The organism is Bradyrhizobium sp. DN3 (assembly GCF_041357655.1).
GTDB lineage: Bacteria > Pseudomonadota > Alphaproteobacteria > Rhizobiales > Xanthobacteraceae > Bradyrhizobium.
Genome location: NZ_JAULLN010000021.1, coordinates 1 through 56,792 on the forward strand (window position 1 = coordinate 1; position 56,792 = coordinate 56,792).

At 65.3% G+C, this 56,792-nt stretch carries 50 protein-coding genes and 1 pseudogene; 28 read left to right on the top strand and 23 right to left on the bottom strand.

Annotated features, from left to right (window positions below; genetic code table 11):
• Positions 1 to 95: 95 nt before the first annotated feature.
• Together AAE027_RS27450 and AAE027_RS27455 are read right to left on the bottom strand one after the other, a co-directional pair.
• A complete protein-coding gene (locus tag AAE027_RS27450) occupies positions 96 to 3,734 on the bottom strand; it encodes an AsmA family protein (RefSeq protein WP_370989368.1) in 3,639 nt (1,212 codons plus the stop codon).
• Between the two features lie 142 nt (positions 3,735 to 3,876).
• Positions 3,877 to 5,109, bottom strand: coding sequence for a cytochrome P450 (locus tag AAE027_RS27455; protein WP_164934328.1), 1,233 nt, complete (start codon positions 5,107 to 5,109; stop codon positions 3,877 to 3,879).
• Between the two features lie 130 nt (positions 5,110 to 5,239).
• Here AAE027_RS27455 and AAE027_RS27460 point away from each other — a divergent pair, with 130 nt between their 5' ends.
• Positions 5,240 to 5,851, top strand: coding sequence for a TetR/AcrR family transcriptional regulator (locus AAE027_RS27460; RefSeq protein ID WP_128935981.1), 612 nt, complete (start codon positions 5,240 to 5,242; stop codon positions 5,849 to 5,851).
• 21 nt (positions 5,852 to 5,872) lie between these two features.
• On the opposite strand, the gene AAE027_RS27465 is transcribed toward AAE027_RS27460, so the two are convergent.
• Positions 5,873 to 6,712, bottom strand: coding sequence for a Crp/Fnr family transcriptional regulator (locus AAE027_RS27465; protein WP_091880284.1), 840 nt, complete (start codon positions 6,710 to 6,712; stop codon positions 5,873 to 5,875).
• Positions 6,713 to 6,951: 239 nt separating this feature from the next.
• Complete coding sequence (locus AAE027_RS27470; protein WP_245473509.1) at positions 6,952 to 7,506, bottom strand: MarR family winged helix-turn-helix transcriptional regulator; 555 nt, start codon at positions 7,504 to 7,506, stop codon at positions 6,952 to 6,954.
• Between the two features lie 50 nt (positions 7,507 to 7,556).
• Between AAE027_RS27470 and AAE027_RS27475 the strand changes: the two genes are divergently transcribed.
• Both AAE027_RS27475 and AAE027_RS27480 read left to right on the top strand, forming a co-directional pair.
• Positions 7,557 to 8,453, top strand: coding sequence for an alpha/beta fold hydrolase (locus tag AAE027_RS27475; RefSeq protein ID WP_370989367.1), 897 nt, complete (start codon positions 7,557 to 7,559; stop codon positions 8,451 to 8,453).
• A 45-nt stretch (positions 8,454 to 8,498) separates the two neighbouring features.
• Complete coding sequence (locus tag AAE027_RS27480) at positions 8,499 to 9,302, top strand: isocitrate lyase/PEP mutase family protein (protein ID WP_370989366.1); 804 nt, start codon at positions 8,499 to 8,501, stop codon at positions 9,300 to 9,302.
• A 30-nt stretch (positions 9,303 to 9,332) separates the two neighbouring features.
• On the opposite strand, the gene AAE027_RS27485 is transcribed toward AAE027_RS27480, so the two are convergent.
• The 3 genes from AAE027_RS27485 to AAE027_RS27495 all read right to left on the bottom strand — a co-directional run bounded on the left by AAE027_RS27485 (position 9,333) and on the right by AAE027_RS27495 (position 15,905).
• Positions 9,333 to 11,918, bottom strand: coding sequence for an EAL domain-containing protein (locus AAE027_RS27485; RefSeq protein ID WP_370989365.1), 2,586 nt, complete (start codon positions 11,916 to 11,918; stop codon positions 9,333 to 9,335).
• A gap of 159 nt (positions 11,919 to 12,077) precedes the next feature.
• Positions 12,078 to 13,376 (bottom strand): MFS transporter, encoded by a 1,299-nt coding sequence (locus AAE027_RS27490; RefSeq protein ID WP_370989364.1) that lies wholly within the window; start codon positions 13,374 to 13,376, stop codon positions 12,078 to 12,080.
• A 138-nt stretch (positions 13,377 to 13,514) separates the two neighbouring features.
• On the bottom strand, positions 13,515 to 15,905 hold the full coding sequence (locus AAE027_RS27495) for a bifunctional diguanylate cyclase/phosphodiesterase (protein ID WP_370989363.1): 2,391 nt from the start codon (positions 15,903 to 15,905) through the stop codon (positions 13,515 to 13,517).
• A 329-nt stretch (positions 15,906 to 16,234) separates the two neighbouring features.
• On the opposite strand from AAE027_RS27495, the gene AAE027_RS27500 reads away from it, so the two are divergent.
• Positions 16,235 to 17,401, top strand: a complete 1,167-nt coding sequence (locus AAE027_RS27500; protein WP_370989372.1) for an ABC transporter substrate-binding protein — start codon at positions 16,235 to 16,237, stop codon at positions 17,399 to 17,401.
• A 6-nt stretch (positions 17,402 to 17,407) separates the two neighbouring features.
• Here the strand turns inward: AAE027_RS27500 and AAE027_RS27505 are convergent, their stop codons facing one another.
• Together AAE027_RS27505 and AAE027_RS27510 are read right to left on the bottom strand one after the other, a co-directional pair.
• Positions 17,408 to 18,385, bottom strand: a complete 978-nt coding sequence (locus tag AAE027_RS27505) for a hydroxyacid dehydrogenase (RefSeq protein ID WP_370989362.1) — start codon at positions 18,383 to 18,385, stop codon at positions 17,408 to 17,410.
• 167 nt (positions 18,386 to 18,552) lie between these two features.
• Positions 18,553 to 18,996: a DoxX family protein gene (locus AAE027_RS27510; protein ID WP_370989361.1), complete on the bottom strand. Its 444-nt coding sequence runs from the start codon at positions 18,994 to 18,996 to the stop codon at positions 18,553 to 18,555.
• Between the two features lie 97 nt (positions 18,997 to 19,093).
• On the opposite strand from AAE027_RS27510, the gene AAE027_RS27515 reads away from it, so the two are divergent.
• Both AAE027_RS27515 and AAE027_RS27520 read left to right on the top strand, forming a co-directional pair.
• Positions 19,094 to 20,014, top strand: coding sequence for a LysR family transcriptional regulator (locus tag AAE027_RS27515; protein WP_091880293.1), 921 nt, complete (start codon positions 19,094 to 19,096; stop codon positions 20,012 to 20,014).
• Between the two features lie 137 nt (positions 20,015 to 20,151).
• Positions 20,152 to 21,630: a caspase family protein gene (locus AAE027_RS27520; RefSeq protein ID WP_370989360.1), complete on the top strand. Its 1,479-nt coding sequence runs from the start codon at positions 20,152 to 20,154 to the stop codon at positions 21,628 to 21,630.
• A gap of 50 nt (positions 21,631 to 21,680) precedes the next feature.
• Here AAE027_RS27520 and AAE027_RS27525 read toward each other — a convergent pair whose 3' ends face one another.
• The 3 genes from AAE027_RS27525 to AAE027_RS27535 form a co-directional block, all read right to left on the bottom strand.
• Positions 21,681 to 22,046: a hypothetical protein gene (locus tag AAE027_RS27525; protein ID WP_370989359.1), complete on the bottom strand. Its 366-nt coding sequence runs from the start codon at positions 22,044 to 22,046 to the stop codon at positions 21,681 to 21,683.
• A gap of 34 nt (positions 22,047 to 22,080) precedes the next feature.
• Complete coding sequence (locus AAE027_RS27530) at positions 22,081 to 23,379, bottom strand: Spy/CpxP family protein refolding chaperone (protein ID WP_370989358.1); 1,299 nt, start codon at positions 23,377 to 23,379, stop codon at positions 22,081 to 22,083.
• A gap of 102 nt (positions 23,380 to 23,481) precedes the next feature.
• On the bottom strand, positions 23,482 to 24,906 hold the full coding sequence (locus AAE027_RS27535; protein ID WP_249757758.1) for an FAD-binding oxidoreductase: 1,425 nt from the start codon (positions 24,904 to 24,906) through the stop codon (positions 23,482 to 23,484).
• Positions 24,907 to 24,992: 86 nt separating this feature from the next.
• Here AAE027_RS27535 and AAE027_RS27540 point away from each other — a divergent pair, with 86 nt between their 5' ends.
• The gene (locus tag AAE027_RS27540; RefSeq protein WP_249757759.1) at positions 24,993 to 25,499 is read left to right on the top strand and encodes a thioesterase family protein; all 507 of its coding nucleotides are present in this window, start codon (positions 24,993 to 24,995) and stop codon (positions 25,497 to 25,499) included.
• 5 nt (positions 25,500 to 25,504) lie between these two features.
• Here AAE027_RS27540 and AAE027_RS27545 read toward each other — a convergent pair whose 3' ends face one another.
• Positions 25,505 to 25,678, bottom strand: a complete 174-nt coding sequence (locus tag AAE027_RS27545) for a DUF1328 domain-containing protein (protein WP_018319670.1) — start codon at positions 25,676 to 25,678, stop codon at positions 25,505 to 25,507.
• A gap of 237 nt (positions 25,679 to 25,915) precedes the next feature.
• On the opposite strand from AAE027_RS27545, the gene AAE027_RS27550 reads away from it, so the two are divergent.
• The 9 genes from AAE027_RS27550 to AAE027_RS27590 all read left to right on the top strand — a co-directional run bounded on the left by AAE027_RS27550 (position 25,916) and on the right by AAE027_RS27590 (position 34,264).
• Positions 25,916 to 28,489 carry an ATP-dependent helicase gene (locus tag AAE027_RS27550; protein WP_370989357.1) on the top strand — a complete coding sequence of 858 codons (2,574 nt, stop codon included), beginning with the start codon at positions 25,916 to 25,918 and terminating at the stop codon, positions 28,487 to 28,489.
• A 4-nt stretch (positions 28,490 to 28,493) separates the two neighbouring features.
• Positions 28,494 to 28,784 carry a type II toxin-antitoxin system HicB family antitoxin gene (locus AAE027_RS27555; protein ID WP_370989356.1) on the top strand — a complete coding sequence of 97 codons (291 nt, stop codon included), beginning with the start codon at positions 28,494 to 28,496 and terminating at the stop codon, positions 28,782 to 28,784.
• 89 nt (positions 28,785 to 28,873) lie between these two features.
• A complete protein-coding gene (locus tag AAE027_RS27560) occupies positions 28,874 to 29,290 on the top strand; it encodes a hypothetical protein (RefSeq protein WP_091879108.1) in 417 nt (138 codons plus the stop codon).
• Positions 29,290 to 29,958, top strand: a complete 669-nt coding sequence (locus AAE027_RS27565; protein ID WP_370989355.1) for an OmpA family protein — start codon at positions 29,290 to 29,292, stop codon at positions 29,956 to 29,958. Before AAE027_RS27560 ends, AAE027_RS27565 begins: the two co-directional genes overlap by 1 nt.
• A gap of 175 nt (positions 29,959 to 30,133) precedes the next feature.
• Complete coding sequence (locus tag AAE027_RS27570) at positions 30,134 to 30,652, top strand: Mpo1 family 2-hydroxy fatty acid dioxygenase (RefSeq protein WP_370989354.1); 519 nt, start codon at positions 30,134 to 30,136, stop codon at positions 30,650 to 30,652.
• 30 nt (positions 30,653 to 30,682) lie between these two features.
• Positions 30,683 to 31,714, top strand: coding sequence for an NAD-dependent epimerase/dehydratase family protein (locus AAE027_RS27575; RefSeq protein WP_370989353.1), 1,032 nt, complete (start codon positions 30,683 to 30,685; stop codon positions 31,712 to 31,714).
• A gap of 27 nt (positions 31,715 to 31,741) precedes the next feature.
• On the top strand, positions 31,742 to 32,368 hold the full coding sequence (locus tag AAE027_RS27580; RefSeq protein ID WP_370989352.1) for a methyltransferase family protein: 627 nt from the start codon (positions 31,742 to 31,744) through the stop codon (positions 32,366 to 32,368).
• A gap of 239 nt (positions 32,369 to 32,607) precedes the next feature.
• Positions 32,608 to 32,817, top strand: coding sequence for a hypothetical protein (locus AAE027_RS27585; RefSeq protein ID WP_370989351.1), 210 nt, complete (start codon positions 32,608 to 32,610; stop codon positions 32,815 to 32,817).
• A 142-nt stretch (positions 32,818 to 32,959) separates the two neighbouring features.
• A complete protein-coding gene (locus AAE027_RS27590) occupies positions 32,960 to 34,264 on the top strand; it encodes a PQQ-dependent sugar dehydrogenase (RefSeq protein WP_370989350.1) in 1,305 nt (434 codons plus the stop codon).
• A 3-nt stretch (positions 34,265 to 34,267) separates the two neighbouring features.
• On the opposite strand, the gene AAE027_RS27595 is transcribed toward AAE027_RS27590, so the two are convergent.
• Together AAE027_RS27595 and AAE027_RS27600 are read right to left on the bottom strand one after the other, a co-directional pair.
• Entirely contained in the window at positions 34,268 to 35,092 is an 825-nt protein-coding gene (locus AAE027_RS27595; RefSeq protein WP_370989349.1) for an aspartate dehydrogenase, read from the bottom strand.
• A gap of 37 nt (positions 35,093 to 35,129) precedes the next feature.
• Positions 35,130 to 36,044, bottom strand: coding sequence for a LysR family transcriptional regulator (locus AAE027_RS27600; protein ID WP_370989348.1), 915 nt, complete (start codon positions 36,042 to 36,044; stop codon positions 35,130 to 35,132).
• A 292-nt stretch (positions 36,045 to 36,336) separates the two neighbouring features.
• Between AAE027_RS27600 and AAE027_RS27605 the strand changes: the two genes are divergently transcribed.
• Both AAE027_RS27605 and AAE027_RS27610 read left to right on the top strand, forming a co-directional pair.
• Positions 36,337 to 37,641 carry an MFS transporter gene (locus tag AAE027_RS27605; RefSeq protein ID WP_370989347.1) on the top strand — a complete coding sequence of 435 codons (1,305 nt, stop codon included), beginning with the start codon at positions 36,337 to 36,339 and terminating at the stop codon, positions 37,639 to 37,641.
• 21 nt (positions 37,642 to 37,662) lie between these two features.
• Positions 37,663 to 38,736, top strand: a complete 1,074-nt coding sequence (locus AAE027_RS27610) for a tartrate dehydrogenase (protein ID WP_370989346.1) — start codon at positions 37,663 to 37,665, stop codon at positions 38,734 to 38,736.
• 196 nt (positions 38,737 to 38,932) lie between these two features.
• Here the strand turns inward: AAE027_RS27610 and AAE027_RS27615 are convergent, their stop codons facing one another.
• Positions 38,933 to 39,868, bottom strand: a complete 936-nt coding sequence (locus AAE027_RS27615; RefSeq protein ID WP_370989344.1) for a LysM peptidoglycan-binding domain-containing protein — start codon at positions 39,866 to 39,868, stop codon at positions 38,933 to 38,935.
• 178 nt (positions 39,869 to 40,046) lie between these two features.
• On the bottom strand, positions 40,047 to 40,526 hold the full coding sequence (locus AAE027_RS27620; protein WP_370989343.1) for a MarR family winged helix-turn-helix transcriptional regulator: 480 nt from the start codon (positions 40,524 to 40,526) through the stop codon (positions 40,047 to 40,049).
• 112 nt (positions 40,527 to 40,638) lie between these two features.
• Between AAE027_RS27620 and AAE027_RS27625 the strand changes: the two genes are divergently transcribed.
• Together AAE027_RS27625 and AAE027_RS27630 are read left to right on the top strand one after the other, a co-directional pair.
• The gene (locus tag AAE027_RS27625) at positions 40,639 to 41,847 is read left to right on the top strand and encodes an ABC transporter substrate-binding protein (RefSeq protein WP_370989342.1); all 1,209 of its coding nucleotides are present in this window, start codon (positions 40,639 to 40,641) and stop codon (positions 41,845 to 41,847) included.
• A gap of 16 nt (positions 41,848 to 41,863) precedes the next feature.
• Positions 41,864 to 43,042, top strand: coding sequence for a cytochrome P450 (locus tag AAE027_RS27630; protein ID WP_370989341.1), 1,179 nt, complete (start codon positions 41,864 to 41,866; stop codon positions 43,040 to 43,042).
• 27 nt (positions 43,043 to 43,069) lie between these two features.
• Here the strand turns inward: AAE027_RS27630 and AAE027_RS27635 are convergent, their stop codons facing one another.
• Positions 43,070 to 43,690 (bottom strand): CGNR zinc finger domain-containing protein, encoded by a 621-nt coding sequence (locus AAE027_RS27635; protein ID WP_370989340.1) that lies wholly within the window; start codon positions 43,688 to 43,690, stop codon positions 43,070 to 43,072.
• A 130-nt stretch (positions 43,691 to 43,820) separates the two neighbouring features.
• Between AAE027_RS27635 and AAE027_RS27640 the strand changes: the two genes are divergently transcribed.
• Both AAE027_RS27640 and AAE027_RS27645 read left to right on the top strand, forming a co-directional pair.
• Positions 43,821 to 44,672 (top strand): alpha/beta fold hydrolase, encoded by an 852-nt coding sequence (locus AAE027_RS27640; RefSeq protein WP_370989339.1) that lies wholly within the window; start codon positions 43,821 to 43,823, stop codon positions 44,670 to 44,672.
• A 14-nt stretch (positions 44,673 to 44,686) separates the two neighbouring features.
• On the top strand, positions 44,687 to 45,292 hold the full coding sequence (locus AAE027_RS27645) for a TMEM175 family protein (RefSeq protein WP_370989338.1): 606 nt from the start codon (positions 44,687 to 44,689) through the stop codon (positions 45,290 to 45,292).
• 22 nt (positions 45,293 to 45,314) lie between these two features.
• Here AAE027_RS27645 and AAE027_RS27650 read toward each other — a convergent pair whose 3' ends face one another.
• Complete coding sequence (locus AAE027_RS27650; RefSeq protein WP_370989337.1) at positions 45,315 to 46,034, bottom strand: hypothetical protein; 720 nt, start codon at positions 46,032 to 46,034, stop codon at positions 45,315 to 45,317.
• A 288-nt stretch (positions 46,035 to 46,322) separates the two neighbouring features.
• Between AAE027_RS27650 and AAE027_RS27655 the strand changes: the two genes are divergently transcribed.
• Positions 46,323 to 47,246 carry an ABC transporter ATP-binding protein gene (locus tag AAE027_RS27655; protein ID WP_370989336.1) on the top strand — a complete coding sequence of 308 codons (924 nt, stop codon included), beginning with the start codon at positions 46,323 to 46,325 and terminating at the stop codon, positions 47,244 to 47,246.
• A complete protein-coding gene (locus AAE027_RS27660; protein WP_091879164.1) occupies positions 47,243 to 48,004 on the top strand; it encodes an ABC transporter permease in 762 nt (253 codons plus the stop codon). The genes AAE027_RS27655 and AAE027_RS27660 overlap by 4 nt, the downstream gene beginning before the upstream one ends.
• A 106-nt stretch (positions 48,005 to 48,110) precedes the next feature.
• On the opposite strand, the gene AAE027_RS27665 is transcribed toward AAE027_RS27660, so the two are convergent.
• The gene (locus AAE027_RS27665) at positions 48,111 to 48,437 is read right to left on the bottom strand and encodes a hypothetical protein (RefSeq protein ID WP_130220097.1); all 327 of its coding nucleotides are present in this window, start codon (positions 48,435 to 48,437) and stop codon (positions 48,111 to 48,113) included.
• A gap of 280 nt (positions 48,438 to 48,717) precedes the next feature.
• Between AAE027_RS27665 and AAE027_RS27670 the strand changes: the two genes are divergently transcribed.
• A complete protein-coding gene (locus tag AAE027_RS27670; protein ID WP_370989335.1) occupies positions 48,718 to 49,530 on the top strand; it encodes a L,D-transpeptidase in 813 nt (270 codons plus the stop codon).
• A 124-nt stretch (positions 49,531 to 49,654) separates the two neighbouring features.
• Positions 49,655 to 50,590, top strand: a complete 936-nt coding sequence (locus AAE027_RS27675; RefSeq protein WP_370989334.1) for a glycerophosphodiester phosphodiesterase — start codon at positions 49,655 to 49,657, stop codon at positions 50,588 to 50,590.
• A gap of 112 nt (positions 50,591 to 50,702) precedes the next feature.
• Here AAE027_RS27675 and AAE027_RS27680 read toward each other — a convergent pair whose 3' ends face one another.
• On the bottom strand, positions 50,703 to 52,982 hold the full coding sequence (locus tag AAE027_RS27680) for a fused MFS/spermidine synthase (RefSeq protein ID WP_370989333.1): 2,280 nt from the start codon (positions 52,980 to 52,982) through the stop codon (positions 50,703 to 50,705).
• Positions 52,983 to 53,275: 293 nt separating this feature from the next.
• On the opposite strand from AAE027_RS27680, the gene AAE027_RS27685 reads away from it, so the two are divergent.
• Complete coding sequence (locus AAE027_RS27685; RefSeq protein ID WP_370989331.1) at positions 53,276 to 54,886, top strand: phytoene desaturase family protein; 1,611 nt, start codon at positions 53,276 to 53,278, stop codon at positions 54,884 to 54,886.
• Positions 54,887 to 55,179: 293 nt separating this feature from the next.
• Here the strand turns inward: AAE027_RS27685 and AAE027_RS27690 are convergent.
• Positions 55,180 to 55,326, bottom strand: a pseudogene (locus AAE027_RS27690) (Flp family type IVb pilin); the annotation flags it as partial.
• Between the two features lie 68 nt (positions 55,327 to 55,394).
• Between AAE027_RS27690 and AAE027_RS27695 the strand changes: the two are divergent.
• Complete coding sequence (locus tag AAE027_RS27695) at positions 55,395 to 56,282, top strand: 50S ribosomal protein L11 methyltransferase (protein WP_370989330.1); 888 nt, start codon at positions 55,395 to 55,397, stop codon at positions 56,280 to 56,282.
• Between the two features lie 185 nt (positions 56,283 to 56,467).
• Here AAE027_RS27695 and AAE027_RS27700 read toward each other — a convergent pair whose 3' ends face one another.
• Entirely contained in the window at positions 56,468 to 56,647 is a 180-nt protein-coding gene (locus AAE027_RS27700) for a hypothetical protein (RefSeq protein WP_370989329.1), read from the bottom strand.
• Between the last annotated feature and the right edge of the window lie 145 nt (positions 56,648 to 56,792).

Here is a 56,792-nt window from a genome sequence, read left to right on the forward strand (position 1 = left end):
GCGCCAGCCTTGAGGCCGGCCGATCGCCGGGCTACTTCAACACAGTTGCTCCCCGCTGGGGAGAGGTGAAGACCGAGCCTGCGGCGAGCACCGTCTCACGGATTCTGCGGCGTCAGCACCAGCGGCGGTTTCGGCTTGGGCTTGGCGGGCGGCGGGCCCGGGGCGGGCTTCACGTCGATCGGCGGCGGCAACGGGGCAAGCTGCTGGCTTGCGAGCGGTGGGCTCGGCGCGGCGGGGGCGGCGTGCGGGGCTTTCGGCGTTGGTGGTCCCTTTGACTTTGCCGGCGCGCGGCGCGGATCCGGCCCCGGCAGCGGCACATTGGCCGGCGCCTGCTCCGGCGCGGCATCGGGAGAGACCAGCGTCGGCAGCGCGGCGGTGGCGGGCGGCGGCTCGCCGCGCTCGATCGCATCGAGCCGGCGGGTCTCGCGATCGATCGTGCGCACCGCGAGCCACGAGGACAGCGGCGCGAGATCGACGGTGCGGCTCAGCTTGTCGGGCGGGCCTGCCGCGAACAGCTGGATCTCCGGCGGAGCGCCGGAGAGCCCGGTCATGATCGGCGTCAGGCTGGCGCGGATGTCGGCCTGGTCGGCGGGAATGTCGTAGCCGCCGGAGACGATGGCGCGGGCGTTCTTCGCTTCCAGCGGCGTCGCGCCGACGCGCAGGCGCCCATCGCGGATCGTGAACGGGATCTGCGCCGAGGCCACCGCGATCGGGCCTGCCGACAGCGCGGGCTCGACCAGCTGCCGCAGCCTGTTGTCGTCGCTGACCTGGCCGCCGTCGCTGGCGCGGATGGCGATCTCGAACGCGCGGGGATTGAGGCCGACAATCTCGGCGGAGTCGAGCGTCACCGTGCCGTTGCCGGCGAGCGCGCCGGTGAGGGCCGCGACGCTGCGGCCCTGGCTGGTCAGCGCCATCTGCACCGAGGCGCGTCCCTTGGGCAGCGCGAGGTCGCGGTAGCGCAGCGTCGCCGCATCGACATTGCTGAGATCGATGCGCGCATTCAACGCCAGGCCATTGGCGCCATTGCGCGCATCGAGACTTGCCGACATCTCGCCGCCGCCGATGCCGCCCTTGAGCGCATCGAGCGCGAGCGACTGGCCGTCGCCGCGGATCGTGCCCGCGAAGGGGCGTAGCTCGATGCCGCCGGGCAGCGTTCCGCGCAGCGCCTGGAAGGCGATGCGGCCGCGCCAGCCACCGATGAGCCCCGCATTCAGCGGCTCGCCGGCATCATGTCCGGCCGCGCCGATCGCCATCGCGAGCGTCGGCGCAAGATCGAGCGAATCGAGGCCCACCTCGCCATCGACACTCCTTTCCTGATCCAGCGTCACCGCAAGATGACCGCGCAGATGCGAGCCTGAAACGGTGCTGTCGAGATCGTCGAAGATCAGCCGATTGCCGGACAGGCCAACGCGGGCGGACAGGCTGACGCTCTGCGCTGATTTGCCGGCGGAGCTGGTTCCGAATAGCGGCGCCAGATTGGCATTGCGCACGCGCAGGTTCGCACTGCCCTTGGATGCCGACCAGTCAAAATTGCCTTGCGCATCCGCGTCCAGCCCGCCGCCGCTGAGTTTTGCACTCAATTGCAGCGGCTTCTGCCAGGTGCCAGTCAGCTTGCCTTCGAACTGCGAAGCGCCCTCACCTGCGGCCACGATGCGATCCAGACCGAGCAGGGCCAACAGCGCGCCGGCCTGCGGCGTCGATACTTTCGAATCGAGCGTGAAGTCGCTGTTGCGCAGGCGGTCGATGTCGATGCCGCTGACGGCGGCCACCGGCGTCTGCGCGGCCAGCGTCGCGGTCGCCTTGAGCTGCGGCGCGTCGAGATCGAACACAACGCGGGCATTGCTGCGATCGGCATGCTCGGCGTTCTTGTCGAGGCTGAGGTCGAGCTTCAGGCGCGTCGCGCCGGGCAATGCCGGGATGGCATCGAAGCGCGCGCGCACCGCGGGCGCAAACGGCTCGATCAGCGCGGTCAGCTCGCGCAGCGAATTCGCTGACGACTTCAAGGCGAGCTTGCCGGTGGCATTCTTGCGATCAAAACTGCCGCTCGCCTCCGTGGTCACGCCGCTGGCCTGGCCGAACCGCAACTGCTCCAGCGACAGCGAAGCCGGGCCGTAGCCCAGTTTTGCCATGAACGGCCGCAGCTCCTGTCCTGCGGAGATGGCGCGGCCGATATCGAGCGAGAGCTTCGCCTCCTCCGGCCATTCGCCCTGCGGCCCGGCAAGCGCGCGCACAAAACTTGCGGCGGCGTCGAGGTCGAGACGGTCGGCCTTGAGCTCGGCGTCGATCCGCGAGCCCTTGCTGGCGCCGGTCTGGACGAAGGCGATACGGCCTTCGACCGCGCCGCCCTCGATCTCGGCCTTCAGCCTGTCGATGGCGAGATGGTTGGCGGCAATCGTCACGTCGCCCGCAAGGCGCAGCGGCCGCGTGCTGCGGCGATTGACCTCGCTGCGGCCCTGAAGCCAGGCCACCAGCGTGTCAGGATCGGACGACTCGACGTTGAGGCGGCCGCTGAAGCTGTCGGCGCCGGGAGCTGCGCCGTTGAGCGAGAGCTGCGTCATGCCGGGCGCGCGCAGCTCGAGCCGCTGGAAGGTCCAGGATCGTCCGTCGGTCTGAAGCTCGGCGCTGATGTTCTGGAGCGGACGGCCGCCGAGCATGATCTGGTCGGAGTTGAATTCGATCTGCGCCGGGATCGGCGCCTGCGGGATCGCGGCCAGCCCTGCGCGCAGCGCCGGCGGGACGCGCTGCGGATCGGCATCGTCCTTGGCAGCATCCTTGGCAGCATCCTTGGCCGTCAGCTTGTCGGCATCGACCTGCCGCGCCGAGAGCACCGCGCGCAGCAGCGGCGAGGCACCGAATTTGAGGTCGCCGACGCCGCCGAGCTTCAGCGCGGCGTCCTCCGTGCCGTAGCTGGCCTCGATCTGATCGAATTTGGCGCCGGCCGGATCGGCCTTGAGCTTGGTCGTGAGCTTCCAGGGCATCGGCCCCGCCTCGCCTGCTTTCTTTGTCGCGGGCACGGCGAGTGTCAGCGCGCCGTCGAATTTCGGCAGGCGGTTGTCGAAGGCGAGCACGCCTTCGAGATCGGCGAGGATGGCGCGCTCGCCGGGATCGATGTTGAGATGGAGGCGGGTGGCGTTGCCGTCGGCGGTCGGGCCGGAGGAGATGCGGAACGGGTAGCGCACCCCATTGGCGGTGAAGCGGCCGTCGCCGCGCACCGAGCCCGCGAGCGAGCGCACGTCGCCGGAAAAGGCGATGTCGCTCAGCTCCAGCGTCGAGCGGCTGGCGGCATCGTGCAGGGCGATGCGGCCAGTGAGATTGAGTCGCTCGATGGCGAGCGAGGCGAGATTGAAGCTGCCACTCGCAGTGGACAGCAAATCGACCCGCCCGCGCGCGTCCAGGCCGAGATCGACCGCCATGCCGCCGACCGAAAGCTCGGTGGCACGCCATTCACCGCGCATGAGGGGGCCCAGGCTGAACTCGACGTCGAGCTTGTCGGCGCGCAGCCGGCCGAGATCGTTGTTGCCGCCGAAGGTGACGGAACGCAGCCGCAGCGTCGGCGCCGGCAGCAGTCGCGCGTCGAGCTCGCCCGCCACCCGCACCGGCACGCCGATGATCCGGCTGGCCTCCGCCTCGAACTGGGGCCTGAACTGGTTCCAGTCGATGAAGTAAGGCCCGATCAGCGCGGCCAAAAGCGCAATGATGAAGGCAATCGCCAATCCGAGCAGCGTCGTCTGCACGGGTCTCCCCTCGGCCAAAACGGCGCCCGGACCAGACCTTGCCCTGGGAAGGCTTCAGGCGGGCCGGAACAGCCCCTTATATAGGGGGAAGTGTGGCGAAGTCACAGCGACTGTTGCGCGCGGAGGTTAACGCTGAGCGCCCTCACCAGCTCGCCGGCAGCCGCGTCAGGCCGCGCAGCACGAAGGTCGGCCGCCACTGCGGGTTTACGACGTCGTCGATGCGCAAATCCGGCAGCCGGCGGAGCAGCGTCGCGATGGCGATCTCGGCCTCGATGCGCGCCAATTGGGCCCCCAGGCAGAAATGGATGCCGCCGCCGAACGACAGCGGCTTCACATTCTGGCGGGTGACATCCAGCCGGTCGGGCCGGTCAGGATAGACCGCCGGATCGCGGTTGGCCGAGCCGAGCAGGCAGAGCACGGTCTCGCCCTTGGGGATCTTCACGCCGCCGAGATCGTCGATGTCCTCCAGCGCGACGCGCCCGGTCATCTGCACCGAGGAATCGTAGCGCAAGAATTCCTCGATCGCGCCCACCATCAGCTCGGGCCGCGCCTTCAGCAGCGCAAGCTGGTCCGGATTGCGGTGGAGCGCCAGGAGGCCGTTGCCGATCAGATTGACGGTGGTCTCGTGGCCAGCGCCGAACAAGAGGATGATGTTGGCGGTCAATTCCTCGTTGGTGAGCTTGTTGCCGTCCTCCTCGGCCTGCACGAGCTGGGTGATGAGATCGTCGCCGGGACTGCGGCGGCGCAGCTCGAACAGCTGCTGGAAATACATCTGCGCCATCAGGTTGCCGGCGTTGCCTTGGCTGATCTCCTCCGGCGAGAGCGGCACCGGGTCGAGCAGCCGCCCGCCGTCGCGCGAGCTCTTGTAGAAGGTCTCGCGGTGTTCCTCGGGGATGCCGAGCATGTCGCAGATGATGGTGACGGGCAGGCGGAAGGCGAAATCCTCGATCAGGTCCATGTGGCCGCGATCGATCACGGCGTCGATGGTCTGGTCGACGATTTCCTGGATGCGCGGGCGCATGTCCTCGACGCGGCGGGCGGTGAAGGCTTTCACGACCAGGCCGCGCAGGCGGGTGTGGTCGGGCGGATCGGCCTGCAGCATCCAGTGGCTCATGCTGCGGAACACCGGCTCGTCCATGATCTTTTCGCTATAGCGGCGCTTGGAGCGCTCGACGAAATCCTTGCCGAAACGCCTGTCGCGCAGCACGAGGCTGACATCGGCGTGGCGACTGGTGACGAACTGGCCGAACGGCGTCACATGGATCGGATCCATCGTGCGCAACCGGTCGTAATGCGGATAGGGATCGCGGATGAAGTCCGGCGACAGCGGGTTGAACAACGGATCGCCGTTCGCGCCTTGCACTTGCTCGTTCATGGTGACCTCAATCGGTTGCCGCATGACACGAATACGCCGGCAGCCCCTCCTGCACGGGCGTAACCATCCCTTGGAATTATCAACTCGATACATTGTTGTATCGAGTTGCATTCTGCCCTAAGCTGCCGGGATGTCAAGGGTGAGAACCAGGCCGACCAGGGACGATACGCGCGACAGACTGTTCGAGGCGGCCGCGCGCGTCTTCGAGGAAGACGGCATCGGCGGCGCCAGCATCGAGGCGATCGCGGCCGCGGCGGGCTTCACCCGCGGCGCGTTCTATTCCAACTTCAAGAGCAAGGACGAATTGATCATCGCCATGCTCGAGGACCATGTCGAGCAGTCGATCCGCCGCAACCTCGACATCCTCGCGCAGCACGACAATCTCGACGATTTCATCGCGGCACTGAAGACGATGGACCGCAGCAAGCAGGATCCGCTCGGCCGCTCGCCGCTGCTGCACATGGAGATGATCCTGTTCGTCGCCCGCGCCGAGAAGCGCCGCCCGGAGCTTGCAAAACGCCTGCGTGCGCGGCGCAAGCTGATCGCCGACATCGTCGAGGCGACGTTGAAGAGCAACGGGCGGAATGACAGTCTGAACCCGCCCTGGATGGCCTCCGTCGTGCTCGCGCTCGAAGACGGTTTTCGCCTGCACCGGCTGATCGATCCCGAGACCACGCCGGCCGACAGCTTTCTGCGCGCGATCACGGATCTGCGGCGGAGGACGGGGTTGGCGTCGGGCTGAAAGCGGCTGGAGAGTTGCTCTCTATTTTCCCGCCCGCGAAACGGCTCTGGATTCACCACTCGCTCCGTCGGAGGCGACGAAGGCGCTTTGCCGGAACGGCGGATGGGCCGGCTGCGGCACCGACAATTCCTGGCAATACATTCGATCGATGTTGTGCTGCATGAGCGCATAACAATCGCATGCGACCTTCTCGAGCCGAGCGCGATCGATCTTGATCAGCCCGCGCCGGTCGGATGGGACGGCGCCGGCCTCGCGTAGCTTGTTCATCGTCAGAGTCACGGTCGTGCGCCGCACCCCGAGCAATTGCGCGAGCGCCTCCTGCGTCACCGGAAGAGGGTCGTCGGGAACGCGGTCGTGAAGCTGCAGGAGCCACCGTGCCAGGCGGCCATCCACCCGGTGCAGCGCGTTGCAAGCGGCGACGTGCTGGAGCTGCAATAACAGCGCGCGGGCGTGGACCTGCACGACATTCCTGATGGCCGCGCTTTGTGCATAGGCAGCCCTGAATTTGGCGGCAGAGATCAGCGACGCCGTGCCGGCCATGCGAGCAATCGCGGTCACGGATGAAAGCGCCGGGCCGAGCACGGAAAACGAGGCCAAAGCGCCTTCCCGTCCCATCAAGGTGGTTGCGACCGACTGCCCGTCCGGCATATCGAGCATGAAGGCGATTGCGCCGCTATGGGGAAAATAAACCGGGTCGAGTTCATCGCCCGACCGCACCAGGACGGCATCGGCTTCGAACGAGACCTTCTGGAAGTAGGGCGTCAGCAGAGCGAGATCCGCAGGCGGCAACGCCGCCAGCAGCCGATTTCCGATGCCAGTGCGGTGGACGGTCGCGATGCTTTCACGCGAACGAGCATCCAATGACCGACGGTATCCGTTGATTTCATCCACCATGATTATCCGAAATGCGATTGCCCCGACCAAACTCATCCAAACAGAGCCATCAGGCGAGATCAAGCGCGGATAATTGCGGAGAGCTGACTGCATTCCTCGCCGCGAAATAGCATCTTGCATACATCATACTATTTACGCTCTTCGCCACCAGCGAGGTGCCCGCGAAGTAGGCTTCAGCTCGCGGCCGCCGGGTACAACGCCTTGCGCTAGCGGTCGCGCTTGCTCTTGTTCGTCGGCAACGGGCAATTGGTGCACACCCTGTCGTCGCACCTGCGGCAGATCGTGAAGCGGTCCATCTCGGAGGTGTCCTGCCTTGCCAGCAGGTCATGGATCAGCGTTCCCAGCCGTTTGGTTTCGGCCGGCGACAACACATCCAAGAGCGACGCAACGGCCGATATCCGGGACGCCATCAGGTCATTCCGGGCCGCTGCGCCCGTGGCCGTCAGGTACAGGGCGATCTCGCGGCCGTCCTTTCCCGGCCTGCGTTCGACCAGCCGATCCGAAACCAGACGGTCGACCAGACGGACGGTTCCGGAATGCGACAGGCCAAGGATCCGCCGGAGCTTGTCGTTGGTCATGCCCTGGCCGTAGCCGATCACGACGAGTGCCGCGGGCGTCTCACCGCCGCGGCCTATGACCTCGCGCGCGCCCTGCTCGATACGATCCATGACGGCGAGCGAAAGCGCCCCCAGTAAATTCGCGATTCCGGTTTCCATGAACCGAACAATATGTGCGCTGCGCACAAAAAACAACTTGACCAAACAAGTGCGCTGCGCACATATTTGCGCAGACGATGACATGGAGAATGGCGATGAATGCCCGAGCCACCGCAGCTGCAAAGCCGAACACCGGCAGTGAACCCGTTCTGAAACACGTGCACGCCAATGGCCTGCGGTTCGCCTATCTCGAACAGGGGAGCGGACCGCTCGTCATGTTCATGCATGGCTTTCCCGACAACGCCTGGTCCTATCGAAAGCAATTGCAGGTCTTCGCGGATGCGGGCTATCGGGCCGTCTCGCCCTTCTTGCGGGGCTATGCGCCGACCGAGATCCCCGCCGACGGGGTGTTCGATCCCATCGCGCTCGGCCAGGATCTCGAAGCGCTCATCGCGGTGCTGAGCGACGACGGACAAGCACGGGTCGTCGGCATGGATTGGGGCGGCACTTCGACCTTTCAGGCACTGGCCACGGCGCCGTCGGCGATCAAAGCCGCCGTGGTCATGAACACCGCACACCCGATCACATTTTCAAGCATCAGGAGGGATCCGGACCTCGTCCGATCCGTCTTTCATGTCTATTTCTTCCAGATGCCCGGCGCCGAGTCGGCGGTGAACATCGAGGGACTCCCCTTCGTCGATTACCTCTGGAAGCTGTGGTCACCGACATTCAATGATGTCGAGCATCTCCGTTCGATCAAGCAGACGCTCAGCTCTCCCGGCACCATGGCGGCGGCGCTCAAATACTACGGGGGCCTGACCGATGCAGGACGTGCCGGCCGGCTGCCGATCAACGAGATGCATACGCCGACGCTGACGATCTATGGCAGCAACGATCCGACAGCGAGGTACTCGCTGAAGGAGGAGCCGCTCTTCAAGGGGCCGCACCAGCGGATTGTGCTGCCCGATGTTGGCCACTTCCCACACCTCGAGCGGGAGGTCGAAGTCACCGGCCTGATCATGGACTGGTTCAGGACGCACGCACCCGACTGAATGCACGTTGCGCGACCACGACATCTTTTCATTGGAGTGAGCACGATGGACGCCAAGACACAGCAGCAATACGCCGAGACGTTTCGCGAGCTTCACAGGAAGGGCGATCCGCTCGTCCTGTTCAACGCCTGGGATGCCGCCACCGCCAAAGCGATCGCAAAGACCTCTCCGGCCATAGCGACCAGCAGCGGGGCGGTCGCGTCTGCGCTCGGGTATGCGGACGGAGAAAATGTCCCGCTCGACATGGTCACAGGTCTGGTGTCGCGGATCACCGCGTCCGTGTCGGTTCCGGTCTCGATCGATCTCGAGGCAGGATATGGCGACAACCCGGAGGCCGCTGCGAAGTCGGCGAGCGAGGTGTTGAAAGCCGGCGCCGTCGGCATCAACATCGAAGACAGTCTATCGGGCGGAAAACGGCAACTCGTCGGTCCCGAACGGCATGCAGCGAAGATCAAGGCGGTGCGGGATGCTGCGCAGGAATTGGGAATTCATCTCTTCATCAACGCGAGAACCGACCCGTTCCTGCTGAAATCAGGATCGCCGGATGAATGCCTGAATGAAGCGGCCAGGCGCGCGAAGGTCTATGCCGAGGCCGGCGCTGACGGGATTTTCGTACCCGGCCTCACCGACCTCGCCTACATCGAGAAGCTCGTCCAACTCACACCCTTGCCGGTCAATATCATGGTGACGCAAGGTGTTCCCGAAATCCGGGATCTTGCTCGAGTCGGCGTTCGGCGGGTGAGTCTTGGGCCGTGGCCCATGATGGCGGCGATGCGCATCATTGGACAGGCCGCGGCCTCGGTCGCCGCGAGCAAGCAATACGGCACGTTCCTGCAACCGAATGCCTGAGCCCGGACATTACCGGCCCAAAGCAGCGCCCTACGCCGACCGCTTCGCCGCGCCGCGGTCCGCCGACGCGCTGTCGAATCGGCCGAGCATCGCCCTCGCCTGCTCGGCGCAGTGCTCGATAACCCAGCGCTCGAAGGCGACGGGGGGAAGCGCGGGGGCGTAGAGGAAGCCTTGCACGACGTCGCAGCCGAGTTCGGCCAGCGTCCTGCGCTGGCCCTCGGTCTCGACGCCCTCGGCGACGACGGTCATGCCGAGGCCTTGGCCTACGCGCACCACCGCGGTGGCGATGGCGAGCGCGCCAGCGTCGTTCTCGATGTCGCGCATGAAACTGCGGTCGATCTTCAATTCGCGGATCGGCAGATGCACGAGCCGGCTGAGGCTGGAATAGCCGGTGCCGAAATCATCGACCGCGAGCCCGACGCCGAGCTCGCGGATCGCATTCATCGTCTCCAGCGCGGCAGCGCCGTCCTGCATGAACGCACCTTCGGTGATCTCGAGCATCAAGGCATCCGGCGGCAGCTCGTATTCGGCGAGGATGTCCTTGAGCCGCGCAGCCAGCGTGACGTGGCGGAAATTGATCGGCGACAGGTTCACCGACACACTGGGAATGTTGAGCCCGGCGCGGCGCCAGCTCGCCAGCTGCCGGCAGGCCTCGCGCACCGACCACAGGCCGATCTGCTCGATCAGGCCGCACTCCTCGGCAAGCGGAATGAACTTTGCCGGCGAGTGGTCGCCGAGCACGGCATCGTGCCAGCGCGCCAGCGCCTCGACGCCGTGGATGGAGCCGTCGCAGCTGCGGATCTGCGGCTGATAGCTGAGGCTCAGCGCGCCTTCGGCGATGGCGCGGCGCAGCGCTGCGATCAGCGCCAGCCGCTGCTCGGCAAGTAGGTTCATCTCGGCGCTGAAGATGCGATGGGTCGAGCGCCCGGCCTGCTTGGCCATGTACATGGCGGCATCGGCCTGCTGCATCAAAGTATCGATGTCGGTGGCAAGATCGGGATAGAGGCTGATGCCGATGCTGGCCGACATCGGCATCAGCTTCGATCCAAGCTTTAAGGGCGCGGCGAGCGCCTCGGTGATGCCGGCCGCGACGCGCTCGGCGCTCTCGGCATTGCGTTGCGGCAGCAGGATGACGAATTCGTCGCCGCCGAGCCGTCCCAGCATGTCTTCGGGCCCGATCTGCTCGCGCAGCCGCTGTGCGAGCTGGACCAGCAGCTCGTCGCCGGCGGCATGACCGAGCGTGTCGTTGACATCCTTGAAGTGGTCGACGTCGAGGAAGGCGAGCGCGACGTGGCTGCCGGTCGGGCAGGCGTCGATCGCGGTGGTGATCAGGTGCCGCAGCTGCGCGCGGTTCGGCAGCCCGGTGAGGATGTCGTGATAGGCGAGCCGCGCGATCTCGGCGCGCGCCTCCTTGCGCTCGATCGCGAAGGCGCCGAGATTGACGCAGGCCCGGACGATGCGCCGGTGCCAGTTGCTCGGCGCGCGGGGCTCCCGATAATAGAAGGCGAAGGTCGCTATGACGCGGCCGTCCTTGGCCTTCACCGGGGTCGACCAGCAGGCCCGCAGGCCGATCGCGAGCGGCATCGCCTTGTAGGGCTGCCAACGCGGATCGGTCTCGAGGTCGGTCGCCAGCACCGGTTCGCCATAGAAGGCGGCGGTGCCGCAGGAGCCGACGTCGGGGCCGATGGCCACGCCGTCCAGCGCGCGGGAATAATCGTCGGGCAGGCTTGGGCCGCCGAGCGGATGGATCAGGCCGGCGGCATCGACGTGAAGCAGCGAACAGACGACGTCGGGCGCAATCTGCTCGACGCGGCGGCAGAGCCGGTCGGCGATCTCGCCGATCGGCACCTCGTCGGCGAGCGCGCCCATGATGAGCTGCTGGAGCGAGCGCAGCTGCTTGGTCTCGGTGATGTCCTCGAGCAGCGCGAAGATGTGCTTGACCCGACCCTTCCTGTCGCGGAAGGCATCGATCCGGGCGCCCACCCAGATCTCCTCGCCGTCCTTGGTGTAGATCAGGACCTCGGCTTCACCGCCCGGACCGCCCCTGATGAGGCGCCGTCCGATCCTCGTCAGCGCCTTGCGGTTGGTGTGACGGCCGGCCAGCAGGTCGGTTGCGCGCCGCCCCTCAGCTTCCGCGGCGGAATAGCCGAACAGCGACGTGAACGCCGCATTGGTGTAGCGGATGTCGAGCTCAGTGTCGGTGATGAGCACGGCGCGGTTGGTCTGGTCCGAGACGGTGTCGAGCAGCGCGATGCGCGCGCGGCGCTCCGCTTCAGCGGTGACGTCGCGTGCGAACACGACGTGATGAGTCACGCCACCGTTTGCAACGGACGAAAGCGAGATGGCGGTCCTGATCCGGCTGCCGTCGTGCCGCGTGAGGCTGATCTCGTCGCGGAACTCCGCGATCGGGTCGGCGCGCAGGCATTTGAGAGTGAGCAGTTCGGCGTCGCGGCCGAGCACCTCAGCACGCGCAAGCTTCCAGATCCGCTCCGCACCGGCGTTGAAATGCGTGATGCGACGCGCGCTGTCGACGATGATGATGGCATCGTCGGCGCGTTCGAGCGCAGCCAATAGTACGTCCGGCATTTCGGTCACTAGGCAATCGGAGGCAGACATCGTTGGAACCGGAGGGCATCGCAAGGTGCGGCAATCAACCGACGCTAGCGCTCCGATAGTGTGCAATATCTTTTTTGCATCCGGTCGCGTCCCACCAAGACGCGACGTGCTTAACGTTCTGCCAAGGAGACGACGGCAATGCGGTGCATGAGGAACCTGTCACGCACCTGTTTCGCCCTGAAGCTCGTGCAGCCGGCCGGCCACGGCCCGCACCTTGCGCGGCGCGGCCTGCCAGATCGAGAGCGCCGACAATCCGCTCACGATGATAGCGATGCCGAAGGCGAGCGTGTAATCGCCGGCGCGATCGTAGAGAAAGCCGGTCACCCACGGACCGGCGGCACCGCCCGCCAGCGCGGCCAGCATGATCGTGCCAAAAATGCTGCCTTGGTGCCTGCCCTGAAAGATCTCGAACACCACCGCGCCCATGATCGAGGTGAGGCCGTAGCCGAGCGCGCCTTGCGTGAACACCATGATGTAGACCAGCCACAATGACGGCTGGAACTTCAGCGCCATCAGCGCCGCGAAGCAGATTGCAAAACCCGCACAGCTGATCGCCCACACCCATTCCCGCCCGATCCGGTCGGAGACATGGCCGAGCAGAATCTGGCCGGGAATACCGAGCAGGCTGACGATGCCGAGCGCCCACACCGCGACGCCAGGGCTGAAACCGATGTCGAGCAGGAACTTGGTCTGGTGCACCTGCACCGCGTACCAGATGTACAGGCCGCAGAAATAGCCGAGCGCGATCCACCAGAATCGTGCAGTTGCGACGGCGCGCTTCAGCGTCCATTCGGTGTGGGCCCAGACGGGATCGACGACGTTGGAGACGGGCTTTGCCGCTCCCGCGGCCGGAGCAGCATCGCCATCCGGCTGAAGGCCGATGTCCTGCGGACGCTTGCGCAGCAGCAGATTGATCGGCGCCAGCACGATCACGACGAGCAGTCCCATCGCGGTGCAGGCGGTGCGCCAGCCGGTCTGCTCGATCATGTGCTGCACCCATGGCAGCAACGTCACCGAGCCGATGCCGACGCCGGCAAACGCGATGCCGATGGCGAAGCCGCGTTTGCGGATGAACCAGTTCGGCAGGAACAGCGACTGGCCGGAATAACCGAGACACACTGAGCCGGCGCCGACCATGACGCCGATGGTGACATAGAGATGCCAGGGCGAGCTCGTGAGCGGTGCGAGCAGCAGGCCTCCACCCATCAGCACCACACCGAGCTCCATCACCGCGCGCGGGCCGGCGCGGTCCATCAGGCGGCCGATCAGCGGGCTGACCACGCCCGAGGCCACGAAGCCGAAGGAGAAGGCGCCCGCGGTGATGCCGCGCTCCCAGCCGAATTCGGAGATGATGGGCGGAAAGAACAATGAAAAGGCGGTGCGTGCGTTGACGCCAATGGCCATGGTGACGAAGGTCACGGCGACCACGACCCAGCCGTAGAAGAATGGAAGCCGCATGTTATTTTTATTTCATCCCTGGACGGTCCTTGGGACCATCTCGGGAAATCCGGGTCAAGCGCTTTTCATGCATGCCCGCTGAGCGACAGCGCGGTCGCATTTGAGAGCGGCCCTGCGTCCATCCTTCGAGGCGCGCGCTCAGGCGGCGTCGCGCCGTGAGCGCTTGGCGGGCGCGTCGAACAGGATCCGCTCGATCGGCTGCGGACGGCCGAACAGATAGCCTTGCGCAAAATTGACGCCGAGCGCCTTCAGCCGCTCGAACTCCTCGCGGGTCTCGACGCCTTCCGCGGTGACCGACATGTCCAGCCCGCGCGCCAGCGTCACGATCGAGGAGATGATGGCGGAGCTGCGCGGCTGATTCGTGAGGTTGCGAATGAACGACTTGTCGATCTTGATCTTGTCGAACGGGAACGCAGTCAGATAGCTGAGCGAGGAATAGCCGGTGCCGAAATCGTCGAGCGCGAGCTCGATGCCGAGATGCTTCAGCCGCTCCATGAAGGCGTGGTTCTCGGTGCCGCGCTCCAGCAGCACGGATTCCGTGATCTCGATCTCCAGCCGCTGCGGCGGCAGGCCGGAATCTGCGAGCGCCGCCGAGATCATCTCGAACAGCTCCGCCTCCTTGAACTGGATCGGCGACAGGTTCACGGCAACCATCAGATCGGGCGGCCAGTTGGCGGCGTCAGCGCAGGCGCGGCGCAGCACGAATTCGCCGAGCGGCACGATCAGTCCGGTCTCCTCGGCGAGCGAAATGAACTGGTCCGGCGGGATCAGTCCGCGCGTCGGATGCCGCCAGCGCACCAGCGCCTCGAAGCCGCGCCGCACGCCGCTGAGGGCATCGACGAACGGCTGGTAGTGCACCTCGAGCTGACACTGCGCGATGGCGTCGCGCAAGTCGCCTTCCAGCGTGTTGCGCGCCTCGAGCTCGGCCGACATCGCCTCGTCATAGATGGTAAAGCAGTTGCGGCCCGCCGATTTCGAGCGGTAGAGCGCGAGGTCCGCTTTCTTCAACAGCTGTTCCTGATCGCTGCCGTGATCGGGCGCGATCGCGATGCCGATGCTGGTGCCGATCTCGACGCGATGCCCTGGCAGCAGGAAGGGTTCGGCCACCAGCTTGGCGATCCGTCCCGCCAATTCGGTCGAGCAGGCGCGCTGATCCTGACACCGCTCCTGGATGATGGCGAATTCGTCGCCGCCGAGCCGCGCCAGCACGTCATTGGCGCGCACTGCGGATTTCAGCCGCTGCGCCACCTGGCGCAGCAGCGCATCGCCGGCACCATGGCCGAGGGAATCGTTGACGTTCTTGAAGCGGTCGAGGTCGAGCATCAGAATGGAGAAGTTGGGGCCATCGTTCTTCAACCGGCCATTGAGCTCGTCGAGCCGGGCGAGGAAGAAGGCGCGGTTCGGCAGGCCGGTCAGGATGTCGGTCTGGGCGAGCTCGAGCACCCGCCGGTTCGCAAGCGACAGCCGGCGTGAATTGCGGCTGGCGAGCATGAGATAGGTCGACAGCGACAGCGTCAACAGCATGCCGACGATGAGGACTGCGGCGGCGCGATCGTAGGACGTCTCCAGTGAACCGCCCGCTGACGGCATGGCGCGCACCTGCCAATCGGTATCGCCGATCTTGAGAGTGCCCGACCAGTGCAGGGTGCGTTCGACATCGCGAATCGACCGTGGCGCCTTTGCAGCCGACGAATAATCCGGCTGCGTTTGCTCCAGGCTGACGATCTGCCCCGTGAAGGGCGGATAGACATTCACGCTGACGGCGGGGCTTGCTCCGGTCGTCACGCGAATGGTCTGGATCAGCAGCGGCAGGTCGAAGATGCCGACGACGAAGCCGGCGAGATTGCGGCGGCGGTCCGCGACGGTCTCGCGCGAGGTTCCCTTGGCGTAGACGGGAATGGCGACGAGGACGTCGGGCAGCTGGCCGCCCTCCTTCGGCTCGTAGAGGCGGGTGCGAATGGCAGCCAACCGATCGTTGTCGCGCGCGCGTTCCAGGACTGCGCGGCGCTCCGGCACCGTCGAATAGTCCATGCCGTAGACCGAAGACGTCTTCGGCTGGGTCGAGTAGAACACCGGAAAATACTCGTCGCTCTGCGGTGCGGTCACAAAGCCTTTGTCCTGGAGCGCCTTGATGCGATAGCCGGACACGCCGTCGGTGATCGCCGCAGCCTCGTAGTCGGTGCGCTCCTTGCGGTTGACGCGCGGCAGCCAGGCGATGCGAAGCATGCCGGGATGGCGCTCGAACAGCCGGGCGCTGAAGGTCTCGAATTCGCTGCGGGTGATTTCCTCGTTGGTCGATTCGAACAGCGTGCGCAGCGCGACGAGCCTGGAGATATACTCGTTCATGCCGTTCTGCATGACGATCGCTTCGGTTTCGGCCGCGTTCTCGAACTCGATCTTGTTGACGCGGTCCTCCCACCGCGCCACGGCGGCCGCGCCGACCAGCGAGAACAAGACACCGACGCCGACCGCGACGAGCGCAGGACGATACAGCCCAAGCAGCGCCGCGGCACGCCACCGTCCGGTCATGCGTTTCCGATCCTGATCGTTCTGATCGCGGTCGCCCATCCTGAAACCGCCCCCGTCCCTCTTCGCGACGCACCGAACCTCTGGTTGAGGTACAGGAACCACTATCGGAACAAGGACGCGGTTAAGAACTGCACAATTTCGGAACCGGGCCGTTGTGCATTGCATGGCTTAGTTAATGAAGTGCGCCAATGGCGCGGCATTGTGGAAGTAACTTGCCGGTTTTACCCGGAGTACTACGGTCCGCCGGTGCATCGCCCAATTAGCGAGCTATTCAGGCTGCCGGGATATGCTTCGTGGAGCTTCTCCGTTCATCCGGCAAGACCTTTCCGATGTATCGATTTCGATCGGCGCCATGCGTCGTCCTGACCATCGCGCTTCTGGCCGCGACCATGCTCGCGGCCAAAGCCGACGAGGCCGGCGTCAGCGCGGATGTGATCCTGTTCGGCCAGGCCGCGGCGCTCGAGGGTCCCTCTTCCGCGCTCGGACAGCGCATGCGACAGGGCATCGTCGCGGCGTTCACCGAGATCAACGCCAAAGGCGGCGTGCACGGCCGCAAGCTGCAGCTGATCAGCCGCGACGACGGCTACGACCCCGACCGCTCGGTGGCGCAGACGCTGCGGCTGATCGAGGACGACAAGGTGTTCGCGCTGATCGGCGCGGTGGGCACGCCGACTGCAATGGCGACGATTCCCATTACCAGCGCCAGGAACGTGCCCTTCATCGGCCCGTTCACCGGCGCCGAATTCCTGCGCGATCTCGAACTTGCAAACGTCGTCAACATCCGCGCGAGCTACGGCGCGGAAGCCGAAGCCTGGATCAAACACCTCACCGAGGATCGCAAGTTCACCCGCATAGGTATCTTCTATCAGGATGATTCCTTCGGCCGTGACGGTCTGACCGGCGTGAAGCGCGCGCTCGCCAGACGCGGCCTCGAGCTCGCCGCCGAAGGCACCTTCGAGCGCAACACCCGCGCGGTTGCTCAGGCCTGGCGCATGATCAAGCGTGCCGATCCCGAAGCCATCGTCATGGTCGGGACCTATGGTCCCTGTGCCGAGTTCATCAAGCTCGCGCACCGCAGCGGCGCTCGTCCGACCTTCGTCAACATCTCCTTCGTCGGCGCCAATGCGCTCGCGAAGGAGCTCGGCCCCGAGGGCGAAGGCGTCATCGTCTCGCAGGTCGTGCCGTCTCCCTGGGATCGCTCCTTGCGGCTCGTCGCTGACTACCAGGCGGCCCAGACAGCATTCGATCCGGCGCTAACGCCCGATTTCGTGTCGCTCGAAGGCTATCTCTCCGGCCGCCTCGCGGCCGCCGCGCTGGAAGCGGCCGGACCGAACCCGACGCGCGCGAGCCTCTTGCGCGCCATCAACGATGTCGGCCGCTTCGAGATCAGCGGCAGCATCGTCACCGTCGGCACGCGCATGATCGACGCGCCGCCGAAGGTATATTTGACGGTGATTCAGAAGGACGGGTCGTTCAAGGCCGTGGATCGGCTTTAGCGCGGATCAAGGCCGCCGCGTCCAGCGGTCGGCGTTGACGGCGCCTTGCGGGATCTCCCCCTTCACGATCGCCTCGACCTGACGCACCGTTTCCAGCGACTGATATTCGATCGCCTGCGGGGTCAAGCCGCCGACATGCGGCGTGGCGATCACGTTCGGCAGCTTTGCGAGCTCCGGTGTCGGCATCTGGTCGGGCGCGCGGCCGACATCCATGGCCGCGCCGGCGATGCGGCCCTCGCGCAGCGCGCGCGCCAGCGCGGCTTCATCGACGAGATTGCCGCGCGAGAGATTGATGAAGACGGCGTGCTTCTGCATCCGCGCCAGTGCCGCTTCCCCAATCAGGTTCTCGGTCTGCTCGTTGGCGATGGCGAGGCAGACGACGTAGTCCGACGCGGCGAGGAGCTCGTCGAGAGAGACATGCCGGATCGCGGCGTCGCTGACGGTCGCGTAGGGATCGGCGACCAGCACCTCCATGCGCAGCACCTTTGCCACCTCGGCGAGATAGCGCCCGATGCTGCCATAGCCGATGATGCCGACCCGGCCGCCGGCGAGCTGGCGGCCCATCCGCGCCTCCGGCTTGCGGCCGGCCTGGTAGTCGGCTGTGGTCCGCGAGACGCCGCGGGAGAGATCGACCATGAAGCCGAGCGCGAGCTCGGCCACCGCCTGCACGAAGCCGGGGCCGGCACGAGTCACGAGCACGCCGGCCTCTGAGGCCGCATCGACATTGACGTTGCGAATGTCGACGGCGCAGCGAACGAAGGCACGCAGGCGCGGCAGCTGCGCAAAGATCTCGCCGCGCCCCTCCGTCATGCGGTCGGCGACGATGATGTCGACATCCTTGGCCGCACGCACGAGGCCGGCTGCGTCCAGCGGCTCGTCGCCTTCGTGCAGGATCACCTCGGCGGCCGCACGCAGGCCGTTCAGGCTGCGATCGCCGTAATAGTTCCGCCGCATCTCCGGCGTGTGGGCCAGCAGGACTTTCAAGGGCAAGACTCCTTCAATAGCCGAACGCGCGCGGCAGCGCGGTCGAGAACCACGGCACGAAGGCGATGACAAGCAGGCATAGCATCAACCGCCCCAGATAACCCGCGCAACAAAAAGAGCTGCGGGATCGTGATCCCGCAGCTCCCGCGTTTCAACGATGGCCGATATCAGCGCGAATGCGCGCCGCTGAGTTGGCCGCCCGCCGCTTCGACGTCACGCGAGGGACGCAGCGCGTAGGCGCCGTCGCCGAGCAGGGCCTGCGCCGCGAGCGCGATCGCCCAGAAGGCGGGGAATTCCCAGCCGCCCTTCGGATTGGTGAAGAAGAAGCCGGCCGCGCCGTGCACCGAGAAGATCGCGCCGAGCAGGATCGGGACTCCGGCCAGCGCCGCATAGCGGGTCCAGATGCCGAGGATCAGCGCGACGCCGCTGAGGACTTCCACGGTCATGATGAGATAGGCGAGCTCAGGCGGGAAGCCGAGGCTGCCGAAGAATTTTGCGGTGCCAGCCGGGGTGAACACAAAGAGCTTCAGGCTGGCATGGGCGAGGAACAGCGCGCCCAGGGTCACGCGCAGCACCAGCGCGGCGTAAGGGGCGGTACGGGAATCGATCATGGCAGGTCTCCTTTGCGGCGCAACATGATCTATTCTCACATCGATCGATAATCTGCTATTTTTGAAATATACCTCACACCAACAGAGTGAGATAGGTTTGCTCGACCGCCTGACCAGCCTGGAGGTCTTCGCCAAGGTCGCCGCAGTCGGCAGCCTCTCCGGCGCGGCCCGGGCCATGGGCCTGTCGCAGACCATGGTGACCAAGCATGTCGCCTCGCTGGAGGCGCGGCTCGGCACAAAACTGTTCCACCGCACCACGCGGCGGCTCTCCATCACCGAGGCCGGACGGAGCTATCTTGAATCTGCCGAGCGCATTCTCGCCGACATGGAGGCCGCCGACGCCGCGATTGCACGCGAACGCGTCGAGCCGCGCGGGCTGCTGCGCGTCAACGTCCCCGTCGTGTTCGGCACAAGGCAGATTGCGCCGCTGATCGCGGAGTTTTCAGCAGCCCATACCGAGGTCACCGTCGAGCTCGGTCTCAACGACCGCCTCGTCGACCTCGCCGAGGAAGGTTGGGACCTCGCGATCCGCATCGGCAGCTTGCGCGACTCCAGCATGGTGGCCCGAAAGCTCGCGCCGAACCGCCTCGTGGTCTGTGCCGCACCTTCCTATCTTGCCAAGCACGGCACGCCGCGCACCGTCGCCGACCTCGCCGGGCATAATTGCCTCGGCTACACGCTCTCGCAGCAGGCAAGCGCGGCGGAATGGCTGTTCGGCGTCGAGGGCGAGATCCGCGTCCAGGTCAGCGGCACCTTGCGTGCCAACAATGGCGATGCACTGCGCGCGGCGACGCTGGCCGGCCTTGGCCTCGCGCGACAACCCACCTTCATCATCGCCGACGATCTGCGCTCAGGCGCGCTCGTCGCACTCGCGCTCGACCAGCCGGAGATCCAGACTTCCGCAGTGCATGCGGTCTACCTGCCCGACCGCCGCCCGCCGGCCAAGGTGCGCGCCTTCATCGACTTTCTCGCCGCGCGCTTTGCGCCTGTGACACCCTGGGATCGCGGACTGCCATGACGGCGCACCGCGCCAGCTCCGGCAGACCCACTGCCCGATTTGTCGCACGCCCAACGTGAGCCAGCGCACATACAGTGTCATGGCAGGGACTTAGAAAAGGTGCCATCATCGTGCGCATTGCCGATGGAGGTGACACCATGCGCCGTCCAGCCTTTTCCAATTTGCTGCTTGCATCCGGTTTTCTCGCGCTCGCACAGGTGATGACGCCGAGCGACGCCGCCGCCGAAGCGCGGCTCGCGCTCGTGATCGGCCAATCCGCCTATCGCACAGTGCCGGAACTGCCCAACGCCGCCAACGACGCCAAGGGCATGACAGAGCTGCTCGGCAATGCCGGCTTCACCGTCACCACGGCGGCGAATCTGGCGCAGAACGAGATGCGCGCGGCGATCTCGGATTTCGCCGGCAAGGTCAGCGCCAGCGGCGCCGATACCGTCGCTTTGGTGTTCTATGCCGGCCATGGCCTGCAGATCGACGGCGAGAACTATCTGGTGCCTGTCGATCTCGATCCCAAGCGCGAGGCCGACATTCCGCTCCAGGGCGTGCGGCTGAACGACCTGCTCAACACGCTCGGCGCGCTGCCGACGCGGGCGCGCATCTTCATGCTCGATGCCTGCCGCAACAATCCGTTCCCCGCGCTCAGCGGCGCCGGCCATGGGCTTGCGATCGTCGACACCAAGGCCGGCGCGCCCGGCTCCTTCATCTCCTATTCGACCTCGCCCGGCGCCGAAGCCGAGGACGGCAACGGCATCGACAGCCCCTACACCACGGCCGCGCTGACCATCGCCAAGCAGCCCAATCTGCCGATCGAGGAGGTGTTCAAGCGCATCCGCGTCGCGGTGGCGCAATCAACCGACGGGCGGCAGATCCCCTGGGAAAGCTCGTCGCTGACCACCGATTTCAAGTTCTTCGGCGAGAGCAGCGGCCAGCCGTCCTCCTTTCCAGGCGCAGATTCGATGGCGCTCGCCAGTGCCACGCGCAGCGTCGAGGATTGGCGCAAGGAATTGCAGGGCAAGCCTGCCAAGGTCGCCTATGAGCTCGTGATCACTGAGGACACGGTGCCGGCCTATCAGGCCTATATCGAGCTCTACGCACAGGACGCCCGCACGCCGCGCCTGCGCACCGTGCTGGAGCGGCGGCGGCAGATGCTGGCCTGGGAGCGCGCGGTCTCGATCAACACCCGCGCCTCGTTCGAGGCTTATCTTGCGAACTGGGACAACAGCGACCTCGCCGCGACCGCGCGCAGGCTGCTGCTCCGCGTCCAGAACCGCAATTATGGCCTGCCCGTTGCCGCTGCGACGCCAGCCCCGGTCGCCGTCGCGATGGCGCCGACCTGCCCGTGCTCGACGCCATCGGCACCGGCAACGCCGGTCAATCCGAGCGTCGCGCCCATCATCAAGAAGCGCGTCGACGACACGCCGCCGAAGCGCAAGGTGGTCGAAACACCGCCGAAGCGCCGGCCCGCCCCTCCGCCCGAGGAAGTGGTCTACGAGCGCGCGCCGCCTCCGGGGCCGCCGCCCGGCGCGGTGATGCAGGGCATCGGCATCGGAATCGGGATCGGCATGGGAATGGGCGGCCGCGGCGGAGATCACTATCGCGGCGACGACCGCAGATATTAAGCCGGTCCGGCACAAACAGAAGTCCGGCTCGCCAATGGCGCGAGCCGGATCTACTGCGACAGCACCGGATAATCCTGCTGGACGGCCTCCCGGATCCAGCCAGCCTGGATCGCGCGCGAGAGTATCTGCGCAGTCTTGATGTCGTCGGCCTTCATGCAGAGATCGACGATGCGGCGGACAGCGTCGTCGCGCATCAGATCGTCGGAGATCTTCATCGCGACTTCCATCGCGACGCGGGCCGCGCGTTCATAGCGCTCGCGCGTGCTGGTCGGCGCTGAACTTCCGGCGGCTTCGGCGATCGCCCGCGCAGCCTGGCAGATATTGCGAATGCGGTCGGCTGCTTCGATGTCGCCGATCGGTCCCTGGATCGGCTCGTCCCAGATGTCAGCCGGTGCCGGCCTTGCGAACCACTTCATTGCCCCACCCCTGGTCTTCGATTGCTTGCGGCGTTCACGACATACGGCGCGGGCCGATCGCCTCGAACTGCGCCTTCTGCTCGTCATTCAGCGTCGCGTAGAAATCATCGAGCGCCGCGCGCACCGACTTGATGCCATCCAGCATCACGTCGAGGCGCTTGCGGATTGCGGCCATGCGTGCCGGCGGTGTCATCACGTCATTGGGCTCGCACGCTGCCTTGAGCGATGCACTGACTTTGGCGCTGGTATCCTGGAGCACCTGGAGCGCCGCGCGCTGGGTGTCGTTCGGATGAATCCTCTCCTCGATCGTGGCGCCGGGCCAATCGAACGCGGCGGACGCGCTGCAACTCTGCACCGACGATCCGCTCGCATTGTTGGATGCGGTCGCGCGCCGCTGGTCGTCAGCCAGCGCGTTGAAGCGCGCCTTCTGCTCGTCGGTCAGCGAACCATAGAACGTGTCGAGCGCGGGCTGGACCAGATCGACGGCCTTCTGCAGGGCCTCGACACGCTGCTGCATCGCCGCGAGCCGGCCGGGCGCCGTCGCTGCGGCTTGCGTCGGACAGGATGTGCGGATCAGCGCCGCAGCATCAATCGAGGCATTGCCGAGCGCATCAAGTTCGGCGCCTTGCGCATCGCTCGGCTGCACCGCCGCTGCAATCTGATCGATCGGCAGACCGACGATTGCACGGCGGTCGCTGCCGCAGAGCTGATCGAGCGGCGCGCCGCGCGCCCGCCGTCGTCCCTGCGGCTGCTGCGGCAGATAGGCCGACAACCGATCATAACCGTAGGGGCCGAAAATGCTGGCATAGATGTCCGGATAGCCGTAGCCCCAGAAGCCGAGGCCGTCGCCCCAGATCGTGTAGTCGTAGAGATCATTGTAGGCGAACGGCCAGAACAGCGGTCCGACCCAGCCATAGCCGCCACCCGCATGTTGCCACCATCCGCTGCTTGCGCCGCTCCAACCCGCGAGTGCGGCTGCGGCGGCGAGCTGCGCACGCGCCGCCGGATTGCTGATCAGCCGGCCGCTCCGGAATGCGCTGGAGTTCAGGGCATTGCGGAAGTTCGCCGGCCGTATCGCCGCATTGCGAATCTGACCGAAATTCGGGCCGCCATGCCGGGCGCCGGTGCTGAACCGCATCCCGCGATGATGCCCGCCGCCGTGCGCGTGCCCACCGCCATAGCCGCGGAAATGGCCGCCGCCGTGGTGGCCGCCGCCATGCCCGCCTCCATGGCCACCGCCGTGACCGCCGCCATGTCCGCCCTTGGCCAGAGCCGCGCCTGCCAGCATGCAGGCAAACGCCACCGCGGCAATTCCGACGACCGGTCGCATCATCACACCCTCCCGCGCAAAGCCCTGCCATTGAGGCATCGGAACTTGGCGGGAATTGGAACCGGCAACGCTGCCGAAAGTTCCCGGTCCCCGGCTGCGCAGGCCCTAGGCCTCCGGCACGATCTTGCCGGGGTTGAAGATATTGAGCGGATCGAGCGCCTTTTTCAGCGCCCGCATCGCATCCAGCGCTTCGGGACCGAGCTCGGCCTTGAGATATTTCTGCTTGCCCTGGCCGATGCCGTGCTCGCCGGTGCAGGTACCGTCCATTGCCTGCGCACGCTCGACCAGGCGATGCATGAACTCCTCGCCGCGCGCCATCTCGCCGGGATCGTTGACGTCACACACCAGCGAGCAATGGAAATTACCGTCGCCGACATGGCCGACGATCGGCGACAACAGGTTGAGGCGCTTGAGATCCTCCTCGGTCTCGCTGACGCAGTCGGCGAGACGCGAGATCGGCACGCAGACGTCGGTTGCGACCACGCCGATGCTGTCGCCGGGACGTAGCGCCTTCACCGACCAATAGGCGTCGTGCCGGGCCTGCCACAGTTTGGTGCGATCCTCCGGCTTGGTGGTCCAGGAGAACTCGCCGCCGCCGCACTCTTTCGCGATCTCGCCGAAGGCCTTGGACTGCTCGCCAACCTCGATCTCGCTGCCGTGGAATTCCATCAGCAGCAGCGGCGTCTCCGGCAGCGTCAGCTTGGAATAGGCGTTGCAGGCCTTGACCTGCGCAGCATTGAGCAGCTCGATGCGCGCCACGGGAATGCCGGTCTGGATCGCCAGGATCACCGCCTGACAGGCGCCGTGCACGGTTTCGAATGACACCGCGCCGGCCGCGATGGTCTCGGGGATGCCGCGCAGGCGAATGGTCAATTCCGAGATGATGCCGAGCGTGCCTTCGGCGCCGACGAACAGATGGGTGAGGTCGTAGCCGGCGGATGATTTCTTGGCACGCGTGCCTGTGGTGATGATCTCGCCGTCGCCGCGCACGACTTTCAGCGCCAGCACGCTCTCGCGCATGGTGCCGTAGCGCACCGCATTGGTGCCGGAGGCGCGGGTCGAGGCCATGCCGCCGAGCGAAGCGTCCGCGCCGGGATCGATCGGGAAGAACAGGCCCTGGTCGCGCAGATGCTCGTTGAGCGCCTTGCGGGTGACGCCGGGCTGGATCACGCAGTCGAGGTCCTCGGCATGCACCGCGAGCACCTTGTTCATGTCGCGCAGGTCGACCGAGATGCCGCCGGCGGGCGCGTTGACCTGGCCCTCGAGCGAGGTGCCGGTGCCGAAGGGAATGACGGGGACGCGATTGTTGGCACAGATCCGCACCACGTCCTGGATGTCGGCGGTCTCCTGCGCCATCACCACGCCGTCGGGCGGCTGGTTGACGATCCATGTCGTGGTATGGCCGTGCTGTTCGCGAACGGCCTGCGAGGTGATGAGGCGGTTGCCGAAGCGTGCGGCAAGCTGTTCCAGCGCACTTGCGAGGGCTTTCGGCTCCGGCCGCGGCGGATTATTGGTGATGGTCGTGCCCACGGACATTCCTCCCGAGAGAAGAACCGTGGCAAAGGACATAAAACCGGTCAAGTCAAGGGACCGGACGCATGGCTAGGGAAGGATATATGCCGGAGACTACCGCCTCAGCGCCCCAAGCGCAGCCATTCCGCGCCTCGATCATGCAGATCGAGCCGCAATGGATCGACTACAACGGCCATCTCAATATGGCCTATTACAACGTGATGTTCGACCGGGCGATCGACCAGCTCTGGCTCGAGCTCGGGATGGGCCCGGCCTACATGAAGGAGCGAGGCGGCTCGAGCTTCACCGCCGAATGCCATGTGCGCTATTTGCGCGAGATCCACCTCGGCGATCCCGTGCAGATTTTCGTCTGGCTGCTGGAGGCCGACGACAAGCGGCTGCACACCTTTGAGGAGATGCGACACGCGACCGAGGGCTGGTTGTCGGCCACGTCCGAGAACATGTCGCTGCACATGGACATGAATGCGCGGCGCGTTGCGCCGTTTCCGCCTGATATCCGCGAGCGCATCGCTGCGGTCACAAAGGCGCACAGCGCGGTAGCCCGACCCGAGGGCATCGGCCGGAACGTGGCGATGCCCTCGAAGCGGTAGCCGCGCTATACCCTGTTGCGGCCGCGCGCCAAGCCGACCACGGCCGAGACCAGGAACAGGACGACCGCGATGAAGAAGATGATCTTGGCGATCTCGATCGAGGCGCCGGCGATGCCGCCGAAGCCCAGGATACCGGCGATCAGTGCGATAACCAGAAACGTCACAACCCAGCCAAGCATGGTCAAACCCTCGTCTTGATGTCTGTCTGCGTCCAGCGCGGCTGCCGCGCCACCTGCCCAGACAATCTCGACGCGAGAACGATGGTTCCGGCCCACGCAAGAGCGAAATTCGCTGCCTTCGCAGGAACAAATCGGGCTGCCGCGCACGTGGAAAACCGTGTCACGACGCCCCATATAGGGACCAATCCCTGTTAAGAAGGCTCCCTTCCGTCACCCCGCGGTGCCATCGTGGGGCCAATGATTCGCATGACCGAGCCGAGCAAGATCACAGGCGTTCCCGACCACCAGCCCGCAGCCGGCGGCATCGCCGCGCGTGCGCGCGCCTCGGTGGGCCCGAAATATCTGTCCGGGCTCAATCCGGAGCAGCGCGAGGCGGTGGAGACGCTGGACGGTCCGGTCCTGGTGCTGGCCGGCGCCGGCACCGGCAAGACGCGCGTCCTGACCACGCGCATCGCCCACATCCTAAGCCAGGGCCGCGCCCGCCCCGCCGAGATCCTGTCGGTGACCTTCACCAACAAGGCCGCGCGCGAGATGAAGCACCGGCTCGGCCAGATGCTGGGCCATGCCGTCGAGGGCATGCCGTGGCTCGGCACCTTCCACTCCATCGGCGGCCGCATCCTACGCGTCCATGCCGAACTGGCGCAGCTCAAGTCGAACTTCACCGTGCTCGATGTCGACGACCAGGTCCGGCTGCTCAAGCAGTTGCTCCAGGCCGAGAACATCGACGACAAGCGCTGGCCGGCGCGCATGCTGGCCGGGCTGATTGACGGCTGGAAGAACCGCGGCCTGATGCCGTCGCAGGTGCCGTCGGGCGAGGCCGCGATGTTCGCCAACGGCAAGGGCGGCAAGCTCTATGCGAGCTACCAGGAGCGGCTGAAGATATTGAACGCCGCCGATTTCGGCGATCTGCTGCTGGAGAACATTCGCATCTTCCGCGAGCATCCGGACATCCTCAGGCAATACCAGCAGCGCTTCAAATTCATCCTGGTCGACGAGTACCAAGACACCAACGTCGCGCAATATCTGTGGCTGCGGCTGCTATCGCAGGCGCCGTCTTCTCCCTCCTTCACCTCTCCCCGCTTGCGGGGAGAGGTTGGATCGCCTTTAGGCGATCCGGGTGAGGGGGTACAGGGCCAACCAGAGATATCGCTCGCGGAGAGAGCCCCTCACCCCAGCCCTCTCCCCGTGAAGGACGGGGAGAGGGAGCAGAAGGGCCCCACCAAAAACATCTGCTGCGTCGGAGACGACGACCAGTCGATCTATGGCTGGCGCGGCGCCGAGGTCGACAACATCCTGCGCTTCGAGCACGATTTTCCGGGAGCCAAGGTGATCCGCCTCGAGCGCAATTACCGCTCGACCGGCCACATCCTCGCCGCCGCCTCGCATTTGATCGCACATAATGAAGGTCGGCTCGGCAAGACGCTGCGCACCGAGGACCAGGACGGCGAGAAGGTCACGGTGACGGGCTCGTGGGATTCCGAAGAGGAAGCGCGCGGCATCGGCGAGGAGATCGAGCAGCTCCAGCGCCAGGGCGAGAAGCTCAATGAGATCGCGATCCTGGTGCGCGCCTCCTACCAGATGCGCGAGTTCGAAGACCGCTTTGTCACGCTCGGCCTGCCCTATCGCGTGATCGGCGGCCCGCGCTTCTATGAGCGCGCCGAGATCCGCGACGCGCTCGCCTATCTGCGCGTCATCAATTCACCCGCCGACGATCTCGCCTTCGAGCGTATCGTCAATACGCCCAAGCGCGGGCTTGGCGACGCCACCGTGCAGATGCTGCACGACCACGCCCGCAAGCGCCGCATTCCCTTGTTCGAAGCGGCTCGCGCGGTGGTCGAGACCGACGAGCTGAAGCCGAAGGCGCGCGGGTCGCTTCGCGATCTCATTGCGCAGTTCGACCGCTGGCGTGCCCAGCGCGAAGTCACCGCGCATACCGACCTCGCCCAGGCCGTGCTCGACGAGAGCGGATACACCGAGATGTGGCAGAAGGACCGTTCGGCCGACGCCGCGGGCCGACTGGAGAACCTGAAAGAACTCGTGCGCTCGATGGAGGAGTTCGAGAACCTGCAGGGATTCCTCGAGCACATCTCGCTGGTGATGGACCGCGACGGCGGCGCTGAGGACGACGCGGTGTCGCTGATGACGCTGCATTCGGCCAAGGGACTCGAATTCGACAACGTGTTCTTGCCGGGCTGGGAGGAAGGCCTGTTCCCGAGCCAGCGCACGCTGGATGAGCAAGGCCGCGCCGGGCTGGAAGAAGAGCGCCGGCTCGGCCATGTCGGTCTCACGCGCGCCCGCCGCCGCGCGAAAATCTATTTTGCGACCAACCGCCGGATCCATGGCACCTGGTCGACCACGATCCCGTCGCGCTTCCTCGACGAATTGCCGGCGGCCAATGTCGAGATCACGGAATCCAAGGGCGGCTCGGCCTGGGGCGGCACCGGCGGCTATGGCGCCTCCCGCTTCGACGACATGGAGGCGTTCGGCTCCAGCTATTCGACGCCGGGCTGGCAGCGGGCGCAGGCCAACCGCAACCGCGGCGGTTTCGAGGAAGAGGCCACCTCGTTCTCCTCTTCGTCCTCGCCCGATTTCGGCAGCTTCTCCTCGCGCCGCCGCGGTCCCCTCACCATCGAGGGCGAGCTGGTCGCCAAGTCGACCGGCACGACCTCGGAATTCTCGCTGGAAGACCGAGTCTTCCACCAGAAATTCGGCTATGGCCGCGTCACCAAGATCGACGGCAACAAGCTCACCATCGCCTTCGACAAGGCCGGCGAGAAGAAGGTCGTGGACAGCTTTGTGCAGCGGGCGTGAGGCCATGCCTCACTACATCGCCATCATCGAGGATGCCGGCCCGGACGATGCCGTCGGCGTCTGGTTTCCGGACCTGCCCGGCTGTATTTCCGGTGGCGACGACGTCGACGAGGCCCTGGAGAATGCGCCCGAGGCGCTCGCGCTCTATGCGCAGGACCTGATCGAGGGCGGCCGGCAGCTTCCTCCGCCGCGAACGCTGGCTGAGCTCGAGGCCGATCCGGAATTTGCCGACGATCTCAGGAACCACATGGTCGCCCGGATCGAATTTCCCGCCCGCGCGGATACCACGGAGTGAGGACTGTTCGCCGCACTGGCCGGACTCTCGACAGTTCTGGTCCGAACAGGCCTTGACCATCGCGAACTTCCCCGTATCAGATGCAACCCATGGTCCGGGGCTCCATCACATTGATCGTACTTGTATTGGGGATGCCGTCGCTTGCGGCGGCGGAGACCATGAGCTTTGGCGATTCGATCGGAAAGCTGGCGGCGAGCTGCGGTGCGGAAATCGTCGCCAATTGCCGCGGCGTCAATCCGGATTCGACCCGGCTGAAGGAGTGCCTGTCGCGCAACCGCGACGTGCTGTCCCCGCAATGCCAGAGCGACTATCTCGGCGTCTTCGACGCCATCCAGAAGCGCGTCGCCGCGCGCGTCACGGTGGCGAACGCCTGCCAGCGCGAAATCGTCAAGGTCTGCGGCGGCTCGACCAAGGAGACCAGCAAATCGATCCCCTGCCTGGTCTCGACGCCCAAGGGCATCAGCAACAACTGCCTGAAGGCCGTCGACGACGCGGGGTATCGCTGATGCGCGCGAAGGGGCGCTCCACCGCCGGACTAGGCATCGCGCTGGGCTTCGCCCTGCTCGCGGGCGCCGCCCGCGCGCAGACGGCGGCGCCGACCCGCGACGACATCGTCGGCAAGCTCAACCATTTCGAGGAAGCCGCCGAGGTCGACCTTCCCGCGCTGAAGCAGCAGGTGATGGAGCGCGCAAAGGCCAGGATCAAGAACGATCCCGGTCCGGTGAACCGGCCGCTGATCGCGCCTGACCTCGCCAAGCTGCCCGCCTTCAACGCACAGATCCAGTTCGACGCCGACACGCCGATCATCCAGCCGGCATCCTATCAGACCGTGGGCCGCATTGCGGATGCGCTGGTGCATTCCTCGCTGCTGCCCTACACCTTCTTGATCGTCGGACATGTCGAGTCCAACTCGAAGACGCGCGAGGCCAATGCGATCCTGAGCCAGCGCCGCGCGGACGCGATCCGCGACGTGCTGGTGAACACGTTCAAGATCTCGACCAAGCGGCTGCATCCGATCGGCCTCGGCGAGGAGCAGTTTCTCGACCGGGCCAAGCCGACTTCGGCCGTCAACGGCCAGTTGCAGATCCTGACCTATGCCAAGCTGCCGGAGGAGCCTGCGCGTCCGGCTGCGGCACCTGCGCCTGCGGCGAAAAAGCCCGCCAAGAAACGCTGAGCGAACGCGGCTTCGCGGCCGACGGAACCCTTTGAAGTTCTGGCCATTTTGTGACCTGTCTCACAGCGCAACAGCGCGGTCTCGCGCGACAATAGCGCCGGTTTGTGCACCGCCCTATCAGGTGCTATAGCCTCTGTTCGCCCCTTCCCCCGACCCCGTGCTGCATGAGACCGAAATGGGTGGCTTTTTTCAGCGCCAACTTGCCGTCTACGTCGAGTACCATCGCGATCCCCGGAACACGGCGATGCATGTGGTCGGCATCCTCCTGCTGTTCACCGGCGCTGTCATGCCGTTGACACTGGTCAAGCTGCCGCTGTTCGGATTCGATGTCAGCCTCGCGGTGATCCTGGCGCTGCCGGTTCTGATTTACTGGCTGCTGCTCGATCTGGGGCTCGGGCTCGGCATTCTGGTCGTCTCCATTGTGCTGTTTTCGATTGCGACCGCCATCGCGGCGCAAGTCAGCACCGTGGTGATGTGGGCGATTTTCGCCACGCTGGTCGTGCTCGGCCTCGCCGCGCAGACCATCGGCCACAAGGTTTTTGAGGGGCGCGAGGCCTCGTTGTTCACTTTTCCTTCGCATCTTTTGCTTGGACCGATGTTCGTGATGGCAAAATTATTCATTGCACTGGGCTTCCGTCGCGACCTTGCCGCGATTCTGGGGCCTCTTCCGACCAATTCCCTTTCGACCCGATAACTTCCAGAAGCGAAACAGCAAACCGTCTTCATGGCTCTCGTACTGGTTACCGGTGGCAGCGGCTTCATCGGACATCATCTCGTAGAAGCGCTCCGCGCCCGTGGGCAGCGGGTGCGTGTTCTCGATGTTCGCGCCCCGGCCGCGGCGAACGCGGATGTCGAATATGCCCATGGCTCGGTGCTGGACCGCGATGCGGTCGATGCCGCGCTGGCCGGCGTCGATCAGGTCTATCACCTCGCCGGCCTGCCCGGCATGTGGGCCGCCAACAAGCAGGACTTTCACGAGGTCAATTGCCGCGGCACCGAGATCGTGCTCGCGGCCGCGATGAAGCGCGGCGTGTCGCGCTTCCTGCACTGCTCGACCGAATCGATCCTGTTCCCCTATTCCGACCTCAACGGTGTTCCCGCCGAGGAGGCGCTGCAGCCGGCCGATGCGATGCCCGGCGCCTATACGCGCTCGAAGTCGCTCGCCGAGCATTGCGCCGCGAAGGCCGCGGCCAGCGGCTATCCGCTCGTGATCGGCACGCCGACCATGCCGATCGGCGCAGCCGATCACAATCTGACGCCGCCGACCGCGATGCTGTGGTACTTCCTCCAGAAGAAGGTGCAGCCGCATCTCAACTTCCTGGTCAACCTCGTCGATGTCCGCGACGTCGCCATGGGCCTCGTGCTGACCATGGAGCGTGGCCGCATCGGCCAGCGCTACATTCTCGGCGGCGACTGCGTCCCGCTCGGCAACATCCTGCGCATGATGTCGGCGATGAGCGGCCGCCGGCAGTTTCCGGTCGTCGTGCCCGGCAGGATCGCCGAGCTCTCCGCGATCATGCTTGAATACATCGCCGATCACATCACGCGCCGGCCGCCGAACGGCACCGCCGAGGGCGTGCGCATTGCGCTGGCCGCGAGCGATCTCTCGATCGGCAAGGCCCGCACCGAACTCGGCTATTCGCCGCGTCCGATCGAGCCGGTCCTGCGCGAAACCATCACCCACCTTCTCGCCCGCGGCGGCCTGCCCGCCTCCGGCGCCATCGAGCATCACGCGCTCTCCTCGCGCGCGAGCTGAGCGCTCCGCCCAACGCAAAGAACCTTCATGTCCTTCGATTTCAGCAAGCTTCTCTCTGTCGCCTGGGGTGGTTGGACCACGACCTGGCCGACGCAACTGCTCGCCCTGATCTGGCTCGCCTGGCTCGCCAGTTGGGTCGGCGCCTCGTTCTGGCAGGGCCGCACCCAGAAGCAGGTGATGACGCTGGAATCCGGCCGCTATCGGATCCCGATCCTGGTCGGCGGCATCCTGTTCACGCCGTGGACAGCCGAGGTGCTGAACGAGAAGCCGCTCTGGGTGTTCAGCAATATTGGCGTCTACATCACGGCCCTGATCGTGCTCGCCGGCATCTCCTTCACCTGGTGGGGACGGCTGCATCTCGGAAAATTCTGGTCCAACACCATCACCCACAAGGAAGACCATCGCGTCGTCGACACGGGTCCCTACGGCATCGTGCGCCACCCGATCTACACCGGGCTGATCGCGGGCATGCTCGCGACCGGCATCGCAGTCGGCACGGTGACCGCGATCCTCGGTGCCATCCTGATCTCGCTCGGCATGTGGCAGAAGGGCCGGATGGAAGAAGTGTTCTTGTCCAAGGAACTCGGCGAGGACGCGTACGGCGCCTATTGCCGCCGCGTGCCGATGATCATCCCGTTCCTGTCGCCGCGGTGACGAAGACGCCGCCACACCCTCCGATGTCGTCCTGGCGAAAGCCAGGACCCATTACCCCAGGGAGGAGTTTGGCGGAGACTCGCCGTCCGGTCCTCCCACCGCGCCGCAATCGATAGATTCCGCGGTATGGGTCCTGGCTTTCGCCAGGACGACGTTGTGGAGGCAGTGCGCCTCGCCGGGAACCGCCGCTCCCTGCCCCGTTACCCCTCGAACCTGCACCACCCGCAGAGCATCGAGCCATGTCGGATGCCTACGATTATTTTCGCGAGCACGCGATTGCCGCCGTCCGCAAGGCGCGGGTGTTGCCGCCCGGGTGGCCGAAGCGAAAGCAGCGCACGGTGGCGCGGGTCTATCACCTCCTGTCCAAGGAGGCCGCGCTCAGACCGAACATCCGTCACCTCGATGATGTTCGCGCGGCACGCCGGCTCGAGCGGCAAATCGCCCGCTGATCTCCACGCACAGCCCGTCGGTGCTCGTCCCATGCAAATTCGATCGGCTGCCATTCCAAGGGAATAGACCCCGGCGGCATGCCGCACAGGTTGACGTCTGTCCCGTCAACCAGTTGGATGCGCGCGCACACAGGGGCTTCTCATGACGTTTTCAAGCATCTTTGCGCAGTTCGTTGCGCTCCTCGGCGGCATTGCGCTGCAATGGCGGAAGCTCTCGGGCACCGAGCCCGCACCCGCCTGGGGAGAGACGCCTGCGATCCCCCAGGCGAAGCCGCAAGGCGCGATCCCGACACTGAAGATGCCGACCGCGCGCGGCTGGAGCGAGGGCCAGAAGCCGACCGTCGCGCCCGGGCTCAAGGTCAATGCGTTCGCGACCGAGCTCGATCATCCGCGCTGGATCGAGGTGCTGCCCAATGGCGACGTGCTGATCGCGGAAGCGACGCAGATCGCCGGCCCCCCGCGCACCGTGTTTCACTATGCGATGCAGGCGACGATGCGGCGCGCCGCAGCGCTCGGCGTTTCCGCCAACCGCATCACGCTCTTGCGCGACAAGGACGGCGACGGCGTCGCGGAGGTTCGCGGTGCCTTCATGGAAAACCTCAGCCAGCCGTTCGGCATGGCGCTGGTCGGCGACACCTTCTATGTCGGCAACACCGATGGTGTGATGGCGTTTCCTTACGTCGCCAATGCCGACCGCATCACCGCGCCGGGCAAGCGGCTCACGATGTTCAAGCCGGGCGGCCACTGGACCCGCAGCCTGCTCGCGAGCCCCGACGGCAAAAAACTTTATGCCGGTGTCGGCTCGCTCACCAACATCGCCGAGATGGGCATGGAGGTCGAAGAAGGCCGCGCCGCGGTCTACGAGCTCGACCTCGTCGCCGGCACGCATCGCATTTTCGGCGCGGGCCTGCGCAATCCCGTGGGACTCGCTTGGGAGCCAACGACGGGCGTGCTCTGGACCGTCGTCAACGAGCGCGACGGGCTCGGTGACGAGACGCCGCCGGACTATCTCACTTCGGTGCGCGACGGCGGCTTCTATGGCTGGCCCTATTGCTACTGGGGCAAGACGGTGGACGACCGCGTGCCGCAGGATCCGGCGATGGTCGCCAAGGCGCTTCAACCGGACTACGCGCTCGGCGGCCACACCGCTTCGCTCGGCCTGTGCTGGATGCCCGCAGGGACCCTGCCCGGCTTCCCCGACGGCATGGTGATCGGCCAGCACGGCTCATGGAATCGCAGCAAGCTGTCGGGCTATAAGCTGGTGTTCATTCCGTTCGAGAACGGCAAGCCGTCCGGCCCCGGTCGCGACATCCTGTCGGGCTTCCTGTCCCCGGACGAGAAGGAATCCTACGGCCGCCCGGTCGGCGTCGTGATCGGCCCCGACAAGAAGTCGCTGCTGATGGCCGACGATGTCGGCAACGTGATCTGGCGCGTGACGGGGGCTTAAAACTCAAGTCCCCACACACAACGTGGCGCGCTGCTTGCGCAGCAGCGCGATCACCGACAGTGCGGTGATCAGGCCGGTCTTGGGATTTTCGGACGGGATGTTCTCGATGGACATCGAGAAGCGAGCGGAATCCGCCTCGACCTCGATGCGATGAACGTTGCGCGTCACGGTCGGGTCAGCCCAGATCTGCACCTGCGTGCGGTCGGGCCCGACGCCCGCAAGCGACAGCGCCACCGCGACGTTGAGATTGGCCGGGAAACCCTTTGCGGCCTCGCGCGCGGTGCCTTCGAACAGCTTGAGCGGCTCGCGCAGCTTGTCGATATCGATATTGTTCTCGACGATGAACGGCGCGCCCTTCAAGCCGTCGATCGGCTTGCGCGTCACCATCTTCACCGAATGAATGGTGCCGATTGCGGCAGCGTTGACGGCGTCGAGCCCGATCAGCGCGCCGGTCGGCACGATGATGCGGCCACCATTGGCACGGGCGAGATCGACGAGATCGAAATTGTCGAGCAGCCCGCCGACGCTGACCACGACCGCGGCCTTGCCACGCCTGACCGCAGGCTCGACGATCTCGCGCAGATGCCGGCTCGGCGCACACTCCACCACTATGTCGGCGGCGTTGCCGAGCTGGTCGATCGGCAAGACCCGCGGCGAGCTGCGCAGGCCGCCGAGAAACGCCCGATGCTTGGCGGGATCGCGCATGGCCACCGCCGACAGTGTCAGTCCTTCGATGCCCTGGTCGAGCGCGGTCGCGATCTTGGTGCCGATCGAGCCCAATCCCGCGATGGCAACCCGCAACTCGCTCGACGCTCTCTGTTCAGTCATCGCACTCACCTTTGATCCGAGCTTTGGTCATAGCGCCTCACGCCTCCCGCGCATAGCTGCGCAGACGCGTCTCCAGCACTGCCAGCATGGCGTCGCGGGCCGGATCGCGCGAGCCGCGCAGCCATGCGGCGGCGAGCGGCAGCCGGCCGACCGGGCCGACCTGCTTCGGCCGGAGCGGCACGAAGCGTACGCCGGTCACTGCCATCCGCGCGGTCCAGCGCGGCACGATCGCAACGCCGAGCCGGGTTGCGACCAGGTTGATGATGGTCTGCTTCTCATCGGCGACCTGCACGATGCGCGGTGTTAATCCGGCCTGCTCGAACAGCTTCATCGTAAGGTCATGGCTGTGCGGCCGCGAGCGGCGGTCCGGCACCAGCATCGCCTCGTCGGCGATGTCAGCCAGCCTGATCGACGTCCTCTTGGCCAGCGGATGCCGCTGCGGGAACGCCACGATCGCCGTCTCCTGGAGCAGATCGCGGAATTCCAGCCGCTTGTCCGCATTGTCGGGAGGGCGAACGAAGGCGAGATCGAGGGCGCCGGTCAGGATCTTCGGCAGCAGCCGGACCGTCTTGTCCTCCAGGAGCTGGACCGCGATGTCAGCATGCTTGTCGCGGAAATCGCGCAGCAGCGGCGGCAGCAACCCCGCCGCCGCGCTGTCGATGGCGCCGACCCGGAGCCGCCGCGCGCCTGCGCGTGAGCGGTTGCGCAAATTGCTCTCAACCGCCTCGACCCGGGCGAGGATGGCGCGAGCATCGCGCAGCAGCGTCGTTCCATCCTCGGTGAGTGACACCGCGCGCGTCGTCCGCGCGAACAGCCGCGTGCCCAGATCCTCCTCGAGCAGCCTGATCTGGCGGCCGAGCGCGGAGGGCAGCATCTGGAGCTGCTGCGCCGCGCGGCCGAAATGCAGCTGTTCGGCCGCCGCCACGAAGCATCGCAACTGATGCAATTCCATCCCAAATCCTCTCGTGTCGCGAGATCGTCATGCCCGGGCTTGTCCCGGGCATCCACGTTCTTTGCACCGCGCCGCAAGACGTGGATGGCCGGGACAAGCCCGGCCATGACGGCGAGGAAGCGTCAGCGCGCCTAACGCTCACCTCGCATAGGTTACCTCCCGAGGATTATATCATTTTTTTGTATAAACCAGCGCCAATTGAGTCCGTCTCCGTTCCCCGCCTAGGCTTGCCGCCGGCGTGGACCTTTCGGGTCCGCCACACAACAACAAACCGGAACCTGAGGAGGCCAGGGTGGCGAGCGAGATTCAGACGCGCGTGCTGCGCAAGATCACCTTGCGCATCGTTCCCTTCATCATGTTGCTGTACTTCGTGGCCTTCATCGATCGCGTCAACATCGGCTTCGCGTCGCTGACGATGAACAAGGACATCGGCCTGTCGCCCGCGGTCTATGGCTTCGGTGCCGGCATCTTCTTCTGGGGCTATTTCTTGTTCGAGGTGCCCTCCAACATCATCCTGCACAAGATCGGCGCGCGGATCTGGATCGCACGGGTCATGATCACCTGGGGTCTGGTCTCGGCCGCGATGGCGTTCGTGCAAGGGCCGACCAGCTTCTACGTGCTGCGCTTCCTGCTCGGCGTCGCCGAAGCCGGCTTCTTTCCCGGCATCATCCTCTACCTCTCCTACTGGTTTCCGGCGCGCCAGCGTGCCGCGGTGACGGCACTGTTCATGGCGGCCGCGCCGCTCTCGACCGTGCTGGGCTCGCCGATATCAGGTGCACTGCTGGAGATGGACGGAATGTTCGGCTTCAAGGGCTGGCAATGGCTGTTCGTGCTGGAGGCGCTGCCGGCCGTGCTGCTCGGCTTCGTCGTGCTGGGCTTTTTGACCGACCGTCCGGAGAAGGCGAAATGGCTTGCGGAGGACGAACGGCGCTGGCTGGTCGAGACCATGAACGTGGAGACCACCAGCAAGGCCGCGACCGCGAGCCACAGCATCTGGCGCGGGCTCGCCGATCCCCGCGTGCTGGCGTTGTCGCTGATCTATTTCGGCACTTCGGCCGGCCTCTATACGCTCGGCGTCTGGGCGCCGCAGATCATCAAGCAGTTCGGCCTGTCCTCGCTTCAGGTCGGCTTCCTCAATGCGCTGCCGGCAACGGCCGCCGTCATCGCCATGATCCTGTGGGCGCGGCACTCGGACCGCACCGGCGAGCGCACCTGGCACGTCGTGTGGGCCTGCCTGATCGCCGCCGCGGGCCTCGCCTATGCCGGCCTTGCGACCGGCGTCGTCGCCGTGCTGGTCGCGCTGACGCTGGTCAATATCGGCATCTCCTCGGCAAAACCGCCGCTCTGGAGCATGCCGACGCTGTTCCTGTCCGGACCCGCGGCCGCGGCCGCGGCCGGCATTGCCACCATCAACTCGATCGGCAATCTCGGCGGTTTCGTCGGTCCGGCCATGATCGGCTGGATCAAGGACCAGACCGGCAGTTTTGTCGGCGGGCTCTACTTCGTCGCCGGCCTGCTCGTTCTCTCTGCGGTCCTCACCCTGCTATTGTCGCGCGCACAAACCGCGCCCGTCGAACCCGTCCCACAATCCAACTGATCTCTCAAACGGAGCATTCTCATGCGCACCCATTCGATCGCAGCCATTCCCGCCGACGGGATCGGTCCCGAGGTCATCTCGGCCGGAATCCGCGTGCTGGACGCGCTGGCAAAACGCAGCGGCGACCTCGCCTTCAACGTCAAGACGTTCGACTGGGGCTCGGACTATTACAAGAAGCACGGCGTGATGATGCCGGCCGATGGGCTCACCGAGCTGAAGAAATTCGACGCGATCTATTTCGGCGCGGTCGGTGCGCCCGACGTGCCCGACCACATCACGCTGTGGGGACTGCGCCTGCCGATCTGCCAGGGCTTCGACCAATACGCCAACGTGCGGCCGACCAAAATTTTGCCGGGCGTCGCCTCGCCGCTGCGCAATGTCGGCGTCGGCGATCTCGACTGGGTGATCGTGCGCGAGAATTCGGAAGGCGAATATGCCGGCATGGGCGGCCGCGCCCACAAGGGCCTGCCGGAAGAAGTCGGCACCGAAGTCGCGGTCTTCACCCGCGTCGGCGTCACCCGCATCATGCGATATGCGTTCCAGCTCGCGCAGTCGCGTCCGCGCAAGCTGCTCACGGTCGTGACCAAGTCGAACGCGCAGCGCTATGGCATGGTGATGTGGGACGAGATCGCGGCCGAGGTCGCCGCTGATTTTCCCGACGTCAGCTGGGATAAGATGCTGGTCGACGCCATGACGGTGCGCATGACGCTGCATCCGAAGAGCCTCGACACGATCGTGGCGACCAATCTCCATGCCGACATCCTCTCCGATCTCGCCGGCGCGCTGGCCGGGAGCCTCGGCGTCGCGCCGACCGGCAACATCGATCCGCAGCGCCGCTTCCCATCGATGTTCGAGCCGATCCACGGCTCGGCCTTCGACATCACCGGCAAAGGCATCGCCAACCCGGTCGCGACGTTCTGGACCGGCGCGCAGATGCTCGAGCATCTCGGCGAGAAGGACGCGGCCTCGAGACTGATGGCCGCCGTCGAGCGCGTCTGCGCCGCCGGTGTGCTGACGCCCGATGTCGGCGGCAAGGCGACGACGAAGGAAGTGACGGATGCCGTGATCGACGCGATTCACGGGTCGAACGTGTGAGGTCGTTGCCGCTATTAAGACTAGTCTTGCCGCTGGTTCCCTGCACCTCTCCCGCTTGCGGGAGAGGTCGCGCCGAAGGCGCGGGTGAGGGCTCTCTCCTCTCTGGAGGTTCTCGCTTGTGGAGACACCCTCTCCCCAACCCTCCCCCGCAAGCGGGGGAGGGAGCGCACCGCCTTCGTGACTACGATTAGAAGCCCTACCTCCGCCCGGCCGGCGGCGGCATCGCCATCGCTGCGGCCGGCTCCGGTGGTGTCAGATGACGCGGGACGATGATGGTCTGGCCGGGCGTGAGCTGCGCGTCCTCTGCAAGCGAATTGCTCTGCGCGAGCGACCACAGCGGCACACGGTTGGCGGCGGCGATGCTCTCCATGGTGTCGCCGCGACGAACCGGCAGCCGAACGCCGCTGTCCCATAATTCGACCAGCGTATCGGCGGGCACGAGATAGCGCAGCGGCACGGCATCGGCCTGGGTCTGCGGTGGGATGCGCGGCAACTTCGTGACCATCTCGACGATCTGGCGATGGATGTCGTCGGACTTCTCGATGTTGATGTGCGAGACGCGCGCGTTTTCCTTCAGATCATAGCTGGCATAATGGCCGCGAAAACCGGGCACGGCCACGACGTCGCCGCCGCCGAGCACGCTGTCGGACAGGAAGATGTTGATGAAACGCTCGACATTGAGCGGCACGTCGCCGGTCGCATGCGCGGGATCGATGGCGATGACGAGGCTGATCGGGATGTTCTCCTTGGCCGCCATCTCGGAGATGACGATCGAGCACAGCCCGCCCATGGAGTGCCCGATCAGCACGATCGGCGCCGCCTTCTCCTTGTAGCTGGCGATGACGCGGTTGCCGATCAGCCGGCACAGCGTGAATTCGTAGACGTCGGCGGAGAAGCCGGCCTGCGTCAGCTTCTCGCCGAGCCGATCCATGCCGGTCGAGAAGATCGGGCCCATGGCGCCGCGGAACAGATAAACCTTCGGCGGCGGCAATGGCTCGAACGGCGGTGGCGGCGGCGCGGCGGGGACGGCCGCAGTGGTCTTGGACTTGGCCGGTGAGGCCGCGGCCATGCCGCTGCTCAAGGCGAGCAGCGCAACCGCTGCCAGCACGACTAGTCGCCTCACATGAATCATCCGTCCAGCAGTCCCGCCACGGGGAGGCAGTGGCCTCCCCCGCGGGCTTAGTGACCACCGATTGGGTGGATTTTGGGGCACGGAACCGGCTGCGGCCCTTCGGAAACCCATCGAGCTGCCGCGCCTCGGCGGGAGATGACAGCTTTGCGACGATCGGCCTCAGATCGTCCCAGAAGGGCTAGAGCGGCAGAATCCGGTTCAAGAGGTCGAGCAGCGTACGCTGCTCGGCCTCGCTGAGCGGCGCCAGCATCCTTTCATTGTAGGGCTGCGTCAGCCTTGCCCCCTCGGCAATGAGCTTTGCGCCCTTTGGCGTGAGCATCAGTTCGACGGCACGGCGATCGGACTTCGAGCGGTTGCGCTTGATGAAGCCGGATGATTCGAGCTCGTTCAGGATCTTGATCAGGTTCGGCAGGCGCAGGCGGAGCAGGCTGGCAAGGCTGCTGGGGGGAACGCCCGGATTGTCGCGAATGACGGCGAAGATCGCATAGGTCGCGGGCGTCAGGCCCAATGCGGCGAACTCCTCGTAGAAGCCTTCGAAGAACTTCAGCTGCGCAAGCCGCAGCATGAAGCCGGGCGTCCGCTGAAGCGCGCGCAAATCGAGCGATGTCTCCGATTGCTGAGCGGACTTCGCTCCGGGTCGTAACGCTTTCGAGCTCATGATCCTCAATCCGCGGCGGCGGCCATAAGTCGGCCGAATTGACACTCTCAAAAATAGCTATAAAATATAACTATTATTCAGCGGCACCAAGACCGCATATGGGAGGGAGACAATGAACAGCAAATTCCTGCATAAATTATGCATGTTGGCCGCGATGCTGACGGCCGCACCGGCATTCGCCCAGGATGTCGTCAAGATCGGCATCCTGAACGACCAATCGGGTCCGTTCGCGAGCTATCAGGGCATCGGCTCGGTCATCGCCGCCAAGATGGCGGTCGAGGACTATGGCGGAAAGGCCGGCGGCAAGCCGGTCGAGGTCGTCGCGGCCGACCATCAGAACAAGACCGACATCGGCATTGGTATCGCCAGGCGCTGGTACGAGAACGACGGCGTCGACGCGATCTTCGACATTCCGAACTCGTCGATCGCGCTCGCTGTCGCCGGCATGAGTGCCGAGAAGAACAAGGTCTTCGTCGGATCGGGCGCCGGAACGGTGCTCCTGACCGGCGAGAAATGCACACCGAACACCGTGCACTGGACCTACGACACCTATGCCTATGGTCGCGGCCTCGGCAAGGCGATCGTGCAGCAGGGCGGCAAGAAATGGTTCTTCATCACCGCCGACTATGCCTTCGGCCATGATCTGGAGAAGCAGGCGGCGGAGGCCGTGAAAGCGTCCGGCGGCGAGGTGCTCGGCAGCGTGCGGCATCCACTGGGAACGGCCGACTACGCCTCCTTCCTGCTCCAGGCCCAGGCGTCGGGCGCGAACGTCATCGGCTTTGCCAATGCCGGGGACGACACCATCACATCGATGAAGCAGGCCGCCGAATTCGGGCTGACCAAGGACCACAAGCTGGCCGGACTGATCCTCGGCATGAACGGCCTGCCCGCACTCGGACTGAAATTTGCGCAGGGCGCGCAGATCATGAACCCGTTCTACTGGGATCTGAACGACGGCACGCGTGCTTTCGCAAAACGTTTCGCCGAACGCATTCCCTCGAAGGCCTATCCGAACGACATGCAGGCCGGCGTCTATGCCTCGGCCATTCACTATCTCAAGGCGGTCGACAAGGCCGGCGGCGCCAAGGACGGCAAGGCGGTGGTAGCGGCGATGAAGCAGATGCCGACCGACGATCCGCTGTTCGGCAAGGGCTACATCCGCAAGGACGGACGCAAGATCCATCCGCTCTACCTCTTGCAGGTCAAGGCTCCCGACGAGTCGACCTCCGCCTGGGATCTGCTGAAGGTGGTCGCCACGGTCAGGGGCGAGGACGCGTTTCGGTCCGAGAGCGAAGGCCAGTGCCCGCTGACGAAACAATAGCCGTTGGGAGCTGACCATGAGCGGCATTGCATCGAGTCCGGTTGACCCGTTTGCACCTGACTTCCTGATCGACCCCTATCCTGCCTATGAGGCGTTGCGCGCGCTCGGGCCTGCGTTCGCGCTGGAGCGCTACGGCGTGTGGGCCATGGCAGGCTATGCCGAGGTCGAACCGGCCCTGAAGGACTGGAAGACGTTCATCAGTGGCGAGGGCGTCGGGCTCCACGGCATGAACCCGGCACTGCCAAAGCCGCTGACGCTCCAGATCGATCCGCCCGACCACGACAAAGGCCGGCGGGTTCTCGGCCGCACCCTGTCTCCCGGCGTCGCAAGGAAGCTGCGCGAGACGTTTCAGCGGGAAGCGGAGAAGAAGGTGTCGGAGCTGATCGACAGAGGCTCATTCGATGCCGTAACCGATCTCGCCGAAGCCTATCCCATGAAGGTGTTTCCGGATGCGATCGGCATCCGGCCGGACGGCCGTGAGAAGCTGCTGGCCTGGAGCACGTTCGTGTTCGACAGCTTTGGCCCTGACAACGAGATGCTGGCCGCATCGCGCAAGGCAGGTCTCGCGGCCCAGAGCTGGATCATGGAATGTTGCGCGCGAGATGCATTGCAGCCCGACGGGCTCGGCATGATGATCTACCAGGCGGCCGACGAGGGTGAGATCACCGAGCATGAGGCAACGCATCTGGTGCGGCCGTTCCTCACTGCCGGGATCGACACCACCGTCAACGGTATCGGCAACACCCTGCTCGCGCTCGCCACCCATCCGGATGAATATCGCAAGCTCCACCACAGACCGGAGCTGGCGCGCAATGCTTTCGAGGAAGGCCTGCGTTATGATTCACCGGTGCAGACGTTCTTTCGCACCACCTCGCGCGACGTCGAGATCGGCGGCGGCGTGATCCCGGCGCATCGCAAGGTGCTGCTGTTCATGGCCTCCGCCAACCGCGATCCCGCGCGCTGGGACAGATCTGATAGGTTCGACGTGGAACGGGTCGCGACCGGCCATGTCGGCTTCGGTGCCGGCATTCACGCCTGCGTCGGCCAGATGATCGCGCGTCTGGAAGGTGAGCTGATCTTCAGCGAGCTCGCAAGGCGCGTGAAGACCATCGAGCTCACGGCTGAGCCGAAGCGCAGGCTCAACAATTCCCTGCGCGGCCTTGCGAGCATGCCGGTTCGCGTCGCAGCGGCCTGACTGCGTCGCATGTAGCGCCGCGGTCGATCACTGCCGGCTCTTGAGCCGGCTGCGGTGTGCGGCCTGCTTGGCCCGGTTGCCGCAGATCGCCATTGTGCACCATCGCCGCGCGCGCCTCCGGGTATGGTCGGCGAACAGCATCGTGCAGTTATGACCCTCGCATGCCTTCACGTCGGAAAAATCCTCCTCGCAGACGAATTTCGCCAAGGCTTCCCCGATCGGCAGCAGCAGGGATTCGGGTGATCGCCAGCGCCGCATCCTGAGCAGCGCAAGACCGTCACCCTGCTCACCGTTGCGCGGCACGATCTGCCTGAACGCCTCATCGCGCTCCAGGACGCCGTTCAGCGGGCCAAGCTCATGCAACGCCTTCGCAGTGAGCGGCCGGCCGGCATGCGCCTGAACGAAACCGCGAAACCACTCGCGCAAGGCACAGGCCTGACCGGCGACCTTGTCGAGCTCGCCCGGCATCGCGCGCGCCTTCAGCGCACCCAGCTCATCCGCCGGCACCAGCTTCGCCTGTGCCAGCCAGTCGACCAGACCCTCGCCATCGTCGAGCCAATCGACCGGCGTATCGACCGGTGTCGCCACCGAGTTGAGGAAATCAAGGCCGAGCGAGTCGGCGATGAACATGGCGGGCGGTCTGTCCATGAGCGGTCCCTGTCCGGTCCGAAACCTGGGCTCTAGGTAACCTCTAAAAAGGCTATTGACAAGTTACGTCACAGATTAATAACCTCTAAAAATCGCTTTAGCTGGTTACGACCAGTAATGGAGACCGGCCATGACCCCGACCACCTACCGCACCGCAGACGTCGACGGCTTCAAGGTGTTCTATCGCGAGGCCGGCCCCGCCGGCGCGCCGAAGCTCCTCCTGCTGCACGGCTTCCCGAGCGCGGGACACATGTTCCGCGACCTCATCCCGCAGCTTGCAGACCGGTTTCACATCGTGGCGCCGGACCTTCCCGGTTTCGGCCAGTCCGACATGCCCGCACGCGACACCTTCCGCTACACCTTCGACAACGTCGCGCGCGTGATCGAGCGCTTCACCGAAGTGATCGGTTTCGATCGTTTCGCAATCTATGTGTTCGACTATGGCGCGCCGACGGGCTTTCGGCTGGCGCTCAGCCATCCCGAGCGGATCACGGCCATCATCTCGCAGAACGGCAATGCCTATGAGGAGGGCCTCAGCGAAGGCTGGACTCCGATCAAGGCCTATTGGCAAGACCCTTCACCGGCCAATCGCGAGGCGCTGCGCACCTTGCTCACGCCGGAGGCCACGCGCTGGCAGTACACGCATGGCGTTCCCGATCCGGCCGTGGTGTCGCCGGACGGCCAGAACCTCGACAATTTCTATCTCGCGCGCCCCGGCGCCGACGACGTGCAGCTCGATCTGTTCGGCGACTACAAGAGCAACGTCGCGCTCTATCCGTCATTCCAAAGCTATTTCCGCACTCACAAGCCGCCGTTCCTGGCGGCCTGGGGCAAGAACGATCCGTTCTTCATCCCGCCCGGCGCCGAGGCATTCAAGCGCGACAACCCCAATGCGGCGGTGCAATTCTTCGACACCGGCCATTTTGCGCTGGAAACGCATGCGAAGGAGATCGCGCAAAGCATTCGCGCGTTCTTGAAATAACGGAAGCTGTCGCCATGGCCCATGCGAGACGATCTCCGGAACGGCTCAGCGCATTTTCGGACGGCGTGTTCGCGGTCCTGATTACGGTGCTCGTGCTGGAGCTTCGTCCGCCGGAAATCCCGACCTTTGCGGCGTTGCTGGCGCTGTGGCCGACGTGGCTCTCTTATGCCGTCAGTTACGTCTTCATCGCGATCGTCTGGGCCAACCATCACCATCTGATGCGCTATGCGAGCGAAGCGACGCCGCGACTGATGTGGTTCAACTTCGCGCATCTGTTCTCGGTGTCGCTGCTGCCGCTCTCCACCGCCTGGATGGCGGTGAGCGAGCTCGCACCGCAGCCGGTCGCGTTCTATGCCGCGGTGTTCTTCCTGGTGAACGCGACCTATGTCGCACTAATCTGGGATCTCGTCGGAGGAGCGCCGGATAGCGAGGTCGCGCCGCGGGAGCGCAAGATCATGCGCGTCCGCTCGATCGTGACCCTCGGCGTCTTCGCGCTCGCGGCCGCGGTCGCCCTGCGCTTCCCCGTCGCCGGGCTTGCGATGTGTTGCTGCTGCCTGATCGTCTATTTGAGACCGGAGGCGCCGGGTGCCGAGGACGGCACGCCGGACAAGTCCCAGTGAGCCAGCACCGTGGCAGAAATCGCTAATTCCGCGCCGGAGCCGCTGCGGCCGCCGAGCGCGCCCGCCCGGGTGTGCCGGGTTGGGCGACTGGAGCTGCCGGGGCGCGCGAGCGCATGATCGCGGCGTCGATCTCGGCAATGACGCGGCGCTGGATCGCCTCGTTCTTGTCGATCGAGATATGGCCGACGCCGGTGCCGCGCACGTCGACATTGTCGAGCTTGCCGCGCAGGCCAGCGGCAGCCCGCACCGGCTCGCCGGGACCATCACCGATATAGATGTTGATGTAACGCTCGGCGCCGGTCGACAGCTTGGTCTTGAACACGGAGTCGAGGCCGATCGCGAGCTTCACGGGAACGCCGAGCTGGTTGAGCTTGGCGATCATGTCCGGCAGCGCGGTCGCGCCGGAGGAATGGCCGACCAGGATGATGGTCTTGAGGCGGCCGGCCTTGTAGGCGGTCGCGGCTTCATCGGCGAGCGAGGACCAGGAGACGAAGTTGGCGACGGTCACCGGGATGCCCTGCGCCTGGAGCCGGGCGCCGATCGTGTCGAGCCCAAGCGAGAAGATGTTGAGCACGCCCCGGAGCAGGTAGACATGCGTGGTTGCTGTCGCGACCTGGCTCGGCGCGGCCTTGGCGCCGGTCGGGCTGATGGCAACAACTGACAGCAGAAGCAGGGCCATCGCCCACACACGGAGGTCGGACAACTGGTTGGCGCCAGCGGTGTGACGGCCGTTCGGTCTCATCGGTGTTTTCCTTGGGGACAATACGCTTCGCGATTGGCCGGAATCGTAGCCACGGCCTGCTCGCAGACGCAACAAAGAGCCGCGTGAGCGACAATCTTAGCCGCATGCCGTGACCATCGCGCAACACTTGCCTGAAACCTGCCACCGAATGGCCGGTTTTGAGATCATTTTTCTCCGGGGAATTGCGGCCCGGTAAGGGCGTTCCTATCTCAGGGCTCCGCTGACCCGCCCTTCCCGGCGGGTTCCAGCCTCCCTCCCTCAGCCTTTGCTCTTAGCCTTGCGGCCATCATGTCCTCCATCATTTCCGTCGCCAATCTGTCGAAGACCTATGGGTCCGGCTTCAAGGCGCTCAAGAACGTCAATCTCGACATCAAGCGCGGCGAGATTTTTGCACTGCTCGGGCCGAACGGCGCGGGCAAGACCACACTGATCTCCATCATCTGCGGCATCGCCAACCCGAGCGAGGGCCGCGTCCTCGTCGGCGGCGAGGACATCCAGACCTCCTACCGCAAGGCGCGCTCTCTGATCGGCCTCGTGCCGCAGGAGCTGCACACCGACGCCTTCGAGAGCGTGTGGGCGACAGTGAGCTTCTCCCGCGGCCTGTTCGGCAAGCCAAAAGATCCTGATCATATCGAGAAGGTCCTGAAGGACCTCTCGCTCTGGGACAAGAAGGACAACAAGATCATCACGCTGTCCGGCGGCATGAAGCGCCGCGTGATGATCGCAAAAGCACTATCGCACGAACCGCAGATCCTGTTCCTGGACGAGCCGACCGCCGGGGTCGACGTCGAGCTGCGCAAGGGCATGTGGGAGGTGGTGCGCACCCTCCAGCAGTCCGGCGTCACCATCATCCTCACCACGCATTACATCGAGGAAGCCGAGGAGATGGCCGATCGCATCGGCGTCATCAACAAGGGCGAGATCGTTCTGGTCGAGGACAAGACGACCTTGATGCAGAAACTCGGTAAGAAGCGGCTGACGCTGCATTTGCAAGGCCAGCTCGATGCGCTGCCGGACAGCCTGAAGCACTATAAGCTCGACCTCTGCGACAGCGGCGCGACGCTGGTCTACGATTACGACACCAAGGGCGAGCGCACCGGCATCACCAGCCTGCTCGGCGACCTCCGCACCGCCGGCATCCGCTTCAACGATCTCGACACGACGCAATCGTCGCTCGAGGACATCTTCGTCGACCTCGTGAGGACGTTATGAATCACCGCGCCATCCGCGCCATCTATCTGTTCGAAATGGCGCGCACCTGGCGCACGCTGCTGCAAAGCATCGTCTCGCCTGTGGTCTCGACCTCACTCTATTTCGTGGTGTTCGGCGCCGCGATCGGCTCGCGCATCAGCCAGGTCGAGGGCGTCAGCTACGGCACCTTCATCGTGCCGGGCCTGATCATGCTCTCGGTGCTGACGCAGAGCATCGCGAATGCCTCGTTCGGCATCTACTTCCCGAAATTCACCGGCACGATCTACGAGATCCTGTCGGCGCCGATCTCCTATTTCGAGATCGTGCTCGGCTATGTCGGCGCGGCCGCGACCAAGTCGATCATCCTCGGCCTGATCATCCTCGCCACCGCCGGGCTGTTCGTGCCGCTGCACATCCATCATCCGGTCTGGATGCTGGCCTTCCTGGTGTTGACGGCGGTGACCTTCAGCCTGTTCGGCTTCATCATCGGCATCTGGGCCGACGGCTTCGAGAAGCTGCAGATGATCCCGATGCTGGTGGTGACGCCGCTGACCTTCCTCGGCGGCAGCTTCTATTCCATCGACATGCTGCCGGCCGGCTGGCGCACGGTGGCGCTGCTCAACCCGGTCGTCTATCTGATCTCGGGCTTCCGCTGGAGCTTCTATGAGATCGCGGATGTCAGCGTGTCCGTCAGCATCGGCATGACGCTGGCGTTCCTGGTGGCCTGCCTGGTCGTGATCTGGTGGATTTTCCGCACGGGGTATCGGCTGAAGAATTGACGGAGATACGTAGCCCGGATGGAGCGTCCGCGTAATCCGGGACCGTCGTAGCCTCATGCGACAGCAGCCCCGGATTGCGCTGCGCTCCATCCGGGCTACGACGACATCACCGATAGCAATGGAAGCGGTGGTAACCGTCATAGTACCCATGGCAGCGGTGGCGGTAGTGACGGTGGGGAATGCCGAGCACGCCCTCGACCGCGCCAACGGCGCCGCCGACACCGGCACCAACGACACCGCCGACCGCGCCGCCGACGGGGCCGGCAATCCGGTTACCTTCATAAGAGCCTTCCTGGGCGCCGCGCACGATGCCCTGGGCGTGGCCGGCTTGCGGTAGCGACAACAGCGCGAGCAGTATGGCGGCGGCTGCGAACAGCAGGCGGACGGGTCGAGCGGCCGGCAATTGCGCGGCGGCGATACGGGCTTTGTTCATCTTCAGTCCCAACGGATGAATGGCAGCGAGCGCTGCCCTGTGAAGGATGGCCGTGATCAACGCACCGAGCGCCGGAATGGTTGCGCCTTTGTGACGAATTGTCGGCGTTGTGAACGCAAATCCGGCTCGCGAAAATGTCAGCGCCGCCGCGAGCCACGCGGCACAAAGCGGCCTTGCTTACGCCCTGCATCGCGTTAACGATGGACGGCTAGGCCGCTGGAACGAAAGCCGGACTGCAGGCATAGTGCACGACGGGGGACGGAGAGCCGCGGCGCCTAGCATGAACAGGCCGGAGGCCAGAAGTCCGATGCGTTCGTTTTTGATTGCTTTCACCTCCCTGATGTTTTTGAGCGCGGGCGCCGCCCAGGCCAAGGTCGAGATCACCATCGACAAGGACAATCAGCAGATGACCGTCGCGGTCGATGGGATCGCGCGCTATCACTGGCCGGTGTCGACCGGCATCCCCTCCCGCGAGACGCCGAACGGCGCGTTCCGCGCCTTCCGCATGGAAGAGGATCACTACTCCAAGGAATTCGACGACGCGCCGATGCCGCACGCGATCTTCTTCACCAAGATCGGGCATGCCATCCACGGCACCGACTCGGTCGGCCGGCTCGGCTCGCCGGCCTCGCATGGCTGCGTGCGGCTGTCGCGCCAGAATGCCTCGACGCTCTATGCGCTGGTGCAGCAGCAGGGCGTGCTCAACACCACCGTGACGCTGACCGGCTCGGCGCAGGTGGCGCTGGCGCGCAATCCCCGCGGCCGCAACGCCAATGCAGTTGCCCGCGCGCCGCAGCCGGCCGAAGAACAGTATAGCGCCGCCGGCGATCCCGTGAACCTGACGCCGCCGGCGCAGCCCGCCCGCCGCTACATGCCGCAGGACGACAATTACATCTATCCGGCTGACGGCAGCGACACCGGCGCGCGCTATCCGGCGCCGCGCTCGGCCAGCCGCCCGCTCTATGACGCTCAGGTCTATCAGCAGCAGCAGCCGCGCCCCTATTACGACCAGGGCTATGGCCAGCAGGGCTCCTACTATCAGCCACAGCCCCGGCAGGTTTATCAGCCGCGCGGCTATTACTACCAGAACTGAGGCAGCCGTCTTCGTCACCGCCTTCGGCGGTCGGCACGAACAATAGATTGCTATTCGAGGCACCATGCCAACACGTGCCACGACCGCACTAGCTGTGCTCTGGGTTTTGATGGCGGGAGAGGCCATGGCATCGGATTTGGCCTTCGATCTCGAGGCGCATCGCGGCGGGCGCGCGCTGCTGCCGGAAAACACCCTGCCGGCCTTTGCCAACGCGCTGTCGATGGGCGTGGACACGCTGGAGCTCGACGTCGGCGTGACCGCGGACGGCGAGGTCGTCGTTTCGCATGAGCGCGGGCTCAATCCGGATCTCGCGCGCGGCCCCGACGGGGCCTACATCACTGCGCCCGGCACCCCGTTCGTGAAACTGCGGCTCAACGAGGTCAGGACCTATGACGTCGGCCGGATCCGGCCCGATAGCGCCTACGCGAGACAATTTCCTGACCAGCGCGCGATGCCGGGGACCCGCATTCCCACCTTGAGTGAGCTGTTCGCACTGGTGCGCAAATCCGGCAACACCCGCGTGCGCTTCAACATCGAGACCAAGATCGATCCGAACCATCCGGACCAATCTCTCGACCCGCAGGCTTTCGTCACCAGACTGCTCAGCCTGATCGAGGCCGAAAAATTTTCCGACCGCGTCATGATCCAGTCGTTCGACTGGAGGACGTTGCAGCTCGTGCAACAGCAAGCACCGAAGATACCGACGGTGTACCTCACGCTCCAGCGCGGCTCAGGCCAGACGGTGGCGCTCGACAAAGCCACCAACTGGACGGCGGGCTTCAATCCGGCCGATCATGGCGGCTCGCTGCCGCGGACGATCAAGGCCGCAGGCGGCGCAGTCTGGTCGCCTTATTTTGGCGATGTGACCGCGGCGCTCATCTCGGAGGCCCGCGGAGTTGGACTGCGCGTCGTGGTGTGGACGGTCAACAAGCCCGACGACATGGCGCACATGATCGAGCTTGGCGTCGATGGCATCATCTCCGATAGGCCGGACCTGTTGCGGCAGATCGCCGCCGAGAAAGGAATTGTACTGCCGGCGGGCACGCCGGTGGAGCCTTAGAACCGACCCGCCTTGTAGCCCGGATGGAGCGAAGCGCAATCCGGGAGCAGCGCCCGTCACGCCGAAGCGGCCCCGGATTGCGCTTCGCTCCATCCGGGCTACGAAAAGGTCCCTACTCTCCATCCCTTAAGCGCCGATACAGCGCGCCCAGAATATTGGAATAGTCGTCGCTCCAGACCCGCACCCTGTCGTCAGCTTCGGTCTGCTCCCATGACTTCGAGGAGGCGAGCTTGCCGATGTCGGCCTCCTCCCGCGCGGAGATGACGACGTCGGTCGAGAAGATGTAATCGGAATCGCGCCCGGAATCCTCGTTGAAGACCCAGCTCGTGAGATCGTTGGCATCCGCAATGCCGACCACGACGGTCTCCAGATCGAGATGCCGGTTGGAGACGTGCATCACCACGGCGCCGTGCGGGGCGAGCTTGTCCTTGTAGATCTTCATCGCCTCCTTGGTCGCAAGATGAATCGGGATCGCATCGGACGAATAGGCATCGACGATGATGAGGTCGTAGGCACCGTCGGGCTCCTTCGCGAAGGTGAGCCGCGCATCGCCGATCACCGGCTTCAGATCCGGCAGGCAGTTCGAGATGTAGCGGAAATTTTTGGGGTTGCGCGCCGCATCGACCATGGACTGGTCGATCTCGAAGAATTTCCAACTCTCTCCTCGTTCTGCAGCACAGGCAAGCGTGCCCGAGCCGACGCCGATCGCGGCGACCTTCAGCGGCGCGCCCTTACGCTCGCGGATCGCGCTCACGGCCTGACCGATGCCGCCGTCCTTGTGATAGTAGGTGATAGGCTCGGGCCGGCCGGCGACCGGCGTGCCGTCATTGTTGCGGAAGCGCTCCGCGCCGTGGATCGTGGTGCCGTGCATCAGTACGTGGAAATAGCCGCCGGGCGTCTCCACGATCTTGTGCACCCCGAAGAAGCTTCGTACCGTGGTGACGCGCCCCTCGTCCGCGGGATAAACCCGGATCAACGCCAGCGCGAGTACAACGGTCGCAAAAATCTTCCAGCGGTCGGCATTGAACGTCAACGCCAGCAGCGCGGCGAGCACGCCGACGGCGCCGGCCACCCAGACGCGGTGGTCCTCGAACCAGATCGAGAGCCCGCCTGTCGCATAGGACGGCACAACGAGCGCCGCCGCGAGCGCGGCGAGCGCCAGCCAATACCATCGAACGAGGCCGGCGAGGCGCTCGTTAGCAGGCGGTCGGCACAGCGCGGCGAGCGCAATCAGGATCGGATATTCGGCGATCCACGAGAAGGTGAACGGTGCGACGAGCCCTGCGAACAGGCCGCCAACCATGCCGCCGAACGACAGCGCGACATAAAAGCCGGTGAGATGTTTGGCCGCCGGCCGCGTCCGCGCCAGCTCGCCATGGCAGGCCATGGCGATGACGAAGAAACACAATTGATGACCGCCGAGTGTGAGCAGCAGATTCTGCTCCCCGCCGAAAGCCAGCAGGACAACCACGCCTGCGATCGCAACCGGCTGCAGCATCAGCATCCATTTGTGCGGCAGCAGCGGACGCGACTGGAACACGACGACCCAGGTGAGCAGATACAGCGACAGCGGCAGCACCCACAAAAGCGGCGCCGCCGCGACGTCGGTGGAGATGTGCGCGGTCACCGCGATGAGCAGGCCCGACGGCACCGCGGCCAGGAAGATCCAGCGCAGCCGCGTCACCAGACCAGGCGCGGGCGCATTCACCTCCTCCGTTCGCGCATCCGCCACCGTCAGCTGCGGCGAGCGCAACAGCAGCATGCCGCAGCCAGCGATGAGCAGGATCAAGAGGCCATAGCCGGCGGTCCAGAACCGGTTCTGCGCGTGCAGCGTGAACATCGGCTCCAGCAGGAACGGATAGGACAGCAGCGCGAGGAAGCTGCCGATGTTGGAGGAGGCATAAAGGAAATAGGGATCGTGCCCGGCGGGATGGCCGGTGCGGACGAACCAGGCTTGCAACAGCGGATTGTTGGCGGCGAGCGCGAAGAACGGCAATCCGATCGAGACCACGAACAGGCCGAGCAGCCAGACCGCATAGCCCGAAGCGGGCGGCTCGCCGTAGGCGGAGGCGATTCCGAGCGGCAGCGTCGCGAAGGCCGCGATCAGCAGCACCAGATGCACTGCGACCGGAACGATGCGGTTTTTGACCTGCATCAACAGATGCGCATAGGCGTAACCCGCCAGCAGCAGCGACTGGAAGAACACCATCGCCACCGACCACACCGCCGGCGAGCCGCCAAGCCGCGGCAGCACCATCTTGGTGAACAGCGGCTGCACGGAGAACAGCAAGAGCGCGCTGACGAAGATCGCGGCGGTGTAGACCGTCAGCAGCAGCCGGTTGCGCGAGGCAGACCACTGCTCCGTGGCGGCGGGTTGCACGATCGAATCCATGGGAGCTCCGGCAAAAGCGTTTTCCAGCGAAGTGGGCACCGGTTCGGTTCGCGCGAGAAAACGCGTCGGACAATGCCCCCGGCGGGCGCCGGACGGGAGCAATGGAGCACAAGGCGCCTGAACCGGCAATAAAGCGTCGCGTGATGCGAGGAATGCTTGATATAGAGATGTCATTCCGGGGCGCCTCGACGAGGCGAACTGGGGTGCGCCACGGCGCACCTGAGAATCTCGAGATTTCGGGTCTGGTCCTTCGGACCATCCCGGAATGACAATGGAACAAATTTGAACCCTTCATGAGCGAAACCGACGTCGTCATCATCGGCGCTGGCCATAACGGCCTCACCTGCGCAGCCTATCTCGCGATGGCGGGCCTGCGCGTGCGCGTGGTCGAGCGCCGCAAGGTGGTCGGCGGGGCGGCGGTCACAGAGGAGTTTCACCCCGGATTCCGGAATTCGGTCGCGGCCTACACCGTGAGCCTGCTCAATCCGCAGGTGATCCGCGACTTGAATCTTGCGGAACAAGGCCTGCGCATCGTCGAACGGCGCGCGCAGAATTTTCTGCCGGCGCCCGACGGCAGCTATCTCCTCACCGGCGAGGGGCGGACGAAAGATTCCGTCGCGCGGCTGAGCGCGCATGACGCCGATGCGCTCGACGGTTTCACGCGCGAGCTGGAAGAGATCGCCGACGTGCTCAGGCAATTCGTGCTGCGCGCGCCGCCGAACCTGGTTGACGGCTTTGGCACGCGCGCGATCCGTGAGGCCATGAATGCGTTAAAGACGGCCAACATCCTGCGCGATCTCACGCTGGAGCAGAGCCGCAGCCTGCTCGACCTCTTCACCCGCTCCGCCGGCGAGATGCTGGACGAGCGTTTCGAGCACGACCTCGTAAAAGCGCTGTTCGGCTTCGATGCCATCGTCGGCAACTATGCCAGCCCCTACGCGGCGGGTTCGGCCTATGTGATGCTGCATCACGCCTTCGGCGAGGTGAACGGCAAGAAGGGCGTCTGGGGCCACGCCATCGGCGGCATGGGTGCGATCACGCAGGCCATGGCGCGCACCGCGCAGCACCGCGGCGTCGTGATCGACACCGACGCGGGCGTGCGCGAGATCATCGTCGAGCGCGACCGCGCAGTCGGCGTCGTGCTGGAGAACGGCACGGCCATCCGCGCCAAATACGTCGCGGCCAACGTCAATCCGAAGCTGCTCTATACGCGGCTGATCGCGGCCGACGCCCTGCCCCACGAGTTCCTCGCGCGCATCCGGCACTGGAAGAACGGCTCCGGCACCTTCCGCATGAACGTGGCGCTGGACCGCCTGCCCTCCTTCACGGCGCTGCCCGGTGACGGCGATCATCTCACCTCGGGCATCATCCTGGCACCGAGCCTCGGCTACATGGACCGCGCGTATCTCGATGCGCGCGCGCAGGGCTGGAGCCGAGAGCCCGTCGTCGAAATGCTGATCCCCTCGACGCTCGACGACACGCTGGCGCCCGAAGGCAAACACGTCGCGAGCTTGTTCTGCCAGCATGTCGCACCAGAGCTTCCCGATGGAAAGTCGTGGGACGACCATCGCGAGGAGGTCGCCGATCTCATGATCGCGACGGCGGACAAATATGCCCCGGGCTTTGCGGCAAGCGTGCTCGGCCGCCAGATCCTCTCGCCGCTGGATCTCGAACGGCAGTTCGGCCTTTTGGGTGGAGACATCTTCCACGGCGCGCTGACGTTGAACCAGCTGTTCTCGGCGCGGCCGATGCTCGGCCATGCCGACTATCGCGGCCCGCTGAAGGGCCTCTACCATTGCGGCTCCGGCGCCCATCCCGGCGGCGGCGTCACCGGTGCTCCGGGCCACAACGCCGCACAGGCGATTCTGAGGGATCACCGGTCGCTGCTCGGAAGCCGTGGGTAGGTCTGTGGATGAGCTGTGGACAGGCTGTCGCGAGATATGTGGTCAGGAAGAGGATGCTCACGGACGGGCGAGCGGGACAGGCCTGGGGAAAAGCAGTGGAGAACCAAGGGGCAATTGCGGGAAGAGTCCGTGGATAGCCGCCGTACAAGCTGCGGATAAGCTGTGGAGACCGCTTGAGAACCACGCCTAGCAAAAACGATCTCGCCCGCCAGGAGGCAATCCCCCTCGCGGGCGGTGGGTCAAAAACAGCTTATGAAGAAAAGTGGCCCCGGCTGGGAGATGGGAGGCGGAAATTACTTCAAAGAGATGCTAATCGAACCGAACTTCTCGTTCATCGTGCTGCCCAGGCTGTTCACCACGGTGATCATCGCGAGCGCGATACCGGCTGCGATCAGACCGTATTCGATCGCAGTTGCACCGGACTCGTCCGACCAGAATCTGCGAGCCGCGACTTATGCTGAAAAATTGGGAACAAAAGTTCCAAAATTGAACCCGACGGAACCCTAGGATGCAGCCCTCCCCTACACATCGCGCCAGCTTCTCGATCGGCAGCGAGGCCGCCGCCAGGCGTGTTGTCGACGTGCTCACCGAGGTATTTTTCGAGGGGGATGCGGCGGTCGCCGCCTTCGAGCGGCCGGACGGCCAATGGGACGTCACGCTGCATTTTGCCGCTGCGCCGGACCAGGCATGGCTGCGCGAACTCGTTGCAACTTCAGCAGGAAACGAGATCGCGGAGACCCTCGCCTTCGATATCGTCGAGGCCAAGGACTGGGTCAAAGCGAGCCTGGAAGACCTCGTGCCGGTCCCGGCCGGCCGTTTCGTGGTGCACGGCAGCCATGACCGCGACCGGGTGGCGGCGAACAAGCTCAAGATCGAGATCGAGGCGGCGCTTGCCTTCGGCACCGGCCACCACGGCACCACCCGCGGCTGTTTACTGCTGCTTGACCATGTCCTGAAAAGCGCACGGTCGAGGCGCGTGCTCGACCTCGGCACCGGGACCGGCGTGCTGGCGATCGCCGCGGCCAAGGCGTTGCATCGCGCAGTGCTTGCCTCCGACATCGACCCGCCGTCGGTGCGGGTGGCGACCGAGAACGCAGCGCTGAATGACGTTGGTAACCATGTGCGGGTGATCCGTGCCACCGGCTTCGCCGCACCGCATTTCGGCAAATGCGGTCCGTTCGACCTGGTGTTGGCCAACATCCTTGCCAATCCATTGCGGCAATTGGCGAGCCCGATGGCGCGGCATCTCGCGCCCGGCGGGCGCCTCATCCTCTCCGGCCTGTTAACGCATCAGGCCCCTGCCGTGATCGCCGCCTACCGCGCGCGCGGCCTCGTGCCGCTGCGGCATCTGCGGATCGAGGGATGGAGCAGTTTGTTGCTGCGGAAGATGGGGTGAGTGCAGCCGCGATGGCGCTGCGCTCCCTCGCCCCGCTTGCGGGGAGAGGGTTGGGGTGAGGGGGAGTCTCCGCGGGGGCGGTGAGAGTTGGACTCGCGGAGAGTCCCCCTCACCCGGATCGCATCTCTGATGCGATCCGACCTCTCCCCGCAAGCGGGGCGAGGTGAAGTCGAGCGTTCGCCGCGCTACTCCGCCGGCCTCTCGTCCTTGCGCATCGTGCGCTCATCCCGCAACGTCCGCCTCGCGCGGCGCTCGGCGAAACGATCGATCATCTGGCTGATGAGGCCGCGCGGCTTCTTCGGTGTCGCCACAGTCGGGGCGCGACGCACCGGCGGCGAAATCTTCTCAAATGTGAACGATGCCATCGTGTGTCCCCTCGCCGTTGAGATGAACCACTTGCTCGAATTTCCCTGTTGTCCGGACGAAGCGCGACTGCCGCACCCTTTACTCCACTCCATTCGAATGGAACTATTTCAAGCACAGTCCATGCCAGATGCGACGCAAATGCGT

Coding starts and splice junctions, on each gene's coding strand:
- AAE027_RS27455 (WP_164934328.1), bottom strand. CDS start 5,109: ATGAACGAGCAAGTGCAAGGCGCGAACGGCGATCCGTTGTTCAACCCG.
- AAE027_RS27460 (WP_128935981.1), top strand. CDS start 5,240: ATGTCAAGGGTGAGAACCAGGCCGACCAGGGACGATACGCGCGACAGA.
- AAE027_RS27475 (WP_370989367.1), top strand. CDS start 7,557: ATGAATGCCCGAGCCACCGCAGCTGCAAAGCCGAACACCGGCAGTGAA.
- AAE027_RS27480 (WP_370989366.1), top strand. CDS start 8,499: ATGGACGCCAAGACACAGCAGCAATACGCCGAGACGTTTCGCGAGCTT.
- AAE027_RS27485 (WP_370989365.1), bottom strand. CDS start 11,918: ATGTCTGCCTCCGATTGCCTAGTGACCGAAATGCCGGACGTACTATTG.
- AAE027_RS27490 (WP_370989364.1), bottom strand. CDS start 13,376: ATGCGGCTTCCATTCTTCTACGGCTGGGTCGTGGTCGCCGTGACCTTC.
- AAE027_RS27495 (WP_370989363.1), bottom strand. CDS start 15,905: ATGACCGGACGGTGGCGTGCCGCGGCGCTGCTTGGGCTGTATCGTCCT.
- AAE027_RS27500 (WP_370989372.1), top strand. CDS start 16,235: ATGTATCGATTTCGATCGGCGCCATGCGTCGTCCTGACCATCGCGCTT.
- AAE027_RS27510 (WP_370989361.1), bottom strand. CDS start 18,996: ATGATCGATTCCCGTACCGCCCCTTACGCCGCGCTGGTGCTGCGCGTG.
- AAE027_RS27520 (WP_370989360.1), top strand. CDS start 20,152: ATGCGCCGTCCAGCCTTTTCCAATTTGCTGCTTGCATCCGGTTTTCTC.
- AAE027_RS27525 (WP_370989359.1), bottom strand. CDS start 22,046: ATGAAGTGGTTCGCAAGGCCGGCACCGGCTGACATCTGGGACGAGCCG.
- AAE027_RS27530 (WP_370989358.1), bottom strand. CDS start 23,379: ATGATGCGACCGGTCGTCGGAATTGCCGCGGTGGCGTTTGCCTGCATG.
- AAE027_RS27540 (WP_249757759.1), top strand. CDS start 24,993: ATGCCGGAGACTACCGCCTCAGCGCCCCAAGCGCAGCCATTCCGCGCC.
- AAE027_RS27545 (WP_018319670.1), bottom strand. CDS start 25,678: ATGCTTGGCTGGGTTGTGACGTTTCTGGTTATCGCACTGATCGCCGGT.
- AAE027_RS27550 (WP_370989357.1), top strand. CDS start 25,916: ATGATTCGCATGACCGAGCCGAGCAAGATCACAGGCGTTCCCGACCAC.
- AAE027_RS27555 (WP_370989356.1), top strand. CDS start 28,494: ATGCCTCACTACATCGCCATCATCGAGGATGCCGGCCCGGACGATGCC.
- AAE027_RS27560 (WP_091879108.1), top strand. CDS start 28,874: ATGGTCCGGGGCTCCATCACATTGATCGTACTTGTATTGGGGATGCCG.
- AAE027_RS27565 (WP_370989355.1), top strand. CDS start 29,290: ATGCGCGCGAAGGGGCGCTCCACCGCCGGACTAGGCATCGCGCTGGGC.
- AAE027_RS27570 (WP_370989354.1), top strand. CDS start 30,134: ATGGGTGGCTTTTTTCAGCGCCAACTTGCCGTCTACGTCGAGTACCAT.
- AAE027_RS27575 (WP_370989353.1), top strand. CDS start 30,683: ATGGCTCTCGTACTGGTTACCGGTGGCAGCGGCTTCATCGGACATCAT.
- AAE027_RS27580 (WP_370989352.1), top strand. CDS start 31,742: ATGTCCTTCGATTTCAGCAAGCTTCTCTCTGTCGCCTGGGGTGGTTGG.
- AAE027_RS27585 (WP_370989351.1), top strand. CDS start 32,608: ATGTCGGATGCCTACGATTATTTTCGCGAGCACGCGATTGCCGCCGTC.
- AAE027_RS27590 (WP_370989350.1), top strand. CDS start 32,960: ATGACGTTTTCAAGCATCTTTGCGCAGTTCGTTGCGCTCCTCGGCGGC.
- AAE027_RS27595 (WP_370989349.1), bottom strand. CDS start 35,092: ATGACTGAACAGAGAGCGTCGAGCGAGTTGCGGGTTGCCATCGCGGGA.
- AAE027_RS27600 (WP_370989348.1), bottom strand. CDS start 36,044: ATGGAATTGCATCAGTTGCGATGCTTCGTGGCGGCGGCCGAACAGCTG.
- AAE027_RS27610 (WP_370989346.1), top strand. CDS start 37,663: ATGCGCACCCATTCGATCGCAGCCATTCCCGCCGACGGGATCGGTCCC.
- AAE027_RS27615 (WP_370989344.1), bottom strand. CDS start 39,868: ATGATTCATGTGAGGCGACTAGTCGTGCTGGCAGCGGTTGCGCTGCTC.
- AAE027_RS27620 (WP_370989343.1), bottom strand. CDS start 40,526: ATGAGCTCGAAAGCGTTACGACCCGGAGCGAAGTCCGCTCAGCAATCG.
- AAE027_RS27625 (WP_370989342.1), top strand. CDS start 40,639: ATGAACAGCAAATTCCTGCATAAATTATGCATGTTGGCCGCGATGCTG.
- AAE027_RS27630 (WP_370989341.1), top strand. CDS start 41,864: ATGAGCGGCATTGCATCGAGTCCGGTTGACCCGTTTGCACCTGACTTC.
- AAE027_RS27635 (WP_370989340.1), bottom strand. CDS start 43,690: ATGGACAGACCGCCCGCCATGTTCATCGCCGACTCGCTCGGCCTTGAT.
- AAE027_RS27640 (WP_370989339.1), top strand. CDS start 43,821: ATGACCCCGACCACCTACCGCACCGCAGACGTCGACGGCTTCAAGGTG.
- AAE027_RS27645 (WP_370989338.1), top strand. CDS start 44,687: ATGGCCCATGCGAGACGATCTCCGGAACGGCTCAGCGCATTTTCGGAC.
- AAE027_RS27650 (WP_370989337.1), bottom strand. CDS start 46,034: ATGAGACCGAACGGCCGTCACACCGCTGGCGCCAACCAGTTGTCCGAC.
- AAE027_RS27655 (WP_370989336.1), top strand. CDS start 46,323: ATGTCCTCCATCATTTCCGTCGCCAATCTGTCGAAGACCTATGGGTCC.
- AAE027_RS27660 (WP_091879164.1), top strand. CDS start 47,243: ATGAATCACCGCGCCATCCGCGCCATCTATCTGTTCGAAATGGCGCGC.
- AAE027_RS27665 (WP_130220097.1), bottom strand. CDS start 48,437: ATGAACAAAGCCCGTATCGCCGCCGCGCAATTGCCGGCCGCTCGACCC.
- AAE027_RS27670 (WP_370989335.1), top strand. CDS start 48,718: ATGAACAGGCCGGAGGCCAGAAGTCCGATGCGTTCGTTTTTGATTGCT.
- AAE027_RS27675 (WP_370989334.1), top strand. CDS start 49,655: ATGGCATCGGATTTGGCCTTCGATCTCGAGGCGCATCGCGGCGGGCGC.
- AAE027_RS27680 (WP_370989333.1), bottom strand. CDS start 52,982: ATGGATTCGATCGTGCAACCCGCCGCCACGGAGCAGTGGTCTGCCTCG.
- AAE027_RS27685 (WP_370989331.1), top strand. CDS start 53,276: ATGAGCGAAACCGACGTCGTCATCATCGGCGCTGGCCATAACGGCCTC.
- AAE027_RS27695 (WP_370989330.1), top strand. CDS start 55,395: ATGCAGCCCTCCCCTACACATCGCGCCAGCTTCTCGATCGGCAGCGAG.
- AAE027_RS27700 (WP_370989329.1), bottom strand. CDS start 56,647: ATGGCATCGTTCACATTTGAGAAGATTTCGCCGCCGGTGCGTCGCGCC.